Here is a 56,569-nt window from a genome sequence, read left to right on the forward strand (position 1 = left end):
GCCGTTAGCTCAGTTGGTAGAGCAACTGACTTTTAATCAGTGGGTCACAGGTTCGAATCCTGTACGGCTCATATATAAGAGCAATCTTATATATACCACATGCGGATGTGGCGGAATTGGCAGACGCACTAGATTTAGGATCTAGCGCTTCACGGCGTGGGGGTTCAAGTCCCTCCATCCGCATAACATTGAGCCGGCTTAGCTCAGTTGGTAGAGCAACTGATTTGTAATCAGTGGGTCGAGGGTTCAAATCCTTTAGCCGGCATTTTTGTTTTATTACCAGCGGAAGTAGTTCAGTGGTAGAACATCACCTTGCCAAGGTGGGGGTCGCGGGTTCGAATCCCGTCTTCCGCTTAAACCGATTCCAATTGTCCTTATATACGATTTATGTTTCCGGCCGGGGTGGCGGAATTGGTAGACGCACAGGACTTAAAATCCTGCGGAGAGTTTTCTCCGTGCCGGTTCGACTCCGGCCCTCGGCATTGGATCTTATAAAGCACCCTTAGCTCAATTGGATAGAGTACCTGACTACGAATCAGGCGGTTAGAGGTTCGACTCCTCTAGGGTGCACTTTTACATTCGGGAAGTAGCTCAGCTTGGTAGAGCACTTGGTTTGGGACCAAGGGGTCGCAGGTTCGAATCCTGTCTTCCCGATTAGTATTAAAATGGCGGTGTAGCTCAGCTGGCTAGAGCGTACGGTTCATACCCGTGAGGTCGGGGGTTCGATCCCCTCCGCCGCTATGGAAGCGGACCTTTAGCTCAGTTGGTTAGAGCAAACGGCTCATAACCGTTCGGTCGCAGGTTCGAGTCCTGCAAGGTCCATTGCCATGGCTGTTGACGCTTCAGCGATTACAGCCATGGGGCACTCAAGCGTCCGCTTGCAGTGTAACCTTAAATGGTTTTTATATTATCGCGGAGTAGAGCAGTTGGCAGCTCGTCGGGCTCATAACCCGGAGGTCGCAGGTTCGAGTCCTGCCTCCGCAATTGTCATGGCTGTTGAAGCTTTAGCGATTACAGACATGATACACTTGGACGTCAGTCCACAGTGTGACGACCTCATAGAGGTTGAATAAATCGTAAGGTCCCGTAGTGTAGCGGTTATCACGCCTGCCTGTCACGCAGGAGATCGCGGGTTCGATTCCCGTCGGGACCGTTTTAGCGGGTGTAGTTTAGTGGTAAAACCCCAGCCTTCCAAGCTGATGTCGGGAGTTCGATTCTCCTCACCCGCTTTGTATTATTGAAATACAGCCTATTTATTTGGGGCCTATAGCTCAGTCCGGTTAGAGCGCACGCCTGATAAGCGTGAGGTCGGTGGTTCGAGTCCACTTAGGCCCATTATATCAATTTTTAATTGGTATGGGGAAGTACTCAAGTGGCTGAAGAGGCGCCCCTGCTAAGGGTGTAGGTCGGTTTTCCCGGCGCGAGGGTTCAAATCCCTCCTTCTCCGTTTTTTAATTTTATAGGCCCCTTGGTCAAGCGGTTAAGACACCGCCCTTTCACGGCGGTAACACGGGTTCGAATCCCGTAGGGGTCATAGTAATTAAATAGTATTACTTTAATGGAGGATTACCCAAGTCCGGCTGAAGGGAACGGTCTTGAAAACCGTCAGGTGTGTAAAAGCACGCGTGGGTTCGAATCCCACATCCTCCTTTACCATATCTGTTGATGCTTCAGTGATTACAGACATGGTACACTTGGACACCAGTCCACAGTGTATCTTATTGAAACATTGTTGCTTCTTGAGAAGTTTACAAGTATAAACTTTTCGAATATTTACAGGTCCCGTAGTGTAGCGGTTATCACGCCTGCCTGTCACGCAGGAGATCGCGGGTTCGATTCCCGTCGGGACCGCTTTTACAGGCGCTGTAGCTCAGTTGGTAGAGCAACGGATTGAAGCTCCGTGTGTCGGCAGTTCGACTCTGTCCAGCGCCATATACCTATGATAATGATGCGGGTGTAGTTTAGTGGTAAAACCCCAGCCTTCCAAGCTGATGTCGGGAGTTCGATTCTCCTCACCCGCTTTATGTCAAAAACGTAAAAAAGGAACCTCATCCAGTGGGGTTCCTTTTTTTGGTATTTTTAATGTAAGTTAATGAGAACATCACGAATAGGATGATTAGAAATAGAATAAGTCGTGCGGAAATAAAAAGAGTCTGACTGTAAAATGCAAAAGCGTTCATAATGACGACCAGTAAAAACAATTTAATTACATTGTACACTGTAATTAAATTATAGCTGTAAAATTGAGGCTTCAACCCCAACAGTAAAGCAGTCGAGGATAATAATATAAGTGAGAAGAGCGAATAAATGTAAGAAAAATAAGTTAAGGACACCAGCAGCAAGATAAGTGTAGTCCATTTAGAAACCCTGGCTGATTGGCTATTCTTTTCAAATCTTTTCAAGCTATACAAATATGTAAGAAGCATTACAAGAGGAAGTAATGTTATCGGTTCATACATTATAGAATAGGATAGGCCAATAACGGGCGTAAGCAGATAAAGAATAACTTCAATGTTTTTCGTGTTGTTCAAAGTGGACATAGAGTCAACTCCTTTTATTATATTCTTATTAATCATATCATATTCCTCTATATGATGTGGGGTTATATTAATGCATATGCCCAGTCTAAAACTGCAGCGTGTATTTATTTCTGATTTGTGGTAAAATGGTTAAGGTTTACAATGAATTCCCGATAGGACGGCCACAACCGGTCGGAAGCCTTGTAACCGAACAAATTAGGGGGAATATTTAATGGAAAAAAGATTATTTACTTCAGAATCTGTAACGGAAGGTCACCCGGATAAAATTGCTGATCAAATCAGTGATGCTATTTTAGATGCAATCCTTTCTAAAGATCCGGAAGCTAGAGTTGCATGTGAGACATTAGTTACGACAGGACTCGTTCTGATAGCAGGAGAAATACGCACAGAAACTTATGTCGATATGCAGAAAATTGCACGTGATACTATTAGAGACATAGGCTATACCCGTGCAAAATACGGATTTGACGCAGATACATGTGCAGTAGTGGTGTCGATTGATGATCAGTCACCAGATATTGCAGTAGGTGTAGACGACTCGATTGAGTACAAGTCAGAAGCTCAGGATAAACTGGATAAAATAGGTGCAGGTGACCAGGGTCTGATGTTTGGCTATGCAACTAAAGAAACGCCAGAGCTTATGCCATTGCCTATCTCGCTTAGTCATAAACTAACGCGCCAGCTTGCTAAAGTCAGGAAGAATAAAAGCTTGGATTATTTAAGACCTGACGGAAAAGCTCAGGTAACTGTAGAGTATGATGAAAATGATAATCCTAGACGAATAGATGCTGTTGTCATCAGTACTCAGCATAGACCGGATATCACAGCAGATTTGTTAGAAAAAGATATTATGGAGAAAGTAATCACTCAGGTCATTCCTTCCAAATGGTTGGATAATGACACGAAATACTATATCAATCCGACAGGGCGCTTCGTAGTGGGGGGACCACAAGGAGATGCAGGATTGACAGGAAGAAAAATTATCGTCGACACATATGGCGGATATGCTCGTCATGGTGGAGGAGCATTCTCCGGCAAAGATGGAACAAAGGTAGACCGCTCAGCCAGTTATGTAGCCAGATACATTGCTAAAAACATAGTAGCAGCGGATTTGGCAGATAAAGTAGAAGTTCAGCTAGCCTATGCTATTGGTGTTTCACAGCCTGTATCGATTTCTATCGATACGTTTGGAACTGGGAAAATATCAAATGAGCGATTAATCAATGCTGTAAGAGAACTCTTTGATCTTAGACCAGCTGGAATCATTAAAATGCTGGATCTTAAACGACCTATATTCAAACAGACAGCTGCTTATGGGCACTTCGGTAGAACTGATGTTGATCTCTCATGGGAAAAAACTGATAAAGCTGATGAATTACGCAAATTAATGTAAATAACCAGGCACAAAATCTTTGATACGATTTTGTGCCTGGTTTTTTGAATGTATAACATTCCTTTTGTTGTATGTATATACATTATCTCAGCTGACATACACAATAGCTGTAATAAATTCTTAAAAAGTTAAAAATTGATTCTTGATTAGAGGGTTTATTCACTATACGAGTATAGTCACTTATGGTATACTTTGTAAAGATGGATGGAATATAACACATTCTTTTCCTGCATTGTATCATGACAACTTTAAACGAAATGACTTTTAAATCATATAAATAAATGAAATACTCTAGGCAGGTGAAACAGTTTGAACGAAATAGGAGAGAAATTAAAAGAAGCTCGTCAAGCTAAAGGGTACACGCTGGATGATCTGCAGCAGATTACGAAGATACAAAAACGCTATCTGATTGCTGTTGAAAAAGGCAACCTTGATGTATTACCAGGCAATTTTTATGCGCGTGCTTTTATTAAACAATACGCAGATTCAGTTGGATTAAATGGAGAAGAACTGATCAATAATCATATGGACAGTATTCCTCAAGTAAGTGAAACGACATACTCGAAAAGTGTTCAGAACACCCAGACACGTTCTAAGACTAAACGGACCGGGTTTATGGCCACGGTACAGGATAGTCTTCCTACAATACTCATCGTACTGCTCGTGATCGCAATTATCTTTGCAATATATTTAGCTGTAACCAGTGGCGCTGGAAATGGTGACAGTGATTCCTTTATCCAGGGTGATGAGGGCGCTGGTGTTGTTGAAGTCGACAACAATGACGATGCGGAAGAAGAAGATACCGAAGAAGATCTGGAGGAAGATTCTCAAGACACCGGTGACGATGAGTCGGGCAATGATGAAGAGGATACTGAAGAAGAAAATGGTGAGGACAGTGAAGAGCAGTCCATTGAAGAAATAGATGGAACGGCCTCAACTACGACTTATGAAATATCAGGCACTCATCCGGATAACCAGACGCTTAGTTTGTCTGCTGATGGAGCAGCCTCATGGGTAAGAATAACTATAGATGGATCACCGGTCGAAGAGGGTATGATCAATAGCGGAGAAACACTTGAAGTATCATTTGATGGAACTGCAGCCGAGGTTGCGATAGTTATAGGAAATGCACCTGCAACTTCAATTGAACTGAATGGTGAATCCTTACCTTTTGCCGAAGCAGCAACAGCTGTAAGACAGGAAATGTTCATCACATTTAATTAATCATAGAAAGATAAAAGACCAGTCTTTCGTCAGTCTGGTCTTTTTCATCAGGAGGAAACAATGAATCTACCTAATAAAATCACCTTGTTCAGAATTTTTCTGATTCCTATATTTATCGTACTGGTCCTTGCTCCTCTAAATTTAGGCACGCTGACTGTGTTTGGTTCAGATATCGATATTCAGCTGCTTGTGGCAGCGATTTTGTTTTCAGTTGCGAGTTTTACAGACTGGCTGGATGGTTATTTAGCTAGAAAAATGAACATCGTATCAAATTTTGGTAAATTCGCTGATCCTCTGGCAGATAAGATGCTGGTCATGTCGACGCTGATCCTTCTTGTTGAACTTGGCATGGCTCCTTCATGGGTAGTGGCAGTTATCGTATCCAGAGAATTAGCTGTCACAGGACTAAGACTGATTCTCGTGGAACAGGGCGGAACAGTCATGGCAGCTGCTTGGCCCGGGAAAATAAAAACAAACACTCAAATGTTCGCAATTATTTTTCTTTTGATCAATGATTTTCCTTTTGGTGGATTAAATGTTTCTATAGGAACAATCCTTCTCTATGTCTGTCTCTTCTTTACGATATATTCAGGAGTCAATTATTTTTACGAGGCAAGAGATGTGTTCTCAGGTACTTTTTCAGAATAATAATGAATAATGAAAGACATGCAGGTTTGAGTCTGTATGTCTTTTTAATTCTTTTTGACATGGTTTATTTTTTCATGTGTTAAAATATTAGTGATAAATAGAATGAAAGGTAAATATTATATATAGGAGGCCATTATGAAAGCAGAAATTATTTCAATAGGAACGGAACTGCTGCTTGGGCATGTAGTCAATACCAATTCTGCATTCCTGTCAAGAGAACTGGCTGCTTTAGGAGTCGAAGTGTACCATCATGTAACAGTAGGAGATAACCCTGAAAGACTGGTTGATGCAATTAAGCAAGCTGAACAAAGAGTTGATCTGATTGTATTATCTGGTGGTCTGGGGCCTACAGAAGATGATATTACGAAAAAAACTCTAGCCAATTATTTGGATGTCGATCTTATTCTTCACGAAGAGACTGAAAACAAGATCATAACCTATCATAAAAATTCTGATTTTAATATGCCTGAAAACAATCAGCTCCAGGCTCTGATTTTTGCAGATTCGAGACCGCTGACTAATGACACAGGGTTGGCAGTAGGCATGATGCTGACCCAGAACAATCGCCATTATGCCCTCCTACCGGGGCCACCTGACGAACTGGAGCCGATGGTTGAAAATTATCTGAAAGAAGAGATAGTCAAGCACATCCTCGATGAACAGGTGCTCGTTTCCAGAGTGATGCGGTTTTTCGGACTGACAGAAGCACAACTGGCAGAAAAAATTCAGGATATCGTAGTAAATCAGTCTAATCCCACAGTTGCTGTTTATGCAAATGACGGAGAAATAACTGTCAGAATTACAGCAAAAGCTGAAAATGAGGAACAGGGAAATGAAGCCATAGACGAGATAGAAAAGGATATAATGGAGATATTGCCCGATTACTTCTTTGGATATGGTGACAAGCGGCTGGCCGATGTCATAAAAGATATGCTGAACGAGCGAAGCTTGACTATAACAGCAGCAGAAAGTCTGACTGGAGGTGCTTTCCTCAGTGATCTGACAAGTGATTTGTCTGCTGGTTCTATTCTGGAAGGGGGATTAATAACTTACAGTGCTGATAAAAAGAATAAAGTTCTTAAAGTCACTAAAGAAACAATCAACAAATTTGGAGTAGTCAGCCCGGAATGTGCGATAGAAATGGCTGAAAAATCCAGAGCTATGTTTGATGCCGATATTGGTGTCGGACTGACAGGCGTGGCAGGACCGAGTTCGCTTAAAGACCAGATACCAGGCACGGTTTATATAGGAATCGCATATAAAGATAAACAATCATTTTCAAAACACTTTCACTTCGGATATAAGCGGAATAGAAACAGACGGCTGGCTGTGCAAAATGCCTTGGAACTTGTTAGACGAGTCCTGAAAGACATGCCTATAGAGAATACGATTTTTTATGGCGAAGATAAAAAATAAACCGAATGAATGTTCGAAAAAACTTGATTTTTCTGATACATCAGTCTAAAATAGACATAGAGATTAGAAAGTTATTTTATATTTAAGAAGACAAGTGAACGGATACAGGAGGAAATTAAATGGCGGATGATCGCGCAAAAGCATTAGAAACAGCAATGAAGAAAATCGAAAAAAGTTATGGTAAAGGGTCAATTATGAAAATGGGTGAAAAAGTGGACACTCAGGTCAAGACAGTACCGAGTGGCTCACTTTCACTGGATGTTGCATTAGGTATAGGAGGATACCCGAGAGGACGTATTATTGAAGTCTACGGTCCTGAAAGTTCCGGTAAAACAACCGTAGCCCTGCACGCGATAGCTTCAGTACAGGCCAACGGCGGAATTGCTGCCTTTATCGATGCGGAGCACGCACTTGATCCTAAGTATGCAAGAGCACTTGGAGTGGACATTGATGAACTGCTTTTATCTCAGCCGGACACGGGTGAACAGGCACTTGAAATTGCGGATGCTTTAGTTTCAAGTGGTGCGGTTGATATGGTAGTCATCGACTCTGTTGCTGCGCTGGTCCCAAGAGCTGAGATCGATGGAGAAATGGGAGACTCACACATTGGACTTCAAGCACGACTGATGTCCCAGGCTCTTCGTAAATTATCCGGATCGATCAACAAGACGAAGACTATTGCTCTATTCATCAACCAGATTCGTGAAAAAGTCGGGGTCATGTTTGGTAATCCTGAAACAACGCCTGGAGGACGTGCCTTGAAATTCTATTCTTCTGTGAGACTGGAAGTAAGAAGAGGAGAATCAATTAAATCCGGACAGGACATGACTGGAAACCGTACTAAAATCAAGATTGTCAAAAACAAAGTTGCTCCACCATTCAAAGTGGCTATGGTCGACATTATGTATGGCGAAGGAATCTCACAAGTCGGAGAAATCGTAGATATGGGATCAGACGCAGATATTATTACTAAAGCAGGCGCATGGTACTCATATGGTGATGAAAGAATCGGTCAAGGAAGAGAAAACGCAAAACAGTATCTGGTCGACCATCCTGAGATGCGTGCAGAACTTGAGAAGAAAGTTCGTACTGCTTATGGCATCGGTGACGAAGAAGATACAGAAATCATTGAAAGTGCGGATCCTGAAACACTCGATCTAGATTAATCTGACTCAGCATCCTCTTAATAGGAGGGTGTTGTTTTTTTATTTTCACTGTGTCAGCTCCCTTAAATGCTAGTTGACAGAAGATGTAAAGACCTATAAAATTAAACTAGTATGTTTCTATTTTATAAAAAATGAAGCAGAACTAATTGTGTACAATAACCTTTATAGGATATTTTAATCGATATCTGATTATTTTATACATGAAAACAAAATATTGATACGGAGGTGATTAGATGGACATACTTTTAACAGCCTTCGCTATCATCGTTGCTTTGATTATTGGTGTAGTTGTAGGATCTTATTTTACAAAACAGAGTTTTGAGAAAAGATTAGCTAATTCTAAACAAACAGCTGAAGACATTGTTGAAGACGCAAATAAAGAAGCTGAAACTTTGAAAAAAGAAGCGTTGCTGGAGGCAAAGGAAGAAATCCATTCTTATCGAACAGAGGCAGAGTGGGAGCTGAAGGAACGTCGATCTGAAGTATCTCGCCAGGAAAATCGACTAGCTCAAAGAGAAGATAACCTAGGGCGAAAAGAAAGTACTTTGGAAAAAAGGGAAAGTTCACTGCAGAGCAGAGAGGATAAACTTTCTGCACGTCAGAAAAAAGTTGAAGAGCTGGAACAGGCAGCTAAAGACCTGCTTGAGGAACAGCAGAACAAACTTCATACGATTGCAGCTTTGTCAGAAGAAGAAGCCAAATCTATTATACTGAAACAGACGGAAGACGACTTGTCTCGTGAAATGGCTATCATGGTCAAACAGTATGAGGATAAAGCTAAAGTGGAAGCAGACAGAAAAGCCAAAGCGTTAGTCACACAAGCTATCCAGCGCTGTGCAGCTTATCGCGTGACAGAATCAACTGTAAGTGTGGTCAGTCTGCCAAATGATGACATGAAAGGCCGCATCATTGGCCGCGAGGGTCGTAACATCAGAACGCTTGAGAGTCTGACAGGAATGGATCTGATTATTGATGATACGCCTGAAGCAGTCGTCTTAAGTGGATATGACCCAATCAGAAGAGAAACGGCTAAAATGGCACTTGAAAAACTGATTTCTGACGGACGTATTCATCCTGGTAGAATCGAAGAAGCTGTGGAGAAATCCCGTAAGGAAATGGACGAAAGAATCAGAGAAATCGGAGAAGAAGCCATGTTCGATCTAGGCATTCATTCAATTCATCCTGATCTGATGAAAATCGTCGGACGTCTGCATTTTAGAACAAGTTATGGTCAAAACGTGTTGAACCATTCTATTGAAGTTGCGAAACTTGCTGGGGTTATGGCCGCTGAACTAGGTGAAGACATTCAGCTGGCTAAACGTGCCGGGCTTCTCCATGATATTGGAAAAGCACTCGACAGTGAAGTAGAGGGATCGCATGTGGAAATCGGAGCTCAAATCGCGATGAAGTATCAGGAAAATGATACGGTAATAAATGCGATTGCTTCCCACCATGGAGATGTCGAAGCTACTTCTGTCATCTCAGTCTTAGTCGAAGCGGCAGATGCTATATCTGCGGCAAGACCTGGAGCAAGAAGTGAGTCCCTGGAGCATTACCTGCAGAGACTTGAAAACCTTGAACGCATTTCAAACAGCCATAAGGGTGTTAAAGAAAGTTTCGCGATTCAGGCTGGACGTGAAGTGCGTATTATCGTTAAGCCGGATGAGCTTGATGACAGCATGACGTCTAAACTTGCCAGAGATGTACGTAAACAAATAGAAGATGACATGGACTATCCCGGACACATCAAAGTAACGGTTATACGCGAAACAAGAACAGTAGAATACGCTAAATAACAAACAGGTCAATCATGCAGACATCTTGTCTGTATGATTGGCTTTTTTATATCCATTATGTAGTATGAATGATTTTGATTTTTGGAGTATAAAGCTGTTAAAATAGAGAGAGCGATTAGAAAAGAGGTCTGAGTATGAAAGTAATATTTATAGGAGATATTGTAGGGTCACTTGGTGTAGATATGGTCAGAGAGTGGCTTCCACGGTTAAAAGAAAAGTATAAACCTCAGGCAACGATAGCTAATGGTGAGAACGCAGCTTGGGGACGGGGGATCACTGAAAGAGATTATAAAAAGCTTCTACAAGCAGGGGTCGATTTAGTCACTATGGGAAACCACACTTGGGATCAGAGAGAGATTTTTGACTTTATTGACAATGAAAAAAAGCTGATTCGTCCAGCTAATTATCCTGATAATGATGTAACCCCAGGCAAGGGACTGGCATATATTAAAATCAACCAGCAGACATTGGCAGTGATCAATCTTCACGGTCGAACGTTCATGGCTGATTTAGAAGATCCATTTCGGGTCGGACGGGCACTTGTTGAAGATGCACGAAAAATCACCCCTCATATCCTTATCGATTTCCATGCAGAAGCAACTAGCGAAAAGGAAGCAATGGGCTGGTTCATGGATGGAGAGGTCTCTGCCGTTCTTGGCACACATACCCATGTGCAGACCAATGATTCGAGAATCTTAGCGAAAGGAACCGCCTATCAGACCGACGTAGGCATGACAGGCTTCTATGATGGTATTTTGGGGATGAAAAAAGACTCTATTCTTCATAAATTTACTACTCAGATGCCTAACCAGTTTGAAGTGCCGGAAACGGGTCGGACGCGATTGAATGGCTGTTATCTGGAGATAGATAATACCAGCGGGAAAGCTGTTGATATCAAGCCTATTCGTATTGACGAAGATAACCCGTTCTTCGGTTAACCAATTGAACAATAGACATTAGAAAGAGTGAGCATAATGCCCCAGAAAACTAAGCATACTCCCATGATGGAGCAGTACTTATCAATAAAAAAACAGTATCCATATGCCTTTCTGTTTTATCGTCTAGGAGATTTCTATGAATTGTTCTTTGATGATGCGGTAAAGGTTGCCCGGCTGCTTGAGCTGACCTTGACAAGTAGAAATAAGAATGCGGAAGAGCAGATTCCCATGTGTGGAGTGCCTCATCACTCTGCCAAGGGATATATTGATACCTTAATAGAAATGGGATACAAAGTGGCAATATGCGAACAGGTGGAGGACCCGAAACAGGCCAAGGGAATGGTCAAAAGGGAGGTTGTCCAAGTTGTCACGCCAGGTACGGTCATGCAATCCAAGACAGTCGAGGCAAAAGAAAACAATTATATAGCAGCTATGGCGTCTCTGCAGCCGCACATCGGTCTGTCCTACGCTGATCTGACTACTGGTGAAATCAAAGTGACTGAAGTGGAGACCCTTCAGGAAGCAGTGAACGAACTGGTATCGATCCAATGTAAGGAAGTGATCATTGAACCGGGAGAATTTCTGGACCTGCAGGAAACGCTCGCTCAGCACTACAATATGTCTGTCTCGCATCCTTCTTCAGATGATTATCAGCACCCATTATCCAGTCTGACTGAATTGGTCCAGGACAGCTCGCTTATCAGAGTCATTGATCTGCTGCTGGCTTACTTGTCAGAAACACAAATGAGGAGTCTGGACCACCTTCAGGAAGTTCAGTTTTATGAAACAAGAAACTTTCTGCTGTATGGACAGGATGCCAGAAGAAATCTGGAGCTGACTACATCCTTGAGAGACGGATCAAAAAAGGGTACCTTGCTTTGGCTGCTGGATGAGACCCAGACAGCTATGGGAGGACGCATGCTGAGATCCTGGCTTGAAAAACCACTGATAAGGAAGAAGCAGATCGAGGAGCGGCTGGACAAAGTAGAAGGTCTGCTTAATCACTTTTTTGAGCGGAATGACCTGGTCGAGGTTCTGAAGAACATCTATGATCTGGAGAGATTGGCAGGAAGAGTAGCCTTTGGGACGGTCAATGCCAGAGACCTGATCCAACTCAAGCAGTCTTTAGATCAGATTCCTCACGTGACAGATATCGTTGACAGGCTCAACACAAAAAAGATCTGGGATAGTTATTTAAGTCAGCTGGATCCGATTGATGACGTGCGAGATCTTATCGAGCAGGCTATCGACGAAGACCCACCCATCTCAGTTACTGATGGAGAGATAATCAGAAGAGGCTACCATGAACAACTGGACAAATATAAGGAAGCCATGACTAACGGCAGACGCTGGATGGCAGAACTCGAACAGAAAGAAAGAGAAGCTACTGGCATAAAGAATCTGAAAATAGGATTCAACAAAGTGTTCGGGTATTACATCGAAGTGTCTAAAGGCAATGTAAGCAAACTGGAAGAAGGGCGTTATGAAAGAAAACAGACCCTGGCAAATGCTGAAAGATACAGCACACCTGAACTCAAAGAAAAAGAAGCACTGATTCTTGAAGCGGAAGAAAAGTCAAAAAATCTCGAGTATGACTTGTTTGTGGATGTCCGTCAGATGGTCAAAGAAGAGATCAACAGATTGCAGAAGCTGGCTCGTGCTGTTGCAGAAATTGATGTGCTTCAAAGTTTCGCTTCGGTCAGTGAAGAATACAACTACGTGAGACCACAGTTCTCAGTTGATAGCCAGGATATCCATATCAGGAACGGCAGACATCCTGTAGTAGAAAAAGTTATGGGAGAACAGTCTTATGTGCCAAATGACGTGGATCTTACTAAGGAGACATCCATACTTCTGATTACTGGACCGAATATGTCAGGTAAAAGCACGTTTATGAGACAACTGGCACTCAGCGTCATTATGGCTCAGATGGGCTGCTTTGTACCCGCAGAAAGTGCCGCTCTCCCCGTATTTGACCGACTGTTTACTCGGATAGGGGCGATGGATGATTTGATCGGTGGACAAAGCACCTTCATGGTCGAAATGAACGAAACGAATCAGGCTCTCCAGCACGCTACAGAGAACAGTCTGCTTCTGTTCGATGAGATTGGCCGGGGGACAGCCACCTATGATGGCATGGCACTTGCGGAAGCGATTATTGAGTATGTCCACGATAAAATAAGAGCAAAAACATTGTTTTCAACCCATTATCATGAACTGACAGTCCTTGAAGAAAGACTTGAAGGATTAAAAAATGTCCATGTTGGTGCGGTTGAAGAAGAGGGCAACCTTGTCTTTCTTCACAAAATGATGAAAGGCCCGGCGGATAAAAGTTATGGGGTGCAGGTGGCCAGATTAGCCGGTCTTCCGGACGCGCTCCTTGACCGGGCTGGACATATTCTGTCTGATCTGGAACAGAAGGAGGACCATCTGTTCGAAGATAAAGAGGAACAACCCGTTACTGTGAATGAAGACAGTCTGAGGATGCAGGAGCAGCTGAATCTCTTTGATGATCTGACGACTAATGAAAAAGATGTGATTGCAGCGTTGCAGAAAGTAAATGTACTCAACACGACCCCGATCGAAGCATTGCAGCTATTAAGTCAGCTGCAGGACAAAATGAAGACAGATGAGTGAAAGGCTGAGTGATCAAATGACTCCAAAAATCCAAATCATGTCGCCCACCCTGGCCAATCAGATAGCAGCGGGTGAAGTGATCGAACGTCCAGCTTCAGTGGTGAAGGAACTGGTGGAAAATGCCATCGATGCAGGCAGTTCGAAAATCGAAGTGTTTGTCGAAGAAGCCGGGTTGAACCGAATACAAGTAATTGACAACGGTGAGGGGATAGCTTCTGAAGAAGTGCTTTCTGCATTTGAGCGCCATGCAACGAGCAAGCTGATTTCCAATGACGACTTGTTCCGAATCAGGACCCTAGGTTTCAGAGGAGAGGCTCTTCCAAGTATCGCCTCTGTATCCAAAGTTACTGTAGAAACAGCACAAAGCAATCAACCCGGCAGGCGACTGGTTCTGGTAGGGGGAGAAGTGGTTGAAGATTCTGCAGCCAAGTCAAGACAAGGGCTGGCAGTCACTGTAGATGAACTCTTTTATAATACACCGGCCCGTCTGAAATACGTAAGGACGTTGAAAACGGAGCTGTCGCATATTACTGATGCGATCAACCGATTTGCCCTTGCGCACCCTGAAATTTCTTTTAAGCTTGTGTCGGACGGTTCCGTCATGATTAGGACCTCAGGAAACAAAGAGCAGATTCAGGCAATTGCCGGGGTATATGGCGTTGATGCTGCCCGTAAAATGAAGCATATCAGTCAAGAGACATTTGATTTCAACCTGGACGGATTCATTTCTCTTCCTGAGGTGACAAGAGCAAGCAACAATTACATTACCCTAATTGTGAATGGGCGTGTGATAAAAAATTATGCCTTGAATAAAGCCATTGTTGAAGGTTACGGATCGACATTGATGGTTGGACGTTACCCTGTTGCGGTAATCAGAATCACGATGGATCCATTACTGCTGGATGTGAACGTGCATCCGACTAAACAGCAGGTCCGCATTAGTAATGAACGGGAACTCGGACAGCTGATCAGCCAGACAATTAAAGAACGTTTGAGTCAGGAGAACAGGATCCCTAATGCGCTAGAAAATGTGTATAAGCCGCAGAGTAGAAAGCAGACAGACAAGATGGTCAAGCCCGAACAGACACGTTTTCAGTTCGACCAGAGAGTCTCTGATAGCTATTCAACTCACTCTTCAGAACGTGTTCTGGAGGATGATCAGCGTTTTACTATGAGAGAAGAAGTAGGACTAAACAAGGCTGAAAACTGGAATGAAGAAGTAGAAGACTCTAAGTTGAAAGAGGACAGTCAGCCAGGAAGTACAACTGGCCTCGAAAATCATGAAGAATCGATTGTGAGAACGGCTATGAAAATCGATTCTATCAACCAGACACACTCCCCATTTCCTGAACTTGAGTATATTGGACAGATGCACGGGACCTATTTATTTGCTCAAAATGAAAAAGGGTTGTATATTATAGACCAGCACGCTGCTCAGGAAAGAATCAAGTATGAGTACTATAAGGCGACGATTTCTGAACATGGTACGGACCTGCAGGAACTGCTGGTGCCGCTTGTTCTTGACTATCCTACCGATGAAGCACTCGTCATCAGAGAGAATATAGATAAACTGCAGGAAGCATCCATTCATCTGGAAGATTTTGGTCAGAACAGCTTCGTTTTAAGGAACCATCCCAATTGGATGATTGCCGGACAGGTGGAAGAAACGGTCAAGGAAATGATCGATTTTTTCTTAGCACATAAAAGCTTGACTGTTGCCAAATTCAGGGAAGCAACGGCCATCATGATGAGCTGCAAGCGGTCGATCAAGGCTAATCACTACCTTTCGCCACAGGAAGGAATGCAGCTGCTGGAAGATTTGAAACACACTCAGAATCCGTATAATTGTCCGCATGGCAGGCCGGTACTGGTCAGCTTCACGACAAATGACATGGAAAAGATGTTCAAACGGATTCAGGACCCTCACTAAAGAAAGGAAGGCGTCACATGGATAAAAAAGAACTGAAAAAGAAACTGACACCGATCCAGTATGAAGTCACGCAGAATAATGCAACGGAACGGCCGGGAACTGGTGAATATGATCAGTTTTTCGAAGACGGTATTTTCGTCGATGTTGTCAGTGGTGAACCGCTGTTTTCTTCAAATGATAAATATGATGCAGGCTGCGGCTGGCCATCATTTACTAAACCGATAAAGAAACGTACAGTTAAAGAGAAAAGAGATTCGACTTTTGGTATGGAACGAACAGAAGTCAGAAGCAGTGAAGCTGACTCGCACCTTGGACATGTCTTTACAGATGGACCACAGAATAAAGGCGGGTTGAGATACTGCATCAATTCGGCTGCCATGCGCTTTGTGCCAGTGGACAAGCTTGAGGAAGAAGGATACGGCGAGTATCTGGCGGAATTCAATTAAACTAACTGATAGACTGAAACACCTGTTCCTAACTTGACTTAATGGACAGGTGTTTTTGTGTTATAATAGTGAAGATTAACTAACGGTAAGTGAGGGTAATGATATGTTTGAATATATAAAAGGGACCGTCGCACACCTTTATCCTGGGTATATTGTGATCGACAATCAGGGAATCGGATATAAGATTCTGATGGCGAATCCTTTCAGGTATACGGATCAGATGAGCCAGGAGATACTGATCTACGTCTATCAGGATGTTAAACAGGACAGTATGCAGCTTTTTGGATTCAAGACGATGCAGGAGAAGAATCTGTTTCTGAAACTGATCAATGTGTCAGGAATTGGACCGAAATCTGCTCTGGCCATTCTGGCTAATGATAATCACCAAGGTTTCGTTCAGGCAATTGAAGACAACAATGTCACATTTCTGACCAAGTTCCCTGGTGTGGGCAAAAAGACTGCTCAGCAGATCGTCCTCGATCTGAAAGGGAAACTGTCTGAATTTGAAGGAACAGATGGAAACGGCCTTGAAGGACAGCAGGTCTTTGATATGCCTGAGGGATCGAACCAGTCCTTTGAAGAAGCCATCGAAGCGTTACTGGCACTGGGTTACACAAAGAAAGATGTAGCGAGAGCAAGAAAACAGTTTGATAATCGGAAGAAGCTGAGTACGGATGCTTACATACGTGAAGCTCTGTCTTATCTGATGAAAAAGTAGGCCAGTGAATAAAGGAGAACGTTATGGAAGACAATCAACATTTGACATCTGAACAGGTGATGGACTCGAAGGAACAGTCTTTGGAGCATACGCTCAGACCCCAACGTCTGGCTCATTATCTTGGTCAGGAAAAAATAAAGAAGGAACTGTCGATTTACATCGAAGCAGCCAAAAACAGGGAAGAAGCACTGGATCATGTTCTTCTCTATGGCCCGCCAGGACTCGGAAAAACCACCATGGCTATCGTGATTGCCAATGAAATGGGAGCAGAAATCAGGACAACCAGCGGACCGGCAATTGAAAAGCCAGGCGATCTGGTGGCTCTGCTGAATGATCTGGAGCCAGGAGGGATCTTATTTATCGATGAGATTCACCGGATGCCGAGGATTGCAGAGGAAATGCTGTATTCCGCAATGGAAGACTTCTACGTCGATATCATTATCGGTCAGGGAGAAACGGCTCATCCCGTCCATTTTCCCCTTCCCCCTTTCACATTGATCGGTGCAACGACTCGGGCCGGATCACTGTCGGCACCTCTGAGAGACCGGTTCGGTATTCTGGCACATATGGAATACTATACCAAGGAAGAGCTGGAAAAAATTGTGCTTAGATCGGCATCTGTACTGCAGACGGATATCGTGGAAGACGGGGCGCTGGAAATTGCCAGGAGGTCCAGAGGCACGCCCAGAATTGCCAATCGTCTGCTCAAGCGAGTAAGAGATTATGCACAAGTCAGAGGAGAAGGCATCGTCGATAAGGAGAATGCTGCTTCAGCTTTAGATCTTCTGAGTGTAGATCATATGGGGCTGGACAGCGTCGATCACAAACTGCTCAAGACCATGATCACTCTTTATAACGGCGGACCAGTAGGGCTGAATACTTTATCGGCTAATATAGGAGAAGAAATGATGACGATAGAAGATATGGTTGAACCTTTTCTGCTTAAAGAAGGCTTTATTCAAAGGACGTCTCGTGGAAGAATGGCTACTCAGAAGGCGTATGACCATTTCGACCTGATGCATCTGATGAAGAAGTAAATCATAAAAGGAGAATACGCATGACATTAACTACAAATGATTTTGATTTTGAATTACCTGAAGAACTGATTGCGCAGACACCATTGAAAAACCGATCATCCTCTAAAATGATGGTATTGACTAAGGAAACAGAAGCTATTGAAGACAGACAGTTTGAAAGTATAATAGATGAACTGAATCCGGGTGACGCGCTTGTAATGAATAATACACGGGTTCTTCCTGCCAGACTATACGGGGAAAAAGAAGACACAAAAGCTCACATGGAAGTGCTTCTTCTTAAGAACCTTGAAGGAGATAAGTGGGAAACCTTGATGAAGCCGGCTAAAAAAGCTAAGCCGGGAACAGTCATTACGTTTGGAGATGGACGTCTGAAAGCGACTGTTATCGAATCTCTGGAACATGGGGGACGAATCGTAGAATTTTCTTATGAAGGGATTTTCCTTGAGACTTTGGAGTCGCTGGGTGAAATGCCTCTACCGCCTTATATCAAAGAACGTCTTGATGACAGCGAACGTTATCAGACCGTTTACGCAAAAGAAAATGGATCAGCTGCTGCACCGACAGCAGGGCTGCATTTCACGGAGGAAATCCTTGAGAAGATATAGGAAAAAGGAGTCAAGCTCGTTTTCCTGACGCTTCATGTGGGTTTAGGCACGTTCCGTCCAGTGAGTGTAGATAATATCGAAGAACATAAGATGCATGAAGAATTCTATCAGCTGTCAGAAGAATCAGCAGACACATTGAACAGAACAAGAGAAGAAGGCGGGCGTATCATAGCCATCGGCACAACGTCAATCCGTACACTGGAAACAATCGGCCAGGCATTTGATGGGAGATTCCAGGCAGCCAGCGGATGGACGGATATTTTTATCGCTCCCGGCTACCAGTTTAAAGCAGTCGACGGATTCCTGACTAACTTCCATCTGCCGAAGTCGACGCTGATTATGCTGGTCAGTGCATTTCTCGGAAGAGACTTCGTATTAGAAGCGTATAATCATGCTGTCCAGGAGAGATACCGTTTCTTCAGTTTTGGAGATGCGATGTTTGTTAAAAAGAGATAAAAGAGTAGGAGCTAGTTATGAGTAATCATCCAGTCACATATACATTAGAAAAAAAAGATAAACACACAGGAGCCCGCCTGGGTAAAATCACGACACCTCACGGAACTTTTGAAACACCTATGTTCATGCCTGTAGGGACACTGGCAACCGTTAAGACTATTGCTCCTGAAGAGCTTGAAGAAATGGGAGCAGGCATCATCTTGAGCAATACGTATCACCTCTGGTTGAGACCAGGAGAAGATCTGATTGCTGAATCGGGAGGTCTGCACGCTTTCATGAACTGGGACAATGGGATACTGACCGATTCAGGTGGATTCCAGGTCTTTTCACTTTCAGATATGAGGAGAATTGAAGAAGAAGGCGTCCACTTCAAGAGTCATATGGACGGATCTAAACTCTTCCTGTCTCCTGAAAAAGCCATCAATATCCAGAACAAGCTGGGACCGGATATTATGATGTCCTTCGACGAATGCCCCCCATTTGATGAAAGCTATGATTACGTCAAAAAATCGGTCGAGCGAACCTCAAGATGGGCAGAAAGAGGACTGGAAGCGCACCAGAATACTGATAGTCAAGGGTTGTTTGGAATTGTTCAGGGCGCTGGATTTGAAGATCTGCGTAAACAGTCAGCTAAAGATCTGACTAGTATGGACTTTGCCGGTTACTCAATAGGTGGGCTATCTGTCGGTGAACCTAAAGAAGATATGTATCGGGTGCTCGATTTCACTACACCGCTCTTACCTGAAGACAAACCCCGCTATCTTATGGGGGTGGGGACACCTGATGCATTGATTGAAGGAGTTATGCGTGGAGTTGATATGTTTGACTGTGTGCTTCCGACCCGTATTGCACGTAACGGGACGACAATGACCAGCAAGGGACGTGTCGTAATCAAGAATGCCATTTATGCGAGAGATTTCAGACCTCTAGATGAAAAATGCGAATGCTACACGTGCCGGAACTATACCCGAGCATACTTGAGACATCTTCTTAAATCAGATGAAACTTTCGGTCTGAGACTGACGAGTTATCACAACCTCTATTTCCTGCTGGACCTGATGAAGAAAGTCAGACAGGCAATCAGGGAAGACAACCTGCTTGAGTTCAAGGAGCAGTTTTTCGAGGAGTACGGATACAATAAACCGAATGCTAAAAACTTTTAGAAGTTTTTAATGAGACTAGTATTTTTCTCTGAAATTTGCTAAGGTATGTAGTGAAACATTAATATCGTTCTCTTTGAAAACGAGATAATCAGGAAAATAAAACAGGAAATTAGACGGAGGAATGACTACATGGAATTACTTTTTGGAATGCTGCCCTTTTTAGTACTGATGGGTATCATGTACCTGCTGATGATCAGACCACAGCAGAAACGCGCAAAAGAAACGCAGAACATGCTCGGCTCATTAGGAAAAGGTGATTCGATCGTCACGATCGGCGGCCTGCACGGCATTGTAGATGAAGTAAATGAAACAAACAACACCGTAATAATCGACTGTGAAGGGATATATCTAACCTTCGAACGTCGCGCAGTTGCACGTATCGTTACAAAAGCATCCGCAGCTGGGACCCAGTCTGAAGAGCTGGGAACAAACACACCCGAAAAAACAGCAGACAGCGAATAGGACTGAAGAAGTAATTATACCCCTTTCGAATGAGTAAAGGAGGTAATCTCTTGAACTTTATTATAGATGATGATTATGAGGTTTGGCTGAAAAAAAAGTTGATCGAATTCCGTCAGAACGGCTATGATGAGATTAGTTTGGAAGACTTGTGGGAGTACTGCACCGCATATAAGTGGAAGCATTACAGACCATCAAGGTATTATCAGATAGTAGATGATATCTTGACAATCACATTGAATGACTATTTCAATTACGCTTCGCTGAAAGCTCAAGTGTATAACGTCTCTTCACTGGATGACATGGAGCTTGATGATCTATTAGGATAAATTTGGATAAAACAAGTAGGATGGTCGGTTCATTCTGCTTGTTTTATTTTTTTACACCATAGAATGTCATAATAGAGTTGATTTTAAAGTCGTCTGACCCTTTTATTTCTAGTATAATAACGTAAAAGATGGAGGTGTTTTGAAGGCGCTATGAGATACGGACTACTGCTTTTTGACGAACCCAAACGGGATACGTCCAGAAAAATAATTCATATCGATATGGATGCCTTCTATGCTTCAGTTGAGGTGAGAGAAAATCCTTCTCTAGCGGGTAAGCCAGTTATCATAGCCCGGCACCCCAAGGAAACGGGTGGGCGCGGTGTGGTTGCTACAGCAAGTTATGAAGCCCGGACTTACGGCATCCATTCAGCTATGAGCGCTCAGAAGGCATACGAGTTATGCCCAGAAGGTGTATTCGTAAGTCCAAATTTTGAGCTTTACCGGGAAACCTCAAAGCAGATGCATGACATTTTCAGACGGTATACGGATAAAATCCAACCTCTCTCTCTCGATGAGGCCTATCTGGATGTCAGTATAAACCATGTCGGACAGAAAAGTGCGACTATCATTGCACAGGCCATCAGGAGAGACATTGAAAAGGAACTGAGACTGACCTGTTCGGCAGGAGTGTCCTATAATAAATTTCTGGCTAAAATTGCGTCGGATTTCGATAAACCAAATGGCATTACAGTTATTCCACCTGATAAAGCACACGACTTTTTAATGGTGCTGCCAATTGAAAAATTTCACGGTGTGGGTGCCAAATCCGTTGAGAAAATGCATAGTCTGGACATATACACGGGAAAGGATCTATATAAAAATGAAGAGCTGGAGCTGGTCAGTCATTTTGGGAAAATGGGTCATTCACTTTATCGCAAGGTAAGAGGGATCGACGACAGTGAAGTGAAAAACGACAGGGAACCGAAATCGATTGGAAAAGAATCAACGTTCTCTGAAGATCTGAAGACTGAAAATGATGTGATCAAGGCCTTAAGAATCCTCTCACAGAAAGTCATGCATAACCTAAAAAGAAAACAGAAACACGGAAAAATCGTTGTGCTTAAAATAAGGTATGAAAATTTCGATACGATAACGCGTCGACGCTCCTTTCCAGATTATATCAAAGGAGAAGAAGAACTTTTCCAGATTGCTTTATCGATCTGGGAAGAAGAATCTGCAACCTTAGGAGTGAGGCTTCTGGGTATCACGGTTACCGGACTGGAGTCGGTTATCTTTGAAACGATCCCACTGCCGTTATGGGAAAAGAAAGTTAGCGAAAGGAAACCTGAAAGAGATGAAGACTAAACATGAACAGATTATCGACTTTATCGAGTCTCTGCCGGTAGGGGAGAAGCTCTCGGTAAGACTGATTGCCAAAGAACTTCAAGTCAGTGAGGGGACAGCTTACAGAGCTATAAAAGAAGCAGAGAACAACGGCCTGGTGTCTACGATTAAAAGAGTGGGGACGATCCGGATCGAGCCTAAAAATGGTGAGCATATCGAGAACCTGACCTACGATGAAATAGTGAAGGTGATTGATGGAGAGGTTCATGGGGGCGAAAAAGGGCTGAAAAAGACCCTGACGAAGTTCATCATCGGAGCGATGACCGAAGAAGCCATGTTGCGCTATGTTACTGAAGAATCACTGATGATTATCGGTAACAGAGAAGAAGCTCAGCAGCTCACTTTACAGAACGGTGCAGCGGTCCTTATAACTGGGGGCTTCAAGCCCAGTCAGACAGTGGTCGATCTTGCCAATCATAAGGAATTGCCTCTGATAAGCACATCTTATGATACTTTCACAGTGGGCACGATGATCAACAGAGCGATGACTGACCAGCTGATAAAAAAAGAAATCCTGCGCGTTCAGAATATCTTTACCCCGCTTGAACGGACGCAGTTTCTTAATAGAGAAGATACGGTATATACTTATAGAATGCTCAATCAGAAGAGCGGACATTCCAGATTTCCAGTTGTTCTGTCAGATGGTCGACTGGCGGGGATCGTGACGGCTAAGGATGTGGTAGGCCAGGAGGATACAGAACTGATTGAAAAAGTTATGACTAAGAATCCCGCTTCAGCAAGAAAGTACATGAGCGTAGCCTCAATTGCGCATACAATGATATGGGATGGCCTGGAAGTGATGCCTGTAGTCAGTGATGAACTTAAACTTGCTGGTGTCATTTCCCGTCAGGATATTATGAAAGCTATGCAGACTGTCCAGAAGCAGCCTCAGTCTGGGGATACCATATCTGATCAGATCAATCAGCTGATTACAGAAAAAGAAGACAACTTGTATTCCTTTTCTGTTACCCCGCAGACTACTGACAGCATGGGTACGATCTCATTTGGTGTGCTCAGCGAAGTGGTCACAGAGACAATTTATAATTATCTATCAAAATACAAGAAAAAGAATCTGGTTGTTGAACAGATGAATCTGCATTACTTCAACATGATCCAGTTAGGTAATGAACTGACGATCAAACCTTCTGTGATCGATGAAAATCGTCGCTCGGCTAGACTGGATGTTGAAATCTATTCGGAACATACATTAGCTGCAAAAGCGATTGTGGTGTGTCAGCTGATTCAGAAAAGATAACAAAAAAGCTAGAACTGAAAAGGAGAAATGCGTGTGTTGTTAGAAACAGTGAATAAAAAGGACAATATGATTAAGAAAGACCTTTGGGAGTATATTAAACAATGGGATACCATTATCATTCATAGGCATGTCAGACCTGATCCGGACGCTATCGGTTCCCAGTGTGGACTGAAAGAACTTATTCGAGCAACCTTTCCTGACAAGGATGTGTATGCAGTCGGTACGACGGTTGATGATCTCGAATATCTGGATAAAATGGATGAAGTGACAGAAGAAAAATATGAACAGGCGTTAGTCATTGTTACTGACACTGCAAATATCAAGCGCATAGACGGAGAGCATTATAAAATGGCGAAGCAGTGGATCAAAATCGATCACCATCCTCTTGATGATTCTTACGGGGAAATAGAATGGGTCAACACGGACGCGAGCAGCTGCTGTGAAATGATTGCCGATATGTGGCTGAGCTACCCGGATGAGATTAAGATGACCGCTAAAGCAGCCCGTCTTTTATATGCCGGAATTGTCGGGGATACGAACCGCTTTCTCTATGATGCGACATCACCCTTCACCATGCAGATTTCTGCTGAGTTGATGCGTTTTCCGTTTTCGCATACAGAAGTAAACGATAAAATGAATGTAATAAAGCCTCAAGCCGGCAAATTAATGGGCTATGCTCTCGATCAGTTTACAGTGTCAGAAGACGGGGTCGGACATATCATTCTTACAAAGACATTATTAAAGTCGCTTGGAATGGATGACAGCGAGACGCATCAAGTGGTTCCTATGCTGGGTAAAATCGAAGGCGTGAAAGTATGGGCAGTATTTGTCGAACAGTCAGACAGCGAATTCCGATGCAGACTGCGTTCGAAAGGACCTGTAATTAATGAGATTGCCCAGAAACATGGAGGCGGTGGACATCCTCTGGCCAGCGGCACGCATGCAAAAGACAAGGAAGAAATTGGACAGATTCTTAAAGAACTGACTGAACAGGTGAAAGCCTATAAATAAATGTCCGTCTGAGGACTGATAACTGATACACTTTCATATGTTATAATTAGACGATGATGTGTAACTGTTTAAAGGGATAGGAGTAAGATGAGGGAATAATCATGACTAAAAATCAATTAAAACAAAAACTAAAAAAAATGTTCAGTCACACCATACAGAAACTGAAACCCAGGCTGAAACGGTCCTGGGTAGTAGGGAAACGTAAATGGAAGAAATTCCATATGACTAAACTGCTCATACTGACCGTTCTCTCTGTTGCGCTGTTATTCAGCGTCTATCTTGCCGTTCTCGCAAGGACGGCAAATGTGAATGCCTTGAGAGCAGGGCTCGAACAGTCTACTACGATTATGGACGAGCAGGGTGAGGAAGCTGGAACGCTATTTGCACATAAAGGCTCATTCGTGGAAATGGAAAGAATCTCTCCTCATATTGTTGATGCAGTAATATCGACAGAAGATCAGCGGTTTGAGAAGCATCGCGGATTTGATCCGATCGGAATTGGACGTGCAGCTGTAGGATATGTTATGAACAGAGGACAGATAGTCGGTGGTGGAAGTACAATCACCCAACAATTGGCCAAAAATGCCTACCTCTATGCAGATCAGACCCTGATGAGGAAACTCAGGGAGCTGTTTCTGGCTATAGAAATAGAGAAGCACTACACTAAAGATCAGATACTGGAAATGTATCTCAATAGTGTCTACTTTGGTAACGGAGTATGGGGTGTTGAGGATGCTTCTATGAAATACTTTGGCAAGGGAGCATCTGATGTCACTGTTCCCGAGGCTGCGGCTATAGCAGCTATGCTGAAAGCACCCAGTCATTATAATCCGATCGACAATTATGAGCGGTCGATCAGCAGAAGAAACGTCGTGCTTTCATTGATGGAAAATACTGGAACGATCACTGGGGAGGAAAGAGCCAGCTATCAGCAGACTGGACTGACTCTGGTTGACAGATATAACAGCACAGATGGATACCGCTATCCCTATTATTTTGATGCAGTCATAAACGAAGCAGTTAACAGGTACGGCTTTGAAGAAGAAGACCTGATGAACAACGGTTATACTATATACACTTCTCTTAATCAGACTCATCAGCAGCAGATGGATGCAGTCTATGCCAGCAACAGCAATTTCGAAGTGGCTGCTGACGGAACAGCGGCGCAGAGTGCATCTATCGCACTGAATCCGAAAACTGGCGGAGTGAGCGCAGTAATCGGTGGTCTAGGAGACTACACTTTCCGAGGATTCAATAGAGCAACGCAAATGAGAAGGCAGCCAGGATCAGTAATCAAGCCTCTGGGCGTCTTCACACCAGCACTGGAAGCAGGATATGCGCCTGATTCACTACTTAAGGATGAGCTGCTCTCATACGGTGAAACAGGTTATACCCCAACGAACTTATCTGGTTATTATAGCGGAGAAGTTCAGATGTATAGAGCTTTGGCAGACAGTCTCAATGCACCGACGGTCTGGCTGCTTAATGAACTTGGATTGAGAAAAGGAATGAATAAAGTTGAACAGTTCGGTTTAAGAGTAACGGACAAAGATAATCATTTGGGGGCTATCGCATTAGGTGGAATGGACAGAGGTGTTTCGCCTCTGGAAATTGCCAGTGCGTACAGCGTCTTCGCCAATGAAGGAATTAGAAAAGATCCGCACTTTATTACACGAATTGTCGACGCCACAGGAGCTGTGGTTGTGGACAATACTTCTCCCAGATCAAAACGTGTGGTGTCCGCTAAAGTAGCCGATCAGATGAACAGCATGCTCTTAAGCGTGTTCGATAACGGGACTGGACGAAACATTCAACCAGACGGTTTCAAGATAGCGGGTAAAACGGGGACAACACAGACAGAATCAGGTACAGGAGCAACTGACCAGTGGGTGGTTGGCTATACACCTGACCTTGTGATCACAAGCTGGATGGGTTATGATCAGACAACTGACTATCACTATCTCAACACAGCAACGTCTCAGGGGATCGGACAGGTATTCAAGGCACAAATGGAGGCCATCCTTCCCCATACGGAGCAGTCTACTTTCCTGGTAGAAGAAGCTGGATCAGAATTTAGAGTTGAAGAGCCTTCATTTATGGATAGAATGACAGAAGGGCTGGACGATGCAAGTGAATTTATCAGAGAGGGCTCCTCTGTGATCCGTGAACGTGTCGGAGAGCTGTTCAGGCAGTTCCGCAGTCGACAGCCAGGACAATAAATAAATTAAAGCCTTTTATTCTTTTCTGGCAAGACCATTCAATTCGTGATAAACTTGTATAGTAAAGAAAAAGCTCGACATAGAGTGAAAAATGAAGGGATGAGACGATGGCTGTCAACATTTATGACACGGCTAACCAGTTAGAAAAGGAATTAAGAAACACTGAAGAATTTACGAGATTAGAAGCGGCATTCGGTGCTGTTAAAGAAGATGAAGAGGCAAGTCGCGTATTTAACGAATTCCGTCAAGTACAGCAGACGATCCAGCAGAAACAGATGATGGGCCAGGAAATTTCTGAAGAAGAAGCAGTACAGGCTCAGGAGGTTTCGACTAAAATCAGTCAGAATGAAATCATTACTAAACTGCTTGAAGCTGAAAAGCAAGTCGGCCAGATGATCGACGACATCAACCAGGTAGTATTGAAACCCGTTAGAGAATTATATCAATAAAAGATCAGATGAAGAGGGCTTGCTAATATAGTGAGTCCTTTTCACTAACACTACTAAGAACATATGTACCCTATAAGAAGAAGGAGTGTTTACTCATGGTCCTATTTGTTCACGCCGCAGATCTGCATCTGGACAGCCCCTATAAAGGCATCAAAGATCTGTCCAGCCGTCTGGGGGAAAAAATAAAAGAATCAACTTTCCAGTCATTGACTGCTATTGTCGACCTGGCAGTGGATCAACAGGTCGATTTTGTGCTTTTCTCAGGAGACATCTACGATCTGGAAGATCGGAGTATCAAAGCTCAGATTGTCTTTAAAGAAGAGATGCAGAGACTGAATGACCAGGGCATTCCAGTCTGTCTGATCCACGGGAATCATGATTTCTTGGGAAATGAAGCAGACCATCTTTCCTTGCCGTCAAACGTGACTGTATTTCCCTCTGAAGTAGAGACGATTTACATACAGACAAAAAAAGGGGAGCGTGTGGCTGTCAGCGGATTCAGTTATGATAGAAAATGGATCGACAGGCGCATGATAATAGACTACCCTTCTCGAAAGGCACAGATAGATTATCACATAGGCCTTCTCCATGGTTACGAAGAAGGACAGAAATCAGAGCATGGCAGGTATGCACCTTTTTCCCTTGCTGAACTGGCTGAAAAGAATTATGATTACTGGGCTTTGGGGCACATCCACAATAGGCAGCAGCTTTCAGCTGAACCACTTGTTTATTACAGTGGAAATACCCAAGGACGTCATAGGAAAGAAACTGGAGACAAAGGCTGTCTGCTAGTCAATTTATCCCGTTCAGGTCATAGCGTCGACTTTAAAGCTACTGCACCAATCATCTGGAAGGAACTCAATATCGATGTAAGCACACTTGAGACACTCGACAGTATTTATGAAAAGATCAGACAGGCAGTGATTGAAACAAGTGACGCTCAGACACTGCTTTATCTTAAAGTCATCGTTTCGTCGCAATTATCAGATAAGATAATGACTAAATTGAATCAGGATGACTTCATTGAAACGCTGCACCATGATTCTGATAAATCTTTTGCTTTCGTAACGGGGCTTAAAATACAGATAAGTAACGTCACAGCAAATCAGGTATCGCTGGAACAGCTGTTTACAGAGGAGTGGAAGAGATCGGTCGAGTATTATTCAGAAAATGAAGCATTTAACGAAGTGACTAAGGAACTGCTGAATACCCATCCGTTTTCAGTGGAACTGTCTGAACAGACTGAAGAATACAGACGCGAGATTTTAGAGTCAGCACTGACTTTGCTTCAATATGATATAGGAATGAATGAGGGATAGAGAAATGAGAATAAAAAAGCTCGTGATTTATGGATACGGGAAGTGGATCGATGCTGAATTTGACTTATCCTCTTCGATCCAGGTTATACAGGGGCAGAATGAAGCCGGAAAATCTACGCTGATGTCGTTTATTCATAGTATATTATTTGGTTTCCCGACCAGACATAGTTCTGCTCTCAGATATGAACCGAAAGAAAGCAGTCGTTATGGAGGGAAAGTGATTCTTGACGACGACCGTTTCGGTGAAGTGACGATCGAAAGAGTAAATGGAAAAGTCACTGGAGATGTAACGGTTACCCTCGAAGATGGAACTGAAGGAGATGAGAGACTGCTTGATACGATCCTTCATAAAAAAAACAGATCATTTTATGAGCAGATCTATTCATTTGATCTGAAGGGTGTTGAAGAAACAAAAGGCATGAACCGGGAGCAGTTCAACCGCTTCTTCTTAAGTGTCGGATCCTTTGGAAATGAGCAGTTCCTTAAGCAGGCCGATCAGTATAAACAGAAAGCCTCTCAGCTGTTTAAACCGACGGGACGCAAACCGAAAGTAAACGAGCTCTATCGCTCCCTAAAAAAGCAGAAAGAGCAGTTGAGTAAAGCGAAAGAAAAAAACGAAACATACATTATCCGGGTCAAGGGTAAAGAAACGGTCGATGCAGAAATGGATCAGCTGGAAAAAGAATTGAAGCAGAAACGAGAAGAGAGGGACCTTCTTAACCATCACCTCAAGCATATTGAAACAATTGAAGAATTGAACCGGCTGAAGAGAGAAATCGATCAGTACCCGGACCAGTCATTACCAGAAGATGGTCTGATCCAGCTCAACCAAATCAATAGACAGCTTGAAAAAATGAGAGAACAGACTAAGGAACTGCATGAGAAGCAGAATGCTCTTCAGGACAAGTATCGCCCCTCAAAAGAACTGCTGGTGTATCAGGAGAACGAAAAGGCAGTGGATCAGCTGACAGGCAAGTGGGATCAGCTTGAGTTGAAAGCTGACTCGATTAGAGAACTAAAGCAGCAGATCACCCTTCTGGAACAGCAGACCTTTGAGTTTAAGTTAAGAGAAGGCCTGTCCCTTCAGGATGACTTGCCCGAGGATCTTACTTCAGACAGCAGAGGGCAAGTTCAGCTGATCGATCAGTCAATAAATCGTTTGGATCAGGAAGAAAAGGAATCGAACGAAACGATTGAAAGACTTAAGCTTAAAATCGAACATAACGAAGAACAAATCGATTCGATTGAAGAGACGCTATGGCCACTCTCGACATTTAAAGCAGTTGAGGCAGAAGAAAAACAGAAAAGAACACTCGATACGCCAAAAGTCTCCGAGAGAAAACCGGTCATACTTATTACCAGTTTCTTATTGCTGCTTGCTTTCCTTGCATTAGTACTTCAAAACTGGTTTCCCCTTCTAGGTGTTTTCCTTCTTGCTGGAGTGTGGACTATCATGGCCAGACGAAAAGGAGAAGCCGTTAATTATAGAGAACCAGATTATGACAGAAGTGAATATTACTATCAGAAGAAACTGCGGCAGCAGTGGAAAGACACGCTTGCATCTATCGATTCACTGCAGCAGCAGATTGGCGAGGAAAAAGATTCTCAGAACAGGATCAGGCAGGAAAAAGAAAAGTATGCTGCATCATTTTCAGAATGGAAATCAGTTCATCGTTACCCTGAACACTACTCACTGACTGCTGTGATGTCTTCAATGGAAAAGATGTCAGAAATAAGAAAAGTTGAACGACAGCAGAGAGAACTGTCAGATAGATTGTCAGAACAAATAACTGAGCTGGATAAGGAACTGAGACAGAACGCCTTTACTCGTACCATTTACGAAGACGAACAGGATCCGTTAAACGTCTTTTCTGAGGCTAGAAAAAAACTCAGACAGATTGAGCAGGACAAGCGACTACAGCAGGCCTATATAAAAGAAACTGAGAAAATTCAGAATGCTGTATTATATTTTGTTCAGCAGGAGAAAGAACAGAATAAAATGAAGCATGAGCTTTATGATCAGGCTTCTGCAAAGAACGAAGAAGCCTTTATACGTGCCTATCACACGCTTGAGGAAAAGAACGAAAAGATCAGACGCTATGAGCATTTATCTTCGACAATCGATGTAAGTGAACAGTCTCTGGCCTTGTCAGGCGAAGATGTGAAAAGTAAGCTGATGGAACTGGCTGAATCAGCAGAAGAGTTAGAAAGCCTCTATAAAGAAAAAGCCCGAAGATCTGTCGAACTTGCTTACGAAATAAAGGAACTGGAAGAAGGTGGGACTTACTCGGAACTGCTTCAAAAGTACGAAAATGAAAAAAGTATTTATCAGGATGCAGCTGATCAATGGAGCACATACAAAATTGCCTCCTCATTGATTGAACGGACTCTGAATAACGCTAAAGCCAATCAGCTGCCTCAGACCATTGCTCTGGCAGAAAAATATTTTTCTTCACTTACGTCGGGAGACTACCCATCGATCCTTATGGACTCCGACGAGTTCTTTGTGATTGACCGCAGTGGAAAGAAATGGGCAGCGGAAGAGCTCTCAAGAGGAACTGTCGAGCCGCTTTACGCTGCGATACGACTGGCTTTTGTAGTCAGCTTTAAAGATACGGTGCGTTTTCCGGTCATTATTGATGATAGTTTTGTCAATGTCGATGAAGCGAGAAAAAGTAAACTGTATGATCTGCTGAATGAGGTCTGTCAGTCTGTACAAGTCATTTATTTTACCTTTGATTCAACTATTACTGATTATGTTCCTGAGTCTCATGTGTTAAAATTGAACTAAGTAGTGGAACAAACATATTGAAGATAATGAACAGCAGGCAAAGGAGTGACGACAATGAAAAAGTTATACGACTACCAGAAAGATGAGCAGTTGAACCTCTTCCTTCTGATCAAATCAGCTGAAGAAAAAAAAACACGGAACAATAAACCTTATCTTGCCCTGATTCTACAAGACACCAGTGGAGAAATTTCGGCTAATTACTGGGATGCTTCTCCCAATGATGTTGAACAGTTCAAGCCGGGCCGAGTTATAAAAGTGGATGGCAGACGGGAAGAATACAATGGGGCCCCTCAACTGCGAATCAAGCAGATGAGGCTTGTTAAAGATGATGAACCGTCTAATCCTGACTTATACATTGAACGGGCACCAGTCAATAAAGACAAGATGATCGAAGCATTCAACCAGGCTGTCTTTGACATAACTAATGCTCACCTGAACCGTATTGTTCGCTATATAATGAAAAAGTATCAGAGAGAGTTCTTCCAAAGTCCTGCTGCAAAGAAAAATCACCATGCATACCTCGGCGGACTGGCTTTCCACACAATGTCCATGCTCAAAATTGCAAAATCAATAACGGCTAGTTATGATCTGCTGAACCCATCTCTGCTTTATGCTGGAATAATTCTACATGATGTCGGAAAGGTGATAGAACTCAGCGGACCAACAGCCACAGAATATACGCTCGAGGGTAAACTGGTGGGACACATCGTCCTTATCTATGATGAGATTTCAAAAGCGTGTGTGGAGCTGAAAATCGACGAAAGTCACGAAGACGTTCTTTTGCTTAAACACCTTGTGCTTGCTCATCATGGCGAGATGGAATATGGTTCTCCAGTGAGACCACAGATTCCTGAAGCTGAAATCATCCATTACATCGATCAGATCGATGCGAAGATGAATATGATGGAGTCTGCCTTAAGAAAAACAGAAGCTGGAGAATTCTCTGAACGGATCTGGGCCATGGACAACCGCTCGTTTTTCAAAAGCACGGTAAAGAATGAGAGACCAGCCTCTGAACAATAAACGATCTATTTGTGAAGGCTTGATGAAAAATAGTAAAGATTTGCTTTATACGTTTTCATTTTCTTTAGACCTGTGTTATATTAATTGAGGTACGGACATGGGTGATAATTTCTGCCTTGACCGTTCACTAGATTATAAGAATTAGGATGTGTATTTACGCGTATGAAAAAAATGTTATTTGGCGCAGTAGCCTGTTCAGGACTTTTACTGGCAGGATGTGCAAGCAGTCCCGAAGTAGCTTCAACAGTAGCTGGACGTGTTCGTGAAGATGAATTATATGAAAGAATGAAAAATGAAGTCACTCAAAGTGGTATGACTTTCGGAGAGCAGATGCTGCAGCAGATCCTGCTTGAAGATATTCTTGATCACGCATATGGTGATGAAGTATCTGATGAAGATATCGATGCTGAACTCGAAAGAGAAGCTGAACCTTATGGCGGCATTGAAGAATTCGAAGAAATGATTGCCATGCAGGGCATGTCTCTGGACGATGTGAGAAACAGTGTACGCACATCACTTCAAGTGAGAGCAGCTATTAAGGATCATGTCGAAATAACAGAGGAAGAAATCGAAGAAGCATACGAGAATTATGCTATCGATTCAACTGTTGCTCATATTCTTGTAGAGGACTTAGGTCTTGCTGAAGAAATCATTGATGAGTTGAATGATGGAGCTGATTTCGGTGAGCTGGTTGCTGAACATACGATGGACACTGGAACAATCGAAAGTGACGGCGAACTTGTGCTTGAACCTGGTCGTTTCGTCCCTGAATTCGAAGAAGCAGCAATGGAACTTGAAGAAGGTGAATTCACTCAGGAACCAGTAGAGTCTCAATTCGGCTATCACATCATTAAACTTGTAGAAGAAGGCGAAAAAGGCACCCTGGAAGAAGAACGTGAAACGATCGAGGCTATGCTCATTGACAGCTACATGCAGGACCAGGCAGTGGTTCAGGAAGTTATCGGCGAACTTGTACGTGACGCGAATGTTCAGATTTCAGACGAAGATCTGACAGGAGCAATGCAGCAGTTCATGGAGCCTGCACCTGAACAGCAGGAAATGGATCAGGATATGCTGGACGAACTTCTAGAAGAAGACGGTAATGGCGTCGAAGAAGATCCTGAAAGTGATGAAGACACAGATACAGATGTCGATACTGATGATGACTCAGAAGAAGCAGAAGAAGATAACGAATAAAATTAAGACTATGGCACATGGGCTGATAATAATCTCCCGTGTGCTTTTTTTGTGTAAATAATGGGGAGGGAGAACAGGTGAATAGACCATATATCGTTTTATGGACCATTAGATCTATTGGACGACATGCGAATGTACCATAAAGTCAGATATGAACCATTAGTCAGATAAATACATTAAGCTGACTCACAACACACAAAAAACGTTGCCGACCTCAAGACGGCAACGTTTTTTTATTCGGTTGGTGAAGATAGAGTATCTGCTGTCTTTTCTACTTCAGTCTGAATTTTCTCGGCTTTTTCCTGAATCCGTCTCATACGAGGTTCAGCTTCTTTCTGAAATTCGGCTGCCACTGTCTGCATGTCGCTCATGAATTCAGTCTGTACAAAATTTACTTCAGAAGTCAATCGGCTGACAGCTGATTTCAAGTCATTGACTTTATCTGTTACATCCTGAACATGGTCAGTTGTATCATCGATATAGGCCTTCAGCATTTCCTGATTCTGCTTTCCTGGTCTGGGTGTTCTGACCAGCCCGTAAAATCCTCCAAGAACGACTCCTGATAAGCTTCCTAATAGAAAATGTTTCATGATCTTACCCCTCCTTTGCTAGTGTGCTGACGATTTTGTTCCGAACCTCATCCAGCTCGTCATCAGAATAATCGTCCGAATGTGTGTCCCATTTCAGTCCAAAACCATCTTTATCAGAGTTATATCTAGGTAGCAGATGAACATGGCCATGGAATACGCTCTGAGAGGCGATCTCCTCATTGTTCATCAGGAGATTTAACCCTTCACATTCCGGATCGAATGATCGGACGGCACGTGCTATCTTTGGTATTTTCGCAAATACGTCCGCAGCCAGCTCGTCTGTATAGTCGAGAATATTTCTGACATGCTTTTTGGAAATGACTAGAGTATGTCCCTTAGTCACTTGAGATACATCCAGAATGGCAATGACTGTATCATCTTCATAGACTTTTCTGGACGGGATCTCACCATCAATAATCTTACAGAATATGCACTCGCTCATGACTTTCCCTCTTTCCATAGTACAGTATAGATACAGTTTATCATATTATGCCGGGAAATAATAAAAAGACACTACTGGAATCTTTAAACCTTCACTTTGTGTGGTAAAATATAAGCACTAGTTTACAGGGAAGGATAGGTAGTATGAGCTTGAAAGTTGAATCTCTGACAGGGGGATACAGTAGAATACCTGTTTTAAAATCCGTATCGTTCGACATTGCAGATGGTGAACTGATCGGACTGATCGGGTTAAATGGTGCCGGAAAAAGTACCACCATCAAACATATTATCGGCCTGATGAAGGCTTTCGAAGGAACAGTTAAAATAGATGGCCGAACGATCAACGAAGATCCGGAAACGTATCGCAGAAAAATTGGATTCATCCCGGAGTCGCCCCTGCTATATGACGAACTGACTTTAAAGGAGCACATTGAGATGACGATCATGGCATATGGGCTTGATCGCGAACAGGCTTGGAAGACAGCGAATTATCTGCTTGACCTGTTCAGGCTGACCGAGCGGCTTGAGTGGTTTCCAACAGACTTTTCAAAAGGCATGAAGCAGAAAGTGATGATTGTCTGTGCCTTTGTTATTGAGCCGTCTCTGTTTATTATTGATGAGCCTTTTCTTGGACTTGATCCATTGGCTATCAGAGACCTTATCCAGCTTATGGAAGAACATAAGCGTAACGGGGCCTCAATATTAATGTCCACCCATGTACTGGCAAATGCAGAACGAATCTGCGATAAATTTGTCGTCATGCATGATGGTGAAATATATGCGATGGGAACGATGGCTGACTTAAGAAAACACTTCGACATGCCGGAAGCTACTCTTGATGAGATGTACGGACGGCTGGCTGACAGGGAAGGGTTTTAAAATGACGGTCAGAGACATGTTTAAAAAGAGAACGTATGAGTATTACAGACGGATTGGCAAATACCTTAAATATGTGTTCAATGATCACTTTGTCATTGCTTTGATGATCCTGACGGGTGCATTAGGTTTTACTTATTCAGATTACGTCGAGACCGTTGCTCCCTCGGATCTTCTCCCACGTCTATTGCTTGTTGTGATCGTATACTCTGTCTTGCCAGTAGGTGGAATAAGGACACTGATCGAACCAGCTGATGGCATATATCTCCTCCCTATTGAAAAGCAGATGGCTCCGATCATGAGGCGACACTTGCTTGTAAGTGGCCTGTTTTTAAGTGCGGGGATGGCTGTGATTGCGACTCTTACGATGCCTTTAATGGAAGCTCTGGACATAACTGGTCAGGCATACAGCTTAAGTTGGCTGGCTGTGTTGATCTGTTTGAAGCTGATCGATCTGCTGGTCCAGTATCATTCATTTCAGTCGGACAGTCTGTCGCTGATACGAACTATTAGTATAGGTAAACACATTCTGATACTAGGAACCCTCGGGCTGAGTCTTTTCGTTTCCCTATGGGCCGGTCTAGCATTAGCCCTTGGAGGACTTTCTGGGCTCCTTTACCTGGTATTCAGTTATTCCCGTGAGAAGCTCTGGAACTGGGACAGAATGATTGATGTGGAACAGAAACGAGTCCAGGGGATATACAGGCTGATCAATCTTTTCATTGAAACGCCTTATGGACAGAATAAAGTCAAGCGTATGAAAGGATTCGATCCCTTGATCAGAGTCATCAGCTCGAAGACAGATCCGCATATGTATTACATCAGTAGAGTATTTATAAGACAGACGGCTTTCAGCGAATTGTATGTCAGACTTCTGACTATTGGACTGATTGTCATATACTTCACTCCTGTATTATGGCTGAGAACACTTGTGAGTGTACTGTTTATTTATCTGATCGGTTTTCAGCTTCTTCCTCTAAAACAAGTTCTGGACGAATCTGTTCATTTTAAATTGTATCCTTATACAAATACTGATAAAATAAAAGCCATCCAAAAATTGTTGAACGCGGCACTGATGGTAACGAGTATCATCTTCTCTCTGGGATCCTTAAACGGGGGTTGGGAGACCACAGGGGTAGTCTTTTTGATCAGTACACTGTTCGTTTTTGGGTTCAATTCAGTATATGTACCTAGAAGATTAGGCCATTAGGATAAGGGGAGAACGACATGAAAGTAATTTGGAATAGTGAGATTGTTGACAGAAGTGAAGTTAGAATCGATCCGGAAGACCGGGGATATCAGTTCGGAGATGGGATTTATGAAGTGATCAGAGCTTACAATGGCCGCTTTTTCTGCCTGGATGAGCATATTGACAGGTTTTATTCCAGTGCTGGAAAAATCGAAATGGCTGTGCCTTATAGTCGAAACGAGATGAAATCACTCGTCAACCGGCTGCTTGAAGAAACAAATATCGACACCGGCAATCTTTATCTGCAGATGACGCGCGGGATTTCTTCACCCAGGAACCATATGTACCCGGATGCAGGCGTCCTTCCAATGCTGACCGGGACGATGACAGCGGTAGAAAGAGATGCTGTCAAGCAGGTGAAAGGGATCGACACGATCGTAACGGAAGATATACGGTGGTTGAAATGTGACATCAAGATGATATCTTTACTCGGAAATATCATGGTCAAGCATGAAGCACATAAAAAGAATGCCGAAGAAGCCATTCTTCATCGAGATGGGACCGTTACAGAATGCTCTGCCTCAAACATAGCGATCGTAAAGAACGGAGAAGTGATTACTCATCCTGACGGTAATCTCATTTTGCCTGGAGTGACAAAGCTTGTGTGGAAGAAATGTGCAGAAAAGCTGGATATTCCAGTAGTCGACAGACCCTTTTTACTGGAAGAAATGTACGAAGCAGAGGAAGTATTCTGTTCAAGTACGACGATTGAGGTCATGCCAGTCAGACGTATCGATGAACGAGTACTGTTCACTGATAAGCCTGGCGACTTGACGACTGCTCTGCAGGCTGAATACCTTAAAGAAATTGAACAGCAATGTGGCGAAATAGTTATATGAGTCTGAGAGATAAAAAAAGAACATGCATGCGCTTGACGGAACCGATAATTCTTTCTACAATAGAAGGTGCGTAAATGTCTTTATTATTGAGCGACATAAGAAGAACATATAAAGGATTGAATACTATGGAGTTAGAGAGAGAAACGGGGTGGCAGCTGCATCCCATTGGTGGAGAAACAGGTCAAGCTTATATGGGAACGAAAAACGAAGAACGTTTATTTCTCAAGCGGAATTCATCGCCTTTTCTGGCAGCATTGTCCCTCGAAGGGATCTCTCCCAGACTCGTATGGACCAAGCGGATAGGAAACGGGGACGTGCTGACAGCTCAGGAATGGTGCAATGGCCGGACTCTGTTCAAAGAAGAAATGACTTCTTCAAGTGTGATTCAGATGATCAGAAAAGTTCATCAGTCTCAAAGTCTGAAGAGAATGCTGCATCGTCTGGGAGGGAAAGTACTCTCTCCATCTGACTTTTACTACAATGCGGTGTATGGACTGGCGCCCGATCTTATTGCCCATCCATCAATCAGACAGGCTGTATCGTACTTGGAAAAGCATATGCCAGCTGATGATCAGATTGAAAATAAAATGGTGTGCCATGGTGACATCTCGCATAAGAATTTCCTTATGTCTTCTGAAGAAGAACTCTATCTGGTTGACTGGGATTCAGCACTGCTTGCTGATCCTGTAGCCGACTTGAGTCAGCTGCTGGAACGTTATATCGATCACCAGAACTGGGACGATTGGATTACCGCTATGATTCCGTTTACTCCAGGCGCTACTACTAGTAAATTTTACTGGTACGGCACAGCTAACCTGTTGTTTGACATTAAAGCAAGCCATCAGAAACAAGATTATCTAAGGATGAACCAGTATTTGATCAAATTGAATCAGCTATTATCATAAAATTAATGAATGCAGGGACAGGTTTAACGATCTGCTCCCTTTTTTACTGAACTAACGAGGAGTGTTTAAATGAGATTACGTCACAAACCATACGCCCAGGATAAGCTACTGGAGTATAAGCAATATGTGGTTGAAAAACCGGAAGAATCAAAAGGGAAGTGGACAGAGCGGTTTGGGAAACCTCAGCCTTTGCATATTGAAATCGGATGTGGAAAAGGGCGTTTCATTATTGAAATGGCTAAACGCTATCCAGATATCAACTTTATCGGAATTGAACTGCAGACAAGTGTTATCGTCTCTGCACTGGAAAAACAGATTGATGAACAGCTGCCTAATCTGCAGCTGATGCAAGTAAACGCAAAGGATCTAAGAGACTATTTTGAACCCGGAGAAGTCGACCGCATCTATCTGACATTCTCTGATCCATGGCCAAAAAACAGACACGAGAAGCGCCGACTCACTTATAAGTCATTCCTGTCAGTCTACGAGACAATTCTAAATGATGAAGGAGAACTTCATTTCAAGACGGACAATCAGAAGCTATTCGAATATTCATTGACCAGCTTCTCCAAGTATGATGCGGTGCTGGAAAAAGTGTATATGGATCTGCACAATAGCGACGTAGAAGACAACGTAATGACAGAATATGAAGAAAAATTTTCTAAAAAAGGCAACAGAATTTATAAAGCAGTTGTCATGTTCAAATAAAAACAACCTCAGTTACTTGACTCACTAAGCTAAGCAGTGGAGGTTCAAGTGACTGAGGTTATTTATTTGTCTTATATTATGAGTATGAGCAGCAATGGCTGAACCAGACTCATTTTCATTTACACTCTGTATAGGTCGATCAGACTGCCGGTGTAAGCATCAACGATGAATTCGTATTGGACCAGCTTGCTTTCTTCATAGCGTGAGATCCCACCGTAGTAAACATCAGTTTCATAAGCAAATTTTTTCCACGGCACTTTGGATAATTCAATCCATGACCCGTCGATCGGTCCTTCTTTAAGAAATTCTTTTTTTATGGATTTTAAAAGATCGTCAGCCTTTAGTGACTTCTTCTTTTTGAAGAATGCAAAGGTCAGCATGCCCAGAATAAAGGAAAGCACAACTGAACCACCCAGGTACATCCAGTCTTCCGTAGAGTATGTCTTTGTTTCTTTCTTTTCTTCCTTTTTCATATACATCAGAACTCCTCCATTTTGAATTAATAACGCTTTCGTCTCTAATTTTAACATACCTTAGATTAATAGTGTAACACAAACAAACTAGGTTTAACTTAAATTTGAACCGGGTTTTGTGTATAATAATGAGAGTACAGCGGGAGATAGTGACCCGAAATCTTATACTGGGGGATAGAGTCAGCCTGACTGACGATTATATATGAATGAAGAAACATTTCACATGATTAAACGAACAACTGAACTTCAGGGAATCAGCGGATTTGAACACAATGTCCGTGACTTTATGCGAGATGAAATGAACGGACTGGTCGACCGGATAGAAACGGACGGACTGGGTGGACTGTTTGGGGTGAAAGAATCACAGACACCAGATGCACCAAAATTGATGCTGGCTGCACATATGGATGAAGTAGGTTTCATGGTTTCATCCATTACATCAAAAGGACTGATTAAAGTCCTGCCAATCGGTGGATGGAATCCTTATGTGGTCTCATCTCAGCGGTTCACGATTCAGACTAAAAAAGGGGAGTACCCGCTGGTATCGTCTTCGATCCCGCCCCATCTTCTGAAGGACAAGAAGAACACGTCGATTTCCATTGACTCGATTTTGTTTGATGGAGGTTTTGAATCCAAGGAAGAAGCAGAAGAATACGGCGTACGTCCTGGAGACCCTATCGTACCTGTCGTAGAGACCATACAGATGGCAAATAAAAAGACTTTTGCAGGTAAAGCCTGGGATAATCGCTACGGTGTGACACTTGTCCTGGAACTTCTGAAACAATTAAAAGAAGAGCAGCTGCCGAGTACACTGATTGCCGGAGCAAATGTTCAGGAAGAAGTTGGACTAAGAGGAACAAAAGGATCTGTGAGAAAATTCCAGCCGGATGCTTTCCTGGCTGTCGACTGTTCACCTGCAAATGACCTTAACGGAGATAAAGAAGCTTTCGGCCGTCTGGGCGACGGGTTTCTTCTGAGAATTCAGGATCCAGGTATGATTCTTTCCAGAGAAATGAAGGATTATCTCATTGATACAGCAGAGACGAATAAGATTCCTTATCAGTATTTCGTATCCAAAGGAGGGACGGATGCTGTAGCGGCACATACATTGAATGAAGGCATACCAAGCGCTGTGATAGGTGTTCCCGCCCGCTATATCCACACCCATCAATCTCTTTTCCGTATCGATGACTATGAAGCAGCCAGAGAAATGGTCTACCAGATCGTCAAAACATTTGACCGATCAGTACTGGAGACTCTAAAAACATTTTAATCTAAAGAAAACTAAGGAGTTTATACACAATGCAGATAACAACTTATAACAACAATGGACTGAATGATGTCCTGATGATCCAGTTCCAGAAAATGGAAGCAACAGATCAGGTTCCGGAACGAAATGGAGATATCGTCTTGATCAAGTCAAAAGATGATGGAAAGGTAACAGGTATCAACCTTTTCAAAGCCTCTGACTATTTGCACGGATTGACTGACGGTCCAGTTGAACTTGAGGAAGAAGCGGTGGACAAAGTGAACAGTCTGATCGAAGAAGCTGGATTTTCTGTCAAACTGGAATCTGAGACTTCACCGAAATTTGTGGTAGGCTACGTGACATCATGTGAACCTGTAGAAGGCTCTGATCACCTGAACCTGACTCAAACTGAAGTTGACAATGGTGAAATTCTACAGATTGTCTGTGGTGCCGCGAATATTGCTAAAGGACAGAAAGTTGTGGTAGCCCGCACCGGTGCGGTGATGCCTGATGGAATGGTTATCTGGCCTGGTGAACTTAAAGGCATAGAAAGTAACGGGATGATCTGTTCAGCTGGAGAACTAGGGCTGCCACAGGAAGGTAAAGGAATCATGGTCCTTCCAGACGATGCAGAAGTAGGAAAAACTTTTTCAGTTTAATAATCTGTAAGGACTAGGGAAGGAGGGGAAATAGTGTCCTCAAAGTATAGAGAGTTCTTTGAATCATCGAAGAAAAACAGGCCGGAGAGTAAATCTGATGAGCAGTCACTTTCTTTTAAAGACACGTACACACTTCCAGGCGAAGTTAAGCGAAAGGAAGAAATAAAAAAAGAATTCAAAGAGTATTTAGAGCACCCTCAGGAATCTTACAACAGAACATACATCGATCCTCCTTTTGAAGCAAGTAAAGTCCCGTCGCCGGTGTACGGTTACAACAAACCGCCCAGGCAGAGAAAAAAGCCGACGATCGATTATGGTGTGCTTAAACAGGAGATGCAGAAAAAACCTGAAGAATTCCTTGTTCTAGAAGAACATGCCACTCAGTCTCTGAAAGAAAAATGGGGCTGGACGAGTGAATCCGAGCCATTTTCAGATCTGCCCGATCAAATGAAAATCCAAAAAGCTAAGTCGACTGTTCGTGAAAAAACTAAAAAGACATATGGGCTTAACCGGACACTGGCTTCGATCATGGATGATGACAGAAATGGCAGCATAAATAGACGAAGCGAAGTGCCTGGACTGTTCAGAAAAGATGACTCCAGCAAAAGATAAATAATTGTACTGGCTTTTTTTGATCATTTCAATTATAGTGTATAACGATGTAAATTTTACAGATCTGAATTTAATGGAGGATTTTTAACGAATGAATCAGAAAACAGTCTACCACTTTGTGGGAATTAAAGGATCAGGTATGAGTGCACTGGCTTTGATCCTTCATGATAAAGGATACAAAGTTCAAGGGTCAGATGTTAAAAAATACTTCTTTACTCAAAAAAATCTAGAGGACAATCATATCCCTATCTATTTATTCGACGAAGCTAATATTAAGGAAGGCATGACCATCATAGCTGGGAATGCCTTCCCGGATACGCACGAAGAGATAAGTAAAGCGCTGGAATTGGGGCTGCCCGTGAAAAGGTACCACGATTTCCTTGGCGAGTTGAGCGGTCAGTATACCAGTGTAGCTATAACTGGATCACACGGGAAAACAAGTACGACCGGCCTTCTTTCTCATGTGCTAAGCGGAATCAAGCCTACCAGTTACTTGATAGGCGACGGTACCGGACGAGGCGAAAAAGATGCAGAGTACTTTGTGCTTGAGGCTTGTGAATACAGACGTCATTTTCTAGCATATAAATCAGACTATGCACTGATAACTAACATTGATTTTGATCATCCGGACTATTATACGAGCATAGAAGATGTACAGGATGCGTTTCTTTCATTCTCACAGCAGATCAAAAAAGCAATTTTTGCCTGCGGTGATGATGTGAGACTTCAGGAACTGCATGCTTCTGTCCCTATCGTCTATTATGGCTTTGATGAATATAACGATTTTCAGGCCAAGACTCTTGAGCGAACGACTGAAGGCTCTACGTTCGATGTGTTTGTCAGAGGGGATTTCTACGGCAAATTCTTCATTCCATCGTATGGAAAGCATAACATCCAGAATGCGCTGGGAGTTATCGCGTTCTCACACTATGAAGGACTCGATCAGGACAAAGTCCAGGAAAGACTTCAGTCGTTTAAAGGTGTAAAAAGACGCTTTACTGAAAAAAATGTAATGGATACAGTCATCATCGATGACTATGCGCATCATCCGGCAGAAATTAGAGCCACTCTAGACGCTGCTCATCAGAAATACCCTGACAGAGACATCGTTGCCGTTTTTCAGCCGCACACATTCAGCAGGACCGTTGCACTTCTAGATGAATTCGGTGAAGCTCTTGATTTGGCTGATGCTGTCTATCTCTGTGATATCTTTACATCAGCAAGAGAACAGGAAGGAACTGTAACGATCAGGGATCTTCTGGATAAAACTGAAAAAGGCAAAGACATCATTTCAGAAGAAGATATGTCAGCCTTGCTTAAACATAAAAACCAAGTCGTCGTTTTCATGGGCGCTGGTGATGTTGACAAATTCGAGCATGCTTTCGAAGTCATTTTAAGCCAGTCGGAAGCAAAAAATTAATACGCTTAAATAGAGAATGAACTTAAAGCTCCCTTTGCATATAGTAGTGGTATAATACTTATTGTATAGGGAGTTTAAGGACGTTCTCTTTTTCTATTGCGTGAATTTTGATACTATATGTTTAGGATGAATAACTGGGAGTTGAAGAGATTGGCTGATAAAAAGAAATTACTGCTCATAGACGGGCACAGTGTGGCATTCAGAGCCTTTTATGGTCTGCATAGCCAGCTGGAACGAATGAAGAATAGAAACGGACTGCACACCAATGCGCTTTACGGCTTTCATAACATGCTTGAGGTGATCGTTAACAAGGAACAGCCTACACATGCACTCGTGGCATTTGATGCAGGAAAGACTACATTCAGACACGAATATTTCGACGATTATAAAGGCGGCCGGTCAAAAATGCCGTCTGAATTTTCTGAACAGATTCCTTTTATGAAAGATCTTCTTAAAGGGTTCGGTTTGCAGAGCTATCAGCTTGAAAACTATGAAGCAGATGACATCATAGGAACGCTGGCTAAAGAAGCTGAAGAAAACGGTTTTGAGGTCGTCATTCTGACCGGAGACAGGGACCTTACTCAGCTTGCTTCGGATAGCATTCGGGTGGACATCACTAAAAAAGGAGTCAGCGACTTAAAAGAGCACACCAAAAAGTCGATTCAGGAAGAGATGGGAATCGATCCGATTCAGATTATCGACATGAAAGGACTGGCAGGAGATGCCTCAGACAATATTCCGGGAGTGACCAAGATTGGTGATAAAACTGCTCTCAAGTTACTGCACGAATATGGGTCGGTTGAGAACCTTTATGAGAATATTGAAGAGATGAAAAAGTCCAAACGAAAAGAATACCTGATCAATGAGAAGGAAACGGCATTTCTGAGTAAAAAACTGGCAACCATCGATACTAATGCGCCAATTGAAGTAAAACTGGAAAATCTGACATACAACGGATTGAGTATGGAGGATCTTATCTCTTTCTATAAAGAAATGGATTTCAACTCTCATTTGCAGAAACTCGATACGACAGAATATATGGAGCAGCTGGCCGAAGATGCTGTGGAGGTCGAATATACTTTCTTAAATGAACTGTCATCTTCTCACTTCTCTTCAGATATGGCTCTGTATATCGAAATGCTGAATGAGAACTATCATCATGCTGAAATCGTCTCGATTGCCTGGGGAAATGATGAGACCATTTATGTAACCGATCCTCAGACTGCTTTTGCATCTGCTGCCTTCAAGGCGTGGATCGAAGATGAAGACAGCAGTAAAGTGCTGTATGATGCTAAACGCTCCTATGTCGCTTTGAACAATAAAGGCATGACCCTTAGAGGAATTACATTTGATATCATGCTTGCGTCCTATCTGCTGACAGCTGAAGACAGCAGCAGTGGCGATATCGTCGATGTAGCCAGAAAACATAATTACGACCACATCACGCCTGATGAAGTTGTTTATGGAAAAGGGAAAAAAATAAAAATACCTGAAGACAGTTCTCTTATGCATGATCATGTGGCGCGTAAGGTCTTAGGCATCTATCATCTGTCGGATTCGATGGAAAAAGAACTCAAAGAAAACGAGCAGGAAGATCTGCTTAAAGAAATGGAACTGCCTCTGGCCATAGTGCTTGCTGATATGGAGATACAAGGCATCACTGTCGACGCAGAACGGCTGGAACGAATGAAAGAAGAATTTGGTACGACACTTGAATCAATCGAAGAAAGAATCTATGAAGAAGCCGGAGAAACGTTCAACATCAATTCTCCCAAACAGTTAGGTGTGATCCTCTTTGAGAAAATGGGTTACCCAGTCATCAAGAAGACTAAGACCGGGTATTCTACAGCACAGGATGTACTCGAAAAGCTGAAGGATGAAGCACCGATCGTTGAACATATTCTGCAGTACCGACAGATTGCCAAAATACAGTCGACCTATATCGAGGGACTGCTTAAAGTCATCGATCCGCAGACGAGCAAGATCCATACACGCTACCTGCAGACCGTTGCACGTACAGGACGACTGAGCTCCGTTGATCCTAATCTGCAGAACATCCCTGTCCGTCTTGAGGAAGGCCGGAAGATTCGTCAGGCCTTTGTTCCTAGAGAAAAAGACTGGAAAATATTTGCATCGGACTACTCGCAGATCGAGCTTCGTATTCTTGCGCATATATCAGAAGACGATCACCTGATCAAAGCCTTCCTGGACGACGAAGACATTCATACGACGACGGCTATGCGTGTATTTGATATCGATGATCCCGAGAAAGTTACTTCTGATATGAGACGTGAAGCGAAAGCAGTCAATTTCGGTATCGTTTATGGAATTAGTGACTACGGCTTGTCCCAGAACCTGAACATCACACGGAAGGAAGCTAAAGATTACATTGATACGTACTTTGACCGTTTCCCTGGTGTGAAGGAGTTCATTGATACTGTGATCAGAGAGGCCAAGGAAAACGGCTTTGTCGAAACATTGTTCCATCGACGCAGGTATCTGCCGGACATCAACTCACGCAATTTCAACCTGAGATCTTTTGCGGAACGTACCGCCATGAATACTCCGATTCAGGGAAGTGCGGCAGACATTCTTAAAATGGCTATGATAGAAATGGCTAAACGGATGAAAGAAGAAAATCTGGAAGCGACGATGCTTCTTCAGGTTCACGATGAACTGATATTTGAGGTGCCTGAACACGAGATGGACAAGCTTGAAGCCCTTGTAAAAGAAGTGATGGAAAAAACAGTTGAGCTGTCTGTTCCTCTGAAAGTTGAGAGCAGTGCAGGTGATAACTGGTATCAAGCTAAATAACACATAAAAGAGCGGGAGAAGTCTCGCTTCTTTTATTGTAAAAATTACCAAAGGAAATGAGAGAATACTATGCCTGAATTGCCGGAAGTTGAAAGTGTCAGAAACGGTTTAGTCGATCTGGTCAGTGAGAGAACGATCGGCAAAGTCACTGTACGCTGGGACAATATAATTAAAGAACCAAAAATCGAGCTGTTCCAGAAAAATCTGGAAGGCCAGACAATTGAAACGATTAGAAGAAGGGGAAAGTTTCTTCTTTTTATCCTGACTGATTATGTTCTGATCAGCCATTTGAGAATGGAAGGAAAATTCAGACTAGAAGTAGAAGGGACTCCACTGACTAAGCATACCCACGTTATTTTTAGTCTTAATGATGGACAGGAGCTCCGTTATCTGGACGTCAGGAAGTTCGGTAAGATGAGTCTAGTCAGCAAAAAGGAACTCCTGACCCACCCTTCGCTGACCAGCCTTGGACCGGAACCGGTTGAAGAGGAGCTGAGTATCGATTGGATGGCGGAGTATCTCAAAGGGAAAAAAAGGGCGGTTAAAGCCTATCTACTTGATCAGAAGCTGGTGGCTGGGGTTGGGAATATTTACGCAGACGAGATTTTGTATGATGCAGGTATTCGTCCCAATCGTTCAGCTTCTTCGCTGACTGATGAAGAAATCAGCGTACTGAGATCCTCTATTGTGAGGATAATGAAAGAAGCCGTCGAAGCCGGAGGAACAACAATCCGAACATACGCCAATGCCTACGGTAGAGAAGGTAGTTATCAGAATAGTCTGAGGATTTATGGAAAGGTTGGATCAGACTGTCCGATCTGTCATTCACCATTTATTAAAACTAAAGTGGCTCAGAGAGGGACGCACTTCTGCCCGGTCTGTCAGTCATAGAAAGAGGAGGAGAACGATGACATTTATTTTAGGCTTGACAGGGGGGATTGCCACCGGAAAGTCCACGGTCGGCCGCTTCTTTGAATCTCAAGGTATTCCTGTAGTGGATGCAGATAAGGGAGCCAGACAGGTAATGGAACCTGGGCAGGCAGCCTATCATGCCGTTGTGAAGACATTCGGGCAGGAGATATTAACAGAAGATGGAAGGATAGACCGGACTAGACTTGGCGCTATTGTGTTCAACGATCCTGCTAAATTAAGTAAATTGAATGAGACCGTTCATAGTCATGTCCTGAACTGGATAAAGGAAGAAAAAGATAAGCTGATCAAAGCTGGACACCCCCTGGTTGTTCTGGATATCCCTCTGCTTTATGAGATCGGATTTGAAAATGAAGTGGATGCCGTTATGGTGATTTATGTTGACCCGGAGACTCAGCTGAAACGGCTGATGAAAAGAGATAATTTAAGTGAGAATGAGGCACAGATACGAATCGCCGCGCAGGCCTCAATAGACAGCAAGGCTGAGAAAGCAGACATCATCATCGATAATAGGGGCGGTATTGATGAAACGGAAAATCAGCTGAGAACTTGGCTTGACTATAATGGGTATTAGTTAAGGCCCGGAAATGTGGTATACTGTCAGTAAATATTTAATAGTAAAGGACTGAGAAATATGCATTGTCCTAAATGTCAGCACAACGGAAGCAGAGTAGTGGACAGCCGACCGGCAGATGAAGGGAAAGCAATCAGACGCAGAAGAGAATGTGAAAACTGTCTATTCCGTTTTACAACATTTGAACGTATCGAACAGAGCGCTGTCCTTGTTGTGAAGAAAAACGGGAATAGAGAAGAATTCAGTCGTGAGAAACTACTGAGAGGCATCCGTAGAGCCTGTGAAAAAAGACCTGTAGCTGCAGCTGCACAGGAAAAAATTGTAAATAAAGTAGAATATAAAATCAGAGACATTGGAGCCAATGAAGTTCCCTCAACTAAAATTGGAGAATACGTGATGGAAGAACTGGCAGAACTGGATGACGTGGCCTACATCCGCTTTGCAAGTGTGTATAGACAATTCAAGGATATTGGTGTCTTTATGCAGGAAATGCAGGAACTTGAGAAAAAGAGAAAAGAACATTAAGCAAGGCTGAAAGGATCAATCAACAATGACTTACCCCTGGAAAACTATGAGCCCTAAAGACAGCGTACATCTGATCAGGTTGATGATGTTATCTGATCTGCATATAAAGGCACTTCATAACTTATACCAGCCGCTCCTTGGAAAAGACGCCGTCAGCCTTTTTATGACACTTAAAGAAACACTCGATCAAACCATTGAAAAAGATGTGATGCTCTCTGATTTACTTGTACAGCTCGACTGTGGTGTGAAAGAGTTTTACGAGGCAAGAATCAGGCTGGAAGCTTACGGCCTCATCAGAGTCTATGTACATGATTCTGATTCGACACGTTTGGCTATCGGTTTAAGTTGTCCTATGCTGCCTGAACAGTTCTTCAAAGATCCGATGATGAAGATGATGCTCACTGAAAAAGTAGGTGAGCGACTGACAGACGACCTGCAAAAAAGATTCAAGGTTCATGATGGAAGGTTGAATGAATATAAAGAAGTCACTAAGTCATTTCTTGATGTCATCCATGTCGATATGAAGAAAATGAGTGAAGCTTCTGAAAATGAAGATGCGGAGGAACGGTCGACTGCGATCAGTGATCAGATTATGGCAACCGAACGATTCGACTGGTCGTTTTTCATTGAAGGTCTGAACAAGAATTATATCAGCCGTTCATCAATCACAACTGATCTCAAACGACTGATTTATACCTTTCATGCCTTATATAACATCAATGAGCTGGAGATGCAGAAATTTGTACTTGAAGTAGCGGATTTGAATACAGGTCAGGTAGATGATCAGAAGCTGACTTCCCTGATACAAAAAGAGTATTTAAAAAAATCCGGCAGTTCAAGGAAGACAGCCGATGTCTTGACTCAAGAAAGCGAGCATAGAGTAAGACAGCTCGAACAAAAAGGTTTTTCGAAAGAAGAAATAGAAATTATTCTGCACTCTGAGCAAGTAAGTCCGTATGCTTATCTGAAATCGATTAAACGTCAGAAAGGCGGATTTGTCTCGTCAAATGAAACATGGCTACTGAAAGAACTTGTTGAGAATGCTCCATTAACTACAGCAGTGATCAACATCCTTCTGAACTATCTGCTTATCATCAAGAATTCCCCTAGCATAGAAAAAGGACTTGCAACTAAAATAGCGAATGACTGGGCACAAAGCCAGGTGAAGACACCTGAAGACGCTATGGAGAAAGTAAAACAGCTTTATGCATCATTCGGTCAGAAAAATCAGAAAGCAGCACCTAAGGGAAACTATTCTAAGACTCAAAAAAATGGATCCCATGCCCGCCAGGAGACCCTTCCTGACTGGGCCTTGGAAGGGTCTGTAAAAGATGAACGGCTCAGTTCAGAAGAAGAGGAAGCTTACAAAGAAAGACTTAAACGAATCCGCAACAGGAAAAGTGGTGAATCATAATGGATAGTATAAAAGATCAGCTGGCTAAACTGATGGATTCAGGAAAAGTCAGCGACATGTTCAGTCAGATCATGAAAAAAGATGTTATGAGTGATCCGGACGTAAGAGAATTTCTTTCTGAGCATAAAGAAGCATTATCAAAAGAAGCTATTGAAAGAAGTGCTTCTGAACTATATGAATTTGTATCCGAAAAGAAAAAAGTGCAGAACAGGAGTAATAGCCTGGCTCCGGGATATGAACCCAAGCTCATCCTGAATAATCATCGGATCGATGTGACTTACGTTCCTACTCGAGAACTTCTTTCACGTCAGAAGGAAGTAAAGATCAAAAACAGGATAAAATCCCTTTATATGCCGAAAGATCTCAAAAATGCCAGGCTTGAAGATTTTGAAGCGACAAGAAAACGGCAAGATGCTTTCGAGAAGGCAATTACATTTATAGATGACTATCTTGAATCGCCCAGGTCATACCATAAAGGTCTCTACCTTCAAGGACCGTTCGGTGTGGGGAAGACTTTCCTTCTGGGGGCCGTGGCTCATGAATTGTCGCAGCATGGCCATTCAACTACGCTGGTTCATTTTCCTACCTTTGCGGTTGAAATGAAAAACGCAATCGGGAATAATACGACAGAAGATAAGATGGAAAAGCTTAAACGAGCGAAGATACTGATGATCGATGATATTGGAGCAGATTCCATGTCATCCTGGATAAGAGACGATGTACTTGGTGTCATTCTTCAATTCAGGATGCAGGAAGAGCTGCCGACATTCTTTACATCAAACTTCAGTATGGATCAGCTTGAAAAAGAACACCTGAGTGTGACACAACGAGGTGAAAGAGAGCCTCTGAAAGCCAAGCGGATCATGGAGCGTATTCGTTTTCTGTCTGAGGAAGTGGAAATGTCAGGAGATAATCGACGTCAAAATAAAAGTTGATTTGACCTGCAAGAAGTGATAAAGTACTATCTATATTAAGAATAATACCACTTTGAGAAAGACACCATCGTTCAACAGTAATTAAAAGAGAGGAAGATCCCGGCTGAAAATCTTCCATTAATGAACAGATGACCCCTTTCGAGTGCAGGTCCGAACAAAGTAGGATCTGCCGTACACTCTGCGTTAAAGAGCGAAGAGATTAGAATGGCTCATGGCTGTTCTATAAACTTGGGTGGAACCACGTATATTAAACGTCCCATTGGATAAGACAGCTTATTCAATGGGACTTTTTTAATGAAAATAGGAGGAATTGGAATGTCGGAAATGATTAATGTTATTTTGCCGGATGGCTCTTCGAAGAAAGTTTCTAAAGGCACAACGCCTAAAGAGATTGCTGGTGGGATTGCCAAGTCTCTTGAGAAAAAAGGCCTGGCAGCTAAATGGAATGGAGAACTGGTCGATTTCAGTCGTGAACTGAATGAAGACGGAGCACTTGAAATCGTTACGCCTGATCATGAAGATGCTCTGTCAATTTTGAGACACTCTGCTGCCCATCTAATGGCTCAGGCGATCAAACGTCTATATCCGGATGTGTCATTCGGAGTAGGGCCCGCTATAGAAAATGGGTTCTACTATGATACAGATACTGAGCAGCCTATTACTGAGGAAGATCTGGAAAGAATTGAAAACGAAATGATGGCAATTGTGAAAGAAAATCTGCCTATTATTCGAAAAGAAATCTCTAGAGCAGAAGCGCTTGATTTGTTTAAGGATGACCCATACAAACAGGAACTGATCAATGATCTTCCAGAAGATGAAGAACTGACAGTCTATGAGCAGGGAGAATTTGTCGACCTGTGTCGTGGTGTACATGTGCCTTCTACAGGTCGGATACAAGTCTTTAAACTATTATCCCTTGCAGGGGCTTACTGGAGAGGGAACTCTGACAATAAAATGATGCAGCGTGTATACGGAACAGCTTTCTTTGATAAAAAATCACTGAAAGAGTACCTTAAGATGCGGGAAGAAGCAAAGCAGCGGGATCACCGTAAATTAGGTAAAGAGCTGGAGCTTTTCATGCTGTCACCAGAGGTCGGTTCAGGTCTTCCATTCTGGCTTCCTAAAGGAGCTACGATCAGACGTGTAATTGAACGATACATCACTGACAAGGAAATCAGCCTAGGTTATCAGCATGTCTATACACCAATCATGGCGAACGTTGACTTTTATAAGCGTTCAGGCCACTGGGATCATTACCATGAAGACATGTTTCCACCAATGGATATGGGAGACGGGGAAATGCTTGTTCTTCGCCCAATGAACTGTCCGCATCATATGATGGTCTTTAAAGATGATGTCAGAAGTTACCGTGACCTGCCGATCCGCATCGCTGAACTGGGACAGATGCACCGTTATGAGAAGAGCGGGGCTTTGTCAGGCTTGCAGCGTGTTCGTGAAATGACCCTGAACGATGCACACGTGTTTGTCCGTCCGGATCAAATCAAGGAAGAATTCAGCCGAGTCGTCAAACTTATGCTGGCTGTCTATGAAGACTTTGACATTAAGGATTACCGCTTCAGACTGAGTTATAGAGATCCTGAAAATACTGAAAAATACTTTGACGATGATGCCATGTGGATGAAGGCTGAGTCTATGCTGAAGGAGACACTTGATGATCTCGGCCTGGAATACTTCGAGGCAACAGGGGAAGCAGCATTTTATGGGCCTAAACTGGATGTTCAGGTCAAGACAGCAATGGGCATCGAAGAAACGCTCTCTACTGTTCAGCTTGATTTCCTTCTGCCAGAACGGTTCGACCTCACGTACGTCGGGGAAGATGGACAAGATTCTCATCGGCCAGTTGTAATCCACCGCGGGGTCGTATCAACGATGGAACGTTTTGTCGCATATCTGATTGAACGATACAAAGGCGCATTCCCGACATGGCTGGCACCGATACAGGCTAAAATCATTCCTGTCAATCTTGATATCCATGGGGAGTTCGCAGAACAGCTGAAAAACAGGCTGGCAGCTAAAGGCTTAAGAATAGAAGTCGATAATCGTAATGAGAAAATGGGTTACAAGATCCGAGAAGCTCAGACACTCAAGATTCCTTATCAGCTGGTTATCGGGGACAATGAGATGGCTGATGACTCAGTAGCTGTCCGTAAATACGGTGAAAAACAGACTAACACTCTTGCTATAAATGATTTCATTCAGCAGATGGTAGAAGAGAATACTAAATAAATGTCATGACCCATTTGACATAGGATGCTTGTTGTGATATTATATAAAAGTTGAGAAAACAAAGCAGAAGCCCCCGCTTCTCGCCTTATGGACATCTGTTCATGGGCAGATATGGACACGTATATATAAGGCATGCGCTTGTGTGTGCCTGATGCGGAGAACAGGCGGGAATTTCTATGCAGATAGATACCCCGCCTTTTTCTGTGCTTTTCTCGCAAATACTTTGGAGGTGACCACCATAGCTAAAGACATGATTGTCAACGACCGTATTCGTGCAAATGAAGTACGTTTGATCGGAAAAGACGGTGAACAGATAGGTGTAGTCCAACGCAAAGAGGCACTAAGATTAGCAGAGGAAGCCAACATGGACCTTGTATTAGTCTCGCCTAATGCTAAACCACCAGTGGCTCGGGTAATGGACTACGGCAAGTATCGCTATGAACAGCAGAAAAAAGAACGTGAAGCAAGAAAGAATCAGAAAGTTGTCAACATCAAAGAGATTCGCTTGAGTCCAACGATCGATGACCACGATTTTGATACGAAATTGCGTAACGCTCGTAAGTTTCTGGAAAAAGGCGATAAAGTCAAAGTCTCTATCCGATTCAGAGGACGAGCAATCACTCACAAGGACATTGGACGTGAAGTACTGGAACGCATGGCTGAAAAAGCATCTGATATTTCACAAGTCGAATCAAAGGCTAAGATGGATGGCCGCAGCATGTTCTTGATGCTCGCACCGAAAAGTGAAAAATAAAGAAATAACTGTGATATAGTTATTTTCTGATCATTATTATAGAAGAGTATTGGAGGAAATCAAAAATGCCTAAGCAAAAAACGCATAAAGGTTCAGCAAAACGATTCAAAAGAACTGGTACTGGTAAACTGAAAAGAAGTCACGCAAAAACAAGCCACATGTTTGCGAACAAAACTCAGAAACAGAAACGTAAACTGCGTAAATCAGCACTGGTTTCTAATAGTGACTACAAACGCATCAAGCAACAGCTTGCTAAAATGAAATAATAGATTCTAGGATTGTATTGAAGGAGGAAAAACAATGGCACGAGTAAAAGGTGGAGTCGTCACTCGCAGACGCCGTAATCGCGTATTAAAATTAGCTAAAGGATATTATGGTGCTAAACATCGCTTGTTCAAAGTTGCAAAACAGCAAGTAATGAAATCATACATGTATGCTTACAGAGACCGTAAACAGAACAAGCGTAATTTCCGTAAACTATGGATTGCACGTATCAACGCTGCAGCACGTATGAACGGATTGAGCTACTCTAAATTTATGCACGGACTTAAATTAGCTGAAATCGACATGAACCGTAAAATGTTGGCTGACTTGGCTGTCAACGATGCTGATGCATTTTCAGCTCTGACAGACAAAGCAAAAGATGCTTTAAACGGTTAATTCATTTACCTTATAATGATCAGTTTATAACTGGTTGTTATAAGGTTTTCTTTTGTATAAATAATTGAAACAATATTTACGTTCTTTTATCAGAACTTCATGGTATAATATAAAAGATATTCCTATCAGGAGAAGTTTATGGAAGAAAATTACTATACATAAGCTGTTCAAATAGTTATATGTAGTTATGTCAGTTATATTTTCGATAAATACGATCAGGTAAGGGGTGTGTCCAGAATGGAGAAGGCTAAGAAAAGAATTGCAGTTGTCGGCAGTGGAATTACCGGTCTGACAGTTGCCTATCGCTTGCAGCAAACAATAAAAGAACAGGATCTTCCTTATGAAGTCATTGTCCTGGAGTCTTCTATACGTTCCGGTGGTAAACTATATACCATGAAATTCGGAGAACAGTTCATCGATCTGGGAGCAGAGTCTATCGACACGCGCCTGCCTGATGCAATCGGACTGATTAAAGAATTAGAGCTCGAAGACCAAGTGGAATACAGTCAGAATGGAAAACCTGATATCTATGCATTCAACAAGTTGTATCAGCTCGACAGTGATACCTATAAGGGGATTCCAGTAAAAAGAACAGACATATGGAAATTCGATCTGATTTCTTTTCAGGGGAAACTGTCTTTCCTGAAAGATACATATTTTTCCAGAACTGAAGAATCTGAAGAAGTGTCAACTAGGGACTACTTTGCTCAAAGAGTAGGAGATGAAGTAGCAGAATATGCAGCTGAGCCTTATATTTCTAAAGTCTATTCAAGTGAAATAGACGAAATAGGGATAAAAGGGCTGAATGAACCCTTGTTTGCTCTTGAAAAGGAACATGGGACGATCACAAAAGCACTTGAAGCTCACCCGGAACTCATTGATGGGGATGGCAATTATCTGACATTTATGGATGGGCTTGAGACATTGACACGTGAATTATCTGAACGCCTTCAACAGAACATCAGGTATTCAAAGAAAGTGACTGATATTAAAAAAAGCATCAGTCATACCTATATAGTCGATATCAATAAGAAAGAGCAGCTAAGAGTGGACAGTGTCGTGGTAGCTACTGATTCTGGAGCTTATAATCAGATTTTTTCAGACATCGAATTAAGTGATTATTTCAAGGACACTAAGATGGGGTCAATAGGGTTTGTTCTGTTCAGTTTTCCAAAAGGGGCTTTGAAGAATCCTCCTGAAGGAAACGGCGTACTGTCGGTCAGACGTAATAACTCTTATATACAAAGCATCGTGTGGCTGAATAAAAAATGGGCGCATCATGCACAGAAAGATGAAGAGTTATTAGGGGTCTATTTTGGTCGGAGCTCGGACAGTATTATGATGTCACTCAGTAACAAGCAAATTGAAGAGGCCATTTTAAAGGATCTTAACAAGATGCTGTCAATTGAAGTTGACCCAAATTATCGTATTATCAAGCGATGGCCCAATGCAATACCGCAGTTCAGTGTCAATCATGAAGAGCGGACAAAAAATCTCAATGAATTTCTTGAAGAGAAATATCCCGGTCTGTATCTCATCGGGAACGGGATGGACGGATTTGGTGTGAACAACTGTATTCGACAGGGAAATAATACAGCTATGGAAGTCATCAACTACTTAAAAAATACAATATAGTTTTCTAAATGATTTTAATTGAGAACTGAGACTTAAAAACAACCGATCCTGGACACTTATGTGCAGCTTCGGTTGTTTTTTTTCAAAATTCCCGTATCCTATAACTAAAGACAATCATACAAGGAGGAGTCTGTAAAAAATGAAACTGACTGTCCTAGGATACTATGGCGGATACCCTACTAATAATATTGGTACGAGCTCTTACCTGCTGGAGTCTGACAGTTTTCACTTGCTTATGGATGCTGGAAGTTACAGTCTACTGACAATGGAGAAATATGTTGATCCGCTAGATCTTGATGCAGTATTACTTTCTCACTATCATCATGATCATATCGCAGATTTAGGTGTTCTGCAGTTTACCAGACTGCTGAAAAGAGATGAGCACGGCAACAGGGCCCACATGCTTCCAATATACTGTCATAATGAAGACGTTGCTCATTTTCAACAAATGACTTTAGAAAACGTTAGTGAGGGGATACCTTTTGAGACTCCCACGGCTAAAGCCGCAAGCCCGAACCTTTCGGTTTGACGGGTGGGATTCTTGAGTGCTT

General features: G+C 42.8%; 48 protein-coding genes, 19 tRNA genes, 1 pseudogene and 1 riboswitch. Of the genes and pseudogenes, 65 read left to right on the forward strand and 3 right to left on the reverse strand.

The features are described from left to right. The 44 genes and pseudogenes from ABFX15_RS01360 (at position 1) to ABFX15_RS01575 (ending at position 33,509) form a co-directional block, all read left to right on the forward strand. Positions 1–71 (forward strand) — tRNA-Lys (locus ABFX15_RS01360). A gap of 30 nt (positions 72–101) precedes the next feature. Beyond that, positions 102–183, forward strand: a tRNA-Leu gene (locus ABFX15_RS01365). Between the two features lie 9 nt (positions 184–192). Beyond that, positions 193–265 (forward strand) — tRNA-Thr (locus tag ABFX15_RS01370). A 17-nt stretch (positions 266–282) separates the two neighbouring features. Further along, positions 283–354 (forward strand) — tRNA-Gly (locus ABFX15_RS01375). A 42-nt stretch (positions 355–396) separates the two neighbouring features. Further along, positions 397–482 (forward strand) — tRNA-Leu (locus tag ABFX15_RS01380). 14 nt (positions 483–496) lie between these two features. Continuing rightward, a tRNA-Arg gene (locus tag ABFX15_RS01385) sits at positions 497–570 on the forward strand. 10 nt (positions 571–580) lie between these two features. Beyond that, positions 581–654 (forward strand) — tRNA-Pro (locus ABFX15_RS01390). Positions 655–667: 13 nt separating this feature from the next. After that, positions 668–741, forward strand: a tRNA-Met gene (locus ABFX15_RS01395). A 7-nt stretch (positions 742–748) separates the two neighbouring features. Beyond that, positions 749–822 (forward strand) — tRNA-Ile (locus tag ABFX15_RS01400). An 89-nt stretch (positions 823–911) separates the two neighbouring features. Then, positions 912–984 (forward strand) — tRNA-Met (locus tag ABFX15_RS01405). 96 nt (positions 985–1,080) lie between these two features. After that, positions 1,081–1,153 (forward strand) — tRNA-Asp (locus tag ABFX15_RS01410). A 5-nt stretch (positions 1,154–1,158) separates the two neighbouring features. Further along, a tRNA-Gly gene (locus ABFX15_RS01415) sits at positions 1,159–1,229 on the forward strand. A gap of 31 nt (positions 1,230–1,260) precedes the next feature. Further along, positions 1,261–1,335 (forward strand) — tRNA-Ile (locus tag ABFX15_RS01420). Between the two features lie 23 nt (positions 1,336–1,358). Further along, positions 1,359–1,447, forward strand: a tRNA-Ser gene (locus ABFX15_RS01425). A gap of 15 nt (positions 1,448–1,462) precedes the next feature. Next, positions 1,463–1,534 (forward strand) — tRNA-Glu (locus tag ABFX15_RS01430). A gap of 26 nt (positions 1,535–1,560) precedes the next feature. Further along, a tRNA-Ser gene (locus tag ABFX15_RS01435) sits at positions 1,561–1,650 on the forward strand. Between the two features lie 128 nt (positions 1,651–1,778). After that, positions 1,779–1,851, forward strand: a tRNA-Asp gene (locus ABFX15_RS01440). 8 nt (positions 1,852–1,859) lie between these two features. Continuing rightward, positions 1,860–1,932 (forward strand) — tRNA-Phe (locus ABFX15_RS01445). An 18-nt stretch (positions 1,933–1,950) separates the two neighbouring features. Continuing rightward, positions 1,951–2,021: transfer RNA gene (locus ABFX15_RS01450), tRNA-Gly, on the forward strand. A 650-nt stretch (positions 2,022–2,671) separates the two neighbouring features. After that, positions 2,672–2,754, forward strand: a riboswitch (SMK box riboswitch). After that, positions 2,752–3,933, forward strand: coding sequence for a methionine adenosyltransferase (gene metK / locus ABFX15_RS01455; protein WP_346023761.1), 1,182 nt, complete (start codon positions 2,752–2,754; stop codon positions 3,931–3,933). It overlaps the preceding riboswitch by 3 nt. 309 nt (positions 3,934–4,242) lie before the next feature. Next, positions 4,243–5,157, forward strand: coding sequence for a helix-turn-helix domain-containing protein (locus tag ABFX15_RS01460; RefSeq protein WP_346023762.1), 915 nt, complete (start codon positions 4,243–4,245; stop codon positions 5,155–5,157). Between the two features lie 60 nt (positions 5,158–5,217). Then, positions 5,218–5,805 carry a CDP-diacylglycerol--glycerol-3-phosphate 3-phosphatidyltransferase gene (gene pgsA / locus ABFX15_RS01465; protein WP_346023763.1) on the forward strand — a complete coding sequence of 196 codons (588 nt, stop codon included), beginning with the start codon at positions 5,218–5,220 and terminating at the stop codon, positions 5,803–5,805. A 135-nt stretch (positions 5,806–5,940) separates the two neighbouring features. After that, complete coding sequence (locus ABFX15_RS01470) at positions 5,941–7,221, forward strand: competence/damage-inducible protein A (protein WP_346023764.1); 1,281 nt, start codon at positions 5,941–5,943, stop codon at positions 7,219–7,221. 119 nt (positions 7,222–7,340) lie between these two features. Further along, on the forward strand, positions 7,341–8,387 hold the full coding sequence (gene recA / locus ABFX15_RS01475; protein ID WP_091267217.1) for a recombinase RecA: 1,047 nt from the start codon (positions 7,341–7,343) through the stop codon (positions 8,385–8,387). A 233-nt stretch (positions 8,388–8,620) separates the two neighbouring features. Next, entirely contained in the window at positions 8,621–10,183 is a 1,563-nt protein-coding gene (gene rny, locus ABFX15_RS01480) for a ribonuclease Y (RefSeq protein WP_346023765.1), read from the forward strand. 134 nt (positions 10,184–10,317) lie between these two features. Beyond that, the gene (locus ABFX15_RS01485) at positions 10,318–11,121 is read left to right on the forward strand and encodes a TIGR00282 family metallophosphoesterase (protein WP_346023766.1); all 804 of its coding nucleotides are present in this window, start codon (positions 10,318–10,320) and stop codon (positions 11,119–11,121) included. A 36-nt stretch (positions 11,122–11,157) separates the two neighbouring features. Continuing rightward, entirely contained in the window at positions 11,158–13,758 is a 2,601-nt protein-coding gene (gene mutS / locus ABFX15_RS01490; protein ID WP_346023767.1) for a DNA mismatch repair protein MutS, read from the forward strand. Between the two features lie 16 nt (positions 13,759–13,774). Further along, positions 13,775–15,688 (forward strand): DNA mismatch repair endonuclease MutL, encoded by a 1,914-nt coding sequence (mutL, locus tag ABFX15_RS01495; protein WP_346023768.1) that lies wholly within the window; start codon positions 13,775–13,777, stop codon positions 15,686–15,688. Between the two features lie 17 nt (positions 15,689–15,705). Continuing rightward, positions 15,706–16,134 (forward strand): peptide-methionine (R)-S-oxide reductase MsrB, encoded by a 429-nt coding sequence (gene msrB / locus ABFX15_RS01500; RefSeq protein WP_346023769.1) that lies wholly within the window; start codon positions 15,706–15,708, stop codon positions 16,132–16,134. A gap of 103 nt (positions 16,135–16,237) precedes the next feature. Next, complete coding sequence (gene ruvA / locus ABFX15_RS01505; RefSeq protein WP_346023770.1) at positions 16,238–16,852, forward strand: Holliday junction branch migration protein RuvA; 615 nt, start codon at positions 16,238–16,240, stop codon at positions 16,850–16,852. A 23-nt stretch (positions 16,853–16,875) separates the two neighbouring features. Continuing rightward, on the forward strand, positions 16,876–17,889 hold the full coding sequence (ruvB, locus tag ABFX15_RS01510) for a Holliday junction branch migration DNA helicase RuvB (RefSeq protein WP_346023771.1): 1,014 nt from the start codon (positions 16,876–16,878) through the stop codon (positions 17,887–17,889). Between the two features lie 20 nt (positions 17,890–17,909). Beyond that, a pseudogene (queA, locus tag ABFX15_RS01515) lies at positions 17,910–18,950 on the forward strand (tRNA preQ1(34) S-adenosylmethionine ribosyltransferase-isomerase QueA). Between the two features lie 17 nt (positions 18,951–18,967). Next, on the forward strand, positions 18,968–20,113 hold the full coding sequence (gene tgt, locus ABFX15_RS01520) for a tRNA guanosine(34) transglycosylase Tgt (RefSeq protein ID WP_346023772.1): 1,146 nt from the start codon (positions 18,968–18,970) through the stop codon (positions 20,111–20,113). A gap of 129 nt (positions 20,114–20,242) precedes the next feature. Then, positions 20,243–20,575, forward strand: coding sequence for a preprotein translocase subunit YajC (gene yajC / locus ABFX15_RS01525; protein ID WP_346023773.1), 333 nt, complete (start codon positions 20,243–20,245; stop codon positions 20,573–20,575). 50 nt (positions 20,576–20,625) lie between these two features. Continuing rightward, positions 20,626–20,901 carry a post-transcriptional regulator gene (locus ABFX15_RS01530; protein WP_346023774.1) on the forward strand — a complete coding sequence of 92 codons (276 nt, stop codon included), beginning with the start codon at positions 20,626–20,628 and terminating at the stop codon, positions 20,899–20,901. A 150-nt stretch (positions 20,902–21,051) separates the two neighbouring features. Beyond that, positions 21,052–22,206, forward strand: a complete 1,155-nt coding sequence (dinB, locus tag ABFX15_RS01535) for a DNA polymerase IV (protein WP_346023775.1) — start codon at positions 21,052–21,054, stop codon at positions 22,204–22,206. Further along, on the forward strand, positions 22,196–23,500 hold the full coding sequence (locus ABFX15_RS01540) for a DRTGG domain-containing protein (protein WP_346023776.1): 1,305 nt from the start codon (positions 22,196–22,198) through the stop codon (positions 23,498–23,500). Before dinB ends, ABFX15_RS01540 begins: the two co-directional genes overlap by 11 nt. 33 nt (positions 23,501–23,533) lie before the next feature. Next, a complete protein-coding gene (locus tag ABFX15_RS01545) occupies positions 23,534–24,511 on the forward strand; it encodes a DHH family phosphoesterase (protein WP_342706588.1) in 978 nt (325 codons plus the stop codon). Between the two features lie 101 nt (positions 24,512–24,612). Further along, entirely contained in the window at positions 24,613–26,730 is a 2,118-nt protein-coding gene (locus ABFX15_RS01550) for a PBP1A family penicillin-binding protein (protein WP_346023777.1), read from the forward strand. Between the two features lie 107 nt (positions 26,731–26,837). Beyond that, positions 26,838–27,179: a YlbF/YmcA family competence regulator gene (locus ABFX15_RS01555; protein WP_346023778.1), complete on the forward strand. Its 342-nt coding sequence runs from the start codon at positions 26,838–26,840 to the stop codon at positions 27,177–27,179. 95 nt (positions 27,180–27,274) lie between these two features. After that, positions 27,275–28,498 (forward strand): metallophosphoesterase family protein, encoded by a 1,224-nt coding sequence (locus ABFX15_RS01560; protein ID WP_346023779.1) that lies wholly within the window; start codon positions 27,275–27,277, stop codon positions 28,496–28,498. Positions 28,499–28,502: 4 nt separating this feature from the next. Then, a complete protein-coding gene (locus ABFX15_RS01565) occupies positions 28,503–31,289 on the forward strand; it encodes an ATP-binding protein (RefSeq protein WP_346023780.1) in 2,787 nt (928 codons plus the stop codon). Positions 31,290–31,343: 54 nt separating this feature from the next. Continuing rightward, positions 31,344–32,312, forward strand: coding sequence for a 3'-5' exoribonuclease YhaM family protein (locus ABFX15_RS01570; protein WP_346023781.1), 969 nt, complete (start codon positions 31,344–31,346; stop codon positions 32,310–32,312). Positions 32,313–32,474: 162 nt separating this feature from the next. Further along, entirely contained in the window at positions 32,475–33,509 is a 1,035-nt protein-coding gene (locus tag ABFX15_RS01575; protein ID WP_346023782.1) for a peptidylprolyl isomerase, read from the forward strand. A 233-nt stretch (positions 33,510–33,742) separates the two neighbouring features. Here ABFX15_RS01575 and ABFX15_RS01580 read toward each other — a convergent pair whose 3' ends face one another. Continuing rightward, positions 33,743–34,099, reverse strand: coding sequence for a YtxH domain-containing protein (locus tag ABFX15_RS01580; protein WP_346023783.1), 357 nt, complete (start codon positions 34,097–34,099; stop codon positions 33,743–33,745). Positions 34,100–34,103: 4 nt separating this feature from the next. After that, entirely contained in the window at positions 34,104–34,541 is a 438-nt protein-coding gene (locus ABFX15_RS01585; RefSeq protein WP_346023784.1) for an HIT family protein, read from the reverse strand. Positions 34,542–34,684: 143 nt separating this feature from the next. Here ABFX15_RS01585 and ABFX15_RS01590 point away from each other — a divergent pair, with 143 nt between their 5' ends. From ABFX15_RS01590 to trmB, 5 genes are all read left to right on the forward strand, one after another. Next, a complete protein-coding gene (locus ABFX15_RS01590) occupies positions 34,685–35,419 on the forward strand; it encodes an ABC transporter ATP-binding protein (RefSeq protein ID WP_346023785.1) in 735 nt (244 codons plus the stop codon). Position 35,420: 1 nt separating this feature from the next. Further along, positions 35,421–36,626 (forward strand): ABC transporter permease, encoded by a 1,206-nt coding sequence (locus ABFX15_RS01595; protein ID WP_346023786.1) that lies wholly within the window; start codon positions 35,421–35,423, stop codon positions 36,624–36,626. Positions 36,627–36,643: 17 nt separating this feature from the next. Continuing rightward, complete coding sequence (dat, locus tag ABFX15_RS01600) at positions 36,644–37,504, forward strand: D-amino-acid transaminase (protein ID WP_346023787.1); 861 nt, start codon at positions 36,644–36,646, stop codon at positions 37,502–37,504. Between the two features lie 74 nt (positions 37,505–37,578). Then, the gene (locus tag ABFX15_RS01605; protein WP_346023788.1) at positions 37,579–38,409 is read left to right on the forward strand and encodes a phosphotransferase; all 831 of its coding nucleotides are present in this window, start codon (positions 37,579–37,581) and stop codon (positions 38,407–38,409) included. 69 nt (positions 38,410–38,478) lie between these two features. Then, positions 38,479–39,117 carry a tRNA (guanosine(46)-N7)-methyltransferase TrmB gene (gene trmB, locus ABFX15_RS01610; RefSeq protein WP_346023789.1) on the forward strand — a complete coding sequence of 213 codons (639 nt, stop codon included), beginning with the start codon at positions 38,479–38,481 and terminating at the stop codon, positions 39,115–39,117. Positions 39,118–39,236: 119 nt separating this feature from the next. On the opposite strand, the gene ABFX15_RS01615 is transcribed toward trmB, so the two are convergent. Further along, positions 39,237–39,596 (reverse strand): hypothetical protein, encoded by a 360-nt coding sequence (locus ABFX15_RS01615; protein ID WP_346023790.1) that lies wholly within the window; start codon positions 39,594–39,596, stop codon positions 39,237–39,239. 196 nt (positions 39,597–39,792) lie between these two features. Here ABFX15_RS01615 and pepA point away from each other — a divergent pair, with 196 nt between their 5' ends. From pepA to ABFX15_RS01695, 16 genes are all read left to right on the forward strand, one after another. Beyond that, on the forward strand, positions 39,793–40,863 hold the full coding sequence (gene pepA, locus ABFX15_RS01620; RefSeq protein ID WP_346023791.1) for a glutamyl aminopeptidase: 1,071 nt from the start codon (positions 39,793–39,795) through the stop codon (positions 40,861–40,863). Between the two features lie 29 nt (positions 40,864–40,892). Further along, positions 40,893–41,498: a YtpR family tRNA-binding protein gene (gene ytpR, locus ABFX15_RS01625; protein ID WP_346023792.1), complete on the forward strand. Its 606-nt coding sequence runs from the start codon at positions 40,893–40,895 to the stop codon at positions 41,496–41,498. A 33-nt stretch (positions 41,499–41,531) separates the two neighbouring features. After that, on the forward strand, positions 41,532–42,110 hold the full coding sequence (locus tag ABFX15_RS01630; RefSeq protein ID WP_346023793.1) for a hypothetical protein: 579 nt from the start codon (positions 41,532–41,534) through the stop codon (positions 42,108–42,110). A 91-nt stretch (positions 42,111–42,201) separates the two neighbouring features. After that, positions 42,202–43,530 carry a UDP-N-acetylmuramate--L-alanine ligase gene (gene murC / locus ABFX15_RS01635; protein WP_346023794.1) on the forward strand — a complete coding sequence of 443 codons (1,329 nt, stop codon included), beginning with the start codon at positions 42,202–42,204 and terminating at the stop codon, positions 43,528–43,530. Between the two features lie 126 nt (positions 43,531–43,656). Continuing rightward, entirely contained in the window at positions 43,657–46,344 is a 2,688-nt protein-coding gene (gene polA, locus ABFX15_RS01640) for a DNA polymerase I (protein WP_346023803.1), read from the forward strand. A gap of 69 nt (positions 46,345–46,413) precedes the next feature. After that, entirely contained in the window at positions 46,414–47,235 is an 822-nt protein-coding gene (mutM, locus tag ABFX15_RS01645; RefSeq protein ID WP_346023795.1) for a DNA-formamidopyrimidine glycosylase, read from the forward strand. A 16-nt stretch (positions 47,236–47,251) separates the two neighbouring features. Next, positions 47,252–47,848, forward strand: a complete 597-nt coding sequence (gene coaE / locus ABFX15_RS01650) for a dephospho-CoA kinase (RefSeq protein WP_346023796.1) — start codon at positions 47,252–47,254, stop codon at positions 47,846–47,848. 60 nt (positions 47,849–47,908) lie between these two features. Further along, positions 47,909–48,373, forward strand: coding sequence for a transcriptional regulator NrdR (gene nrdR / locus ABFX15_RS01655; RefSeq protein ID WP_346023797.1), 465 nt, complete (start codon positions 47,909–47,911; stop codon positions 48,371–48,373). Between the two features lie 25 nt (positions 48,374–48,398). Beyond that, the gene (locus ABFX15_RS01660) at positions 48,399–49,787 is read left to right on the forward strand and encodes a replication initiation and membrane attachment family protein (protein WP_346023798.1); all 1,389 of its coding nucleotides are present in this window, start codon (positions 48,399–48,401) and stop codon (positions 49,785–49,787) included. After that, positions 49,787–50,722 carry a primosomal protein DnaI gene (dnaI, locus tag ABFX15_RS01665; RefSeq protein ID WP_346023799.1) on the forward strand — a complete coding sequence of 312 codons (936 nt, stop codon included), beginning with the start codon at positions 49,787–49,789 and terminating at the stop codon, positions 50,720–50,722. Before ABFX15_RS01660 ends, dnaI begins: the two co-directional genes overlap by 1 nt. 315 nt (positions 50,723–51,037) lie before the next feature. Further along, positions 51,038–52,969, forward strand: coding sequence for a threonine--tRNA ligase (gene thrS, locus ABFX15_RS01670; protein ID WP_346023800.1), 1,932 nt, complete (start codon positions 51,038–51,040; stop codon positions 52,967–52,969). Between the two features lie 250 nt (positions 52,970–53,219). Further along, the gene (gene infC, locus ABFX15_RS01675) at positions 53,220–53,723 is read left to right on the forward strand and encodes a translation initiation factor IF-3 (protein ID WP_143009167.1); all 504 of its coding nucleotides are present in this window, start codon (positions 53,220–53,222) and stop codon (positions 53,721–53,723) included. Between the two features lie 65 nt (positions 53,724–53,788). Further along, positions 53,789–53,989: a 50S ribosomal protein L35 gene (gene rpmI, locus ABFX15_RS01680; RefSeq protein WP_091264670.1), complete on the forward strand. Its 201-nt coding sequence runs from the start codon at positions 53,789–53,791 to the stop codon at positions 53,987–53,989. Positions 53,990–54,023: 34 nt separating this feature from the next. Then, a complete protein-coding gene (rplT, locus tag ABFX15_RS01685; RefSeq protein WP_091264668.1) occupies positions 54,024–54,383 on the forward strand; it encodes a 50S ribosomal protein L20 in 360 nt (119 codons plus the stop codon). A 237-nt stretch (positions 54,384–54,620) separates the two neighbouring features. Continuing rightward, the gene (hemG, locus tag ABFX15_RS01690) at positions 54,621–56,018 is read left to right on the forward strand and encodes a protoporphyrinogen oxidase (RefSeq protein ID WP_346023801.1); all 1,398 of its coding nucleotides are present in this window, start codon (positions 54,621–54,623) and stop codon (positions 56,016–56,018) included. A 139-nt stretch (positions 56,019–56,157) separates the two neighbouring features. Continuing rightward, positions 56,158–56,547 carry an MBL fold metallo-hydrolase gene (locus ABFX15_RS01695; RefSeq protein WP_346023802.1) on the forward strand — a complete coding sequence of 130 codons (390 nt, stop codon included), beginning with the start codon at positions 56,158–56,160 and terminating at the stop codon, positions 56,545–56,547. The last annotated feature ends 22 nt before the right edge of the window (positions 56,548–56,569 follow it).

The organism is Alkalibacterium indicireducens, from assembly GCF_039522005.1.
Lineage (GTDB): Bacteria > Bacillota > Bacilli > Lactobacillales > Carnobacteriaceae_A > Alkalibacterium > Alkalibacterium indicireducens.

Excerpts from the sequence above, each read along its gene's own strand:
- dinB (WP_346023775.1), top strand. The coding sequence starts at position 21,052 with ATGAGATACGGACTACTGCTTTTTGACGAACCCAAACGGGATACGTCC.
- rny (WP_346023765.1), top strand. The coding sequence starts at position 8,621 with ATGGACATACTTTTAACAGCCTTCGCTATCATCGTTGCTTTGATTATT.
- ABFX15_RS01565 (WP_346023780.1), top strand. The coding sequence starts at position 28,503 with ATGAGAATAAAAAAGCTCGTGATTTATGGATACGGGAAGTGGATCGAT.
- ABFX15_RS01660 (WP_346023798.1), top strand. The coding sequence starts at position 48,399 with ATGACTTACCCCTGGAAAACTATGAGCCCTAAAGACAGCGTACATCTG.
- recA (WP_091267217.1), top strand. The coding sequence starts at position 7,341 with ATGGCGGATGATCGCGCAAAAGCATTAGAAACAGCAATGAAGAAAATC.
- ABFX15_RS01560 (WP_346023779.1), top strand. The coding sequence starts at position 27,275 with ATGGTCCTATTTGTTCACGCCGCAGATCTGCATCTGGACAGCCCCTAT.
- rpmI (WP_091264670.1), top strand. The coding sequence starts at position 53,789 with ATGCCTAAGCAAAAAACGCATAAAGGTTCAGCAAAACGATTCAAAAGA.
- mutS (WP_346023767.1), top strand. The coding sequence starts at position 11,158 with ATGCCCCAGAAAACTAAGCATACTCCCATGATGGAGCAGTACTTATCA.
- msrB (WP_346023769.1), top strand. The coding sequence starts at position 15,706 with ATGGATAAAAAAGAACTGAAAAAGAAACTGACACCGATCCAGTATGAA.
- infC (WP_143009167.1), top strand. The coding sequence starts at position 53,220 with ATGATTGTCAACGACCGTATTCGTGCAAATGAAGTACGTTTGATCGGA.
- pepA (WP_346023791.1), top strand. The coding sequence starts at position 39,793 with ATGAATGAAGAAACATTTCACATGATTAAACGAACAACTGAACTTCAG.
- polA (WP_346023803.1), top strand. The coding sequence starts at position 43,657 with ATGAATAACTGGGAGTTGAAGAGATTGGCTGATAAAAAGAAATTACTG.
- tgt (WP_346023772.1), top strand. The coding sequence starts at position 18,968 with ATGAGTAATCATCCAGTCACATATACATTAGAAAAAAAAGATAAACAC.
- ABFX15_RS01595 (WP_346023786.1), top strand. The coding sequence starts at position 35,421 with ATGACGGTCAGAGACATGTTTAAAAAGAGAACGTATGAGTATTACAGA.
- ytpR (WP_346023792.1), top strand. The coding sequence starts at position 40,893 with ATGCAGATAACAACTTATAACAACAATGGACTGAATGATGTCCTGATG.
- ruvB (WP_346023771.1), top strand. The coding sequence starts at position 16,876 with ATGGAAGACAATCAACATTTGACATCTGAACAGGTGATGGACTCGAAG.
- ABFX15_RS01590 (WP_346023785.1), top strand. The coding sequence starts at position 34,685 with ATGAGCTTGAAAGTTGAATCTCTGACAGGGGGATACAGTAGAATACCT.
- mutL (WP_346023768.1), top strand. The coding sequence starts at position 13,775 with ATGACTCCAAAAATCCAAATCATGTCGCCCACCCTGGCCAATCAGATA.
- ABFX15_RS01580 (WP_346023783.1), bottom strand. The coding sequence starts at position 34,099 with ATGAAACATTTTCTATTAGGAAGCTTATCAGGAGTCGTTCTTGGAGGA.
- yajC (WP_346023773.1), top strand. The coding sequence starts at position 20,243 with ATGGAATTACTTTTTGGAATGCTGCCCTTTTTAGTACTGATGGGTATC.
- dat (WP_346023787.1), top strand. The coding sequence starts at position 36,644 with ATGAAAGTAATTTGGAATAGTGAGATTGTTGACAGAAGTGAAGTTAGA.
- thrS (WP_346023800.1), top strand. The coding sequence starts at position 51,038 with ATGTCGGAAATGATTAATGTTATTTTGCCGGATGGCTCTTCGAAGAAA.
- metK (WP_346023761.1), top strand. The coding sequence starts at position 2,752 with ATGGAAAAAAGATTATTTACTTCAGAATCTGTAACGGAAGGTCACCCG.
- ABFX15_RS01550 (WP_346023777.1), top strand. The coding sequence starts at position 24,613 with ATGACTAAAAATCAATTAAAACAAAAACTAAAAAAAATGTTCAGTCAC.
- ruvA (WP_346023770.1), top strand. The coding sequence starts at position 16,238 with ATGTTTGAATATATAAAAGGGACCGTCGCACACCTTTATCCTGGGTAT.
- pgsA (WP_346023763.1), top strand. The coding sequence starts at position 5,218 with ATGAATCTACCTAATAAAATCACCTTGTTCAGAATTTTTCTGATTCCT.
- ABFX15_RS01540 (WP_346023776.1), top strand. The coding sequence starts at position 22,196 with ATGAAGACTAAACATGAACAGATTATCGACTTTATCGAGTCTCTGCCG.
- ABFX15_RS01605 (WP_346023788.1), top strand. The coding sequence starts at position 37,579 with ATGTCTTTATTATTGAGCGACATAAGAAGAACATATAAAGGATTGAAT.
- ABFX15_RS01555 (WP_346023778.1), top strand. The coding sequence starts at position 26,838 with ATGGCTGTCAACATTTATGACACGGCTAACCAGTTAGAAAAGGAATTA.
- ABFX15_RS01575 (WP_346023782.1), top strand. The coding sequence starts at position 32,475 with ATGAAAAAAATGTTATTTGGCGCAGTAGCCTGTTCAGGACTTTTACTG.
- murC (WP_346023794.1), top strand. The coding sequence starts at position 42,202 with ATGAATCAGAAAACAGTCTACCACTTTGTGGGAATTAAAGGATCAGGT.
- ABFX15_RS01470 (WP_346023764.1), top strand. The coding sequence starts at position 5,941 with ATGAAAGCAGAAATTATTTCAATAGGAACGGAACTGCTGCTTGGGCAT.
- ABFX15_RS01585 (WP_346023784.1), bottom strand. The coding sequence starts at position 34,541 with ATGAGCGAGTGCATATTCTGTAAGATTATTGATGGTGAGATCCCGTCC.
- coaE (WP_346023796.1), top strand. The coding sequence starts at position 47,252 with ATGACATTTATTTTAGGCTTGACAGGGGGGATTGCCACCGGAAAGTCC.
- ABFX15_RS01695 (WP_346023802.1), top strand. The coding sequence starts at position 56,158 with ATGAAACTGACTGTCCTAGGATACTATGGCGGATACCCTACTAATAAT.
- dnaI (WP_346023799.1), top strand. The coding sequence starts at position 49,787 with ATGGATAGTATAAAAGATCAGCTGGCTAAACTGATGGATTCAGGAAAA.
- trmB (WP_346023789.1), top strand. The coding sequence starts at position 38,479 with ATGAGATTACGTCACAAACCATACGCCCAGGATAAGCTACTGGAGTAT.
- ABFX15_RS01615 (WP_346023790.1), bottom strand. The coding sequence starts at position 39,596 with ATGTATATGAAAAAGGAAGAAAAGAAAGAAACAAAGACATACTCTACG.
- mutM (WP_346023795.1), top strand. The coding sequence starts at position 46,414 with ATGCCTGAATTGCCGGAAGTTGAAAGTGTCAGAAACGGTTTAGTCGAT.
- ABFX15_RS01485 (WP_346023766.1), top strand. The coding sequence starts at position 10,318 with ATGAAAGTAATATTTATAGGAGATATTGTAGGGTCACTTGGTGTAGAT.
- hemG (WP_346023801.1), top strand. The coding sequence starts at position 54,621 with ATGGAGAAGGCTAAGAAAAGAATTGCAGTTGTCGGCAGTGGAATTACC.
- ABFX15_RS01570 (WP_346023781.1), top strand. The coding sequence starts at position 31,344 with ATGAAAAAGTTATACGACTACCAGAAAGATGAGCAGTTGAACCTCTTC.
- nrdR (WP_346023797.1), top strand. The coding sequence starts at position 47,909 with ATGCATTGTCCTAAATGTCAGCACAACGGAAGCAGAGTAGTGGACAGC.
- rplT (WP_091264668.1), top strand. The coding sequence starts at position 54,024 with ATGGCACGAGTAAAAGGTGGAGTCGTCACTCGCAGACGCCGTAATCGC.